Origin of the sequence: Bowmanella sp. JS7-9 (assembly GCF_004329715.1) — a bacterium.
GTDB classification, from domain to species: domain Bacteria; phylum Pseudomonadota; class Gammaproteobacteria; order Enterobacterales; family Alteromonadaceae; genus Pseudobowmanella; species Pseudobowmanella zhangzhouensis.
Map to the genome: position 1 here is coordinate 1 of NZ_JXSY01000007.1, position 53,939 is coordinate 53,939.

Here is a 53,939-nt window from a genome sequence, read left to right on the forward strand (position 1 = left end):
CCAGCCATTTCATCACGGCCTTACCCGATGGCACATTCCAGGTTTTGGCTTGCTGATAACGCTGTGACCAGCCATCAATCTGGCGCTGCACATAGCCCTCCCCCTTGGCCAGATTACTTAGCCCGGCCTGGTGAATATCAATTTGGTGCAGTTCAATCATGCAATCCAGCACGTTTTCACACAGCTGGCGGGTCTGCTCTGGTGTCATATCGACACCGCGGGGCAGATTTTTGCGCGGAATAATGCCGGTGAGCTTTTCCATCACATAAAAATCGCCCCCCAACACGGCCTCGTCCTCACACAGTGCCAGCATCTCTGGCACATAGCGGTAGACGGGCTTGATCGCCCGCTGTAAGCGAAACTCGCGCCCCATATCGTGCGCGCCTTTAGCCTTGGTGCCTTTGGGGGCTCTGCGTAAAATCACCTCGCGCTGTGGATAATGCAGACAATAGGTCCAGTTCGACGCGCCACCGCTGTATTGGGTCACCTCGGGCGAGCCGCTGAGTCCGGCAACCTGACCCTGCAGCCAGTTATTTACCGGCTCAAGCGGTAACTCTTCACCACTTCGCACCGCTTTGGCCTGATCGATTACCGATTTACTCACCCTTACGCTCCTGATGTTCAGCCAGCATGCGTTTCACCATGCCGCCGGTTTTCTTCGCCATGGTGGCCAGATAACGAGGGCGCGACAGGAACTTCTTCAGCCGGTATGCCAGGCGCCCTTCCGGATGGGTAACAATCAAAAATTGCTGTTTTTCCACCGCATCGAGAATATACGCCGCCACTTGTTCGGTGGTCATGGTGGCCTTGTCGAACATACGATCCATCATCATCCGCGCCGTAGGCTCTGAGGTACGCATGGACTCATCCAGATTGGTTTTGAAAAAGCTCGGACACACCACATGCACGTCGATGTTCTGCGGCTTAAATTCCAGATACCAGGTCTCCGACAGCCCGACCACCGCGGCTTTGGCCGCATTATAGCTGCCCATACAGGGCACCGGCGTGATACCGGCCTGTGAGGCAATATTGATAAAGCGGCCGCTGCCCTGCTTGCGAAACATCGGCAAAAAACGCTGGCTAACGCGCACCATGCCCAGCACATTGATATCCATCACCCATTGCCACTGCTCGATACTCTCACCCAGTAGGCTACCGCCGGTAGCAACACCGGCATTGTTGACCACGGTATCCACCCCGCCCCAGCGCGTCTGCAGGATATTGGCCAACTCGCTGATGTCGGACTCGGAGGTAATATCACAATGCACATACAGCACATCCGCCACCTGCCCTTGCAGCTGGCTGACCACCTCTTGGCCGCGTTCGTCGTTCACATCGGCGATACAGATTTTCGCCTGCTTGCCTAACCGCTTGGCCCAGGTTTCTGCCAGGCCTTTGCCCAAGCCCGATGCCGCGCCGGTAATTAAAATCCGCTGCATATTAACGTCCTGTGTATTTGGCCAGTTCCAGCCGCGAAACCATGCCCATGTGTACTTCATCCGGGCCGTCTGCAATACGCAGAATCCGCCCCATGGCATTAAAGTATGTCAGCGGCAGATCGTCATTCACGCCCGCCCCGCCGAACATCTGGATAGCCATATCAGACACCCGTTGCAACATATTTGGCACCACCACTTTAATGCTGGAGATATCGGTCATGGCCTGTTTTACCCCCAGCTTATCGATTTTCCACGCAGCCTGTAAGGTCAGCAAGCGCGCCTGGTCGATCAGCATCCGCGCCTCGGCCACCCGTTCCAGGTTACCACCGAGCTTAATCAGCGGTTTACCGAACGCCTGACGGGATAGCCCGCGTTTAATCATCAGCTCCAGTGCCCGCTCTGCCGCACCAATGGCGCGCATACAATGGTGAATACGCCCCGGGCCTAAACGCCCCTGCGCAATGGCAAAGCCTTTGCCCATGCCAACCAGCAGATTGCTTTTCGGCACGCGCACATCAGTAAACAGCACTTCACCGTGGCCATAGGGCGCATCGTAATCGCCACAGGCGGTCAGCATGCGCTGGATCTCCACACCGGGGCTATCCAGCGGCACAATCACCATGGAATGCTGATTATGTTTATCATTGTCCGGATTGGACAAGCCCATAAAAATCGCGACTTTGGCATCCGGATGGCCCAGGCCGGTGGTCCACCATTTGCGCCCATTGAGCACCAACTCATCACCATCTTCTACTATGGTGGCCTGCATATTGGTGGCATCGGATGACGCCACCTCAGGTTCGGTCATGGCAAATACCGAGCGGATCTCGCCAGACAGCAGTGGCATCAGCCAGCTATTTTGCTGGGCCTGATTACCAAAGTGATACAACACTTCCATATTGCCGGTATCCGGCGCATTACAGTTAAACAGCTCGGCGGCAAACGCGACTTTGCCCATTTCTTCCGCCAGCGGCGCGTAATCCAGGCAACTTAGCCCCGCGCCTAATTCGGCATCCGGCAAAAATAAATTCCACAACCCCGCCTCGCGGGCTTGTTGTTTAAGGGTATGGATCGCCGCAGGCACCTGCCAGTGGCGAAAATCACGCCCCTCATTGAGCCGCTTGTTGTCGGCCAGAATCGCCTTTTCCTGCGGGTAGACATGCTCCTGCATAAAGGCTTTGAGGCGCGCCTGATACTGCTGTGATTTCTCGCTGTGACTAAAGTCCATGATTGCTGTCTCGCCAGATTAGGTCACCTCAGCTTACGCATAACTTTTATATGAATGAAATGAATTTAATTGATAACCTACAATGAATTTCATTCACAATAACCAGCCATGCTCGATCCGAAAACCATCGCCCAACTGGATTTGAATCTGCTCAAGGTATTTGAGGTGCTGTACCAACAGCGCAATATGTCGGCCGCCGCGCAGATTTTGTGTATCAGCCCCTCGGCGGTTAGCCATGCCATGCGCCGTTTGCGCACCACGTTGCAGGATGATTTATTCGTGCGTCAGGGCCAGCGCATGCAGCCAACGCCGGCATGTGAACGTATTGCACCGGCGCTGATTGCGGCGTTAACCCGCTTGCGTGAGGTGCTCAGCCAATGTGGTGAGTTTTCCCTTGCAACCAGCACCCAGACCTTTGTGCTGGCGATGCATGATGCGATAGAAGCAGTATTATTGCCGGCATTACTGCCCTTGTTGCAAAGCATGGCGCCGAATACCCGCTTACACAGCGTAAGAGTAGAGCGGGATAACATGCCAAAATTGCTCGCCTCCCGGCAACTGGATATGGCCATCGATGTGGCATTGCCGCTTAAAGCACCGATTCTGCACCGGCCCTTATCGCGGGATAAATTTGCCGTGCTGATGCGCCGCGACCATCCGCTGGCAACGGGTCTCAACCAGCAGACCTATCTGGCTGCACGGCATATCACCGTATCATCGCGTGCCAGTGGCCCGGCGCTGGAAGACATCGGCCTGTTGCAACAAGGAGTGAACAGGGATATTCATTTGCGCTGTCAAAGCTATCACAGTGCCCGCCATCTGGTGTCGGGTTCAGATTTACTGCTAACCCTGCCATGGCTGATTGGCCAGCACTTACAGTCACCCGCTACGCTGCTGTGTGACTTGCCCCTTAGCCTTGCGCCTATCGACTCACAAATTTACTGGCACCAGCAGACCGATCAGGATCCGGCCCTGAGCTGGCTACGTGCGCAAATAGAACAGTTATTTGTTAGCGGGCAGTTAACGCAAGGCGCATGATACAGGCGTCTTCGCGGCCACTGGCGGTGGGGTAATAATTTTTACGTACATCGATATGGCTGAAACCACAGGCCTGATACAGGCTAACGGCGGTGTGATTGGACGCTCTGACTTCAAGAAAGATCATACTGGCAGCCCGTTTGGCAGACTCGCTGATCACATGTAACAGCAATTGTTTGCCCAGCCCCTGCCCTCGGGCAGACGGCACCACCCCCACGTCCATCAGGGTCACTTCATCCAACACCTGATGGCACAGGTAATAACCTTGCACGTCATTACCTGCGGTAATCACATAACTAAAGTACGGCGCACTGAGGCCATCGGCAAAGGTGTTTTTCGACCAGGGAAATGACTGACAGGTGCAATGCACCGAATAGGCCGCGTCCAGCGTATCGGCACTAAGTGCGACTAGTTCTGCCATGTTTGCAGGACTTGCCATAACTGCTGTTTCAGGTCGGGGCTGTGCTTGAGTTGTAGCAGCGCCGGCGTGACCAGCGTATTGCCGTTGACCGCGAACTGCTCGCCCTCATTCCAGATCAGCGCCGGATCATGGGGTAACGCGCATTTCACATCATTAACGAACACATCACTGCTTTCGAACAGATTGGGCAACTCCGTTACGGCCTGCGCCTGAACTGCTGGTGTAAACTCCTCAGCAACGGGCTCAGGCAGCGCCTCTTCTCGTGCTGGTGCCGGTTGCGTTTGCACCGGTTCACCCATCCCCATCGCTTGCTTCAGCGCGGCAATCCCACTGGCGGGATCCGCTGATTTGGCCAAAGCCACTGGCGCGGCATGCACCAGCTGTTCAGGTGCCTGCACCAGTAGTTCAGGTGCTTGCACTTCATTTGCTGTGGCGGATTCTGGCATAGCCACAATCGACCCGGCCTCGCGTATATGGGCGGGGGCATCGTCACGGATAGACCAAACCGGGATCCCCAGCTCAGTCAGTACCGCTTGTTGATAAGGCGTGATTTTTTGCATGGCGGCAAGATTACCACTGCGCGCAGTCAGAATCATCTACTGATGTGCCCTATCGGCTGCAAGGCTGACTCCGTGGGGCTCTAGAGGATTCAGACAAATTCTGTTACCCAACTTAACTTGTCGCCCCGCCCGTAGGTGTTTACTTTCACCATTAACAACTGAGGCCAGGAGCCAAATCCGGTGAATGTGATTCAAACCGAGCAATTACAAAAGGCCTATGATGGTCTGGCGGTGCTACAAGGCGTCGACTTGCAGGTGCCGCAAGGGGCGGTCTTTGCCTTTTTGGGTAATAACGGATCGGGCAAATCCACCACCATTCGCATCTTAACCGGGTTGCTACGCGCCGATGCCGGCAAAGCCGAAGTGCTCGGCATGGATATCACCCGTCAGCGCCTGCCGGTTCTGGCACAGATTGGCGCATTGGTGGAATCACCGGCGCTTTACCCCAACTTAACCGCCGCAGAGTGTTTATCCATTGCCTGCCGCCTGAAAAACGTCAGCCTCAGGGACATTGACCGGGTGTTGGATGTCGTGGAAATGCGCGCGGCAAGGCAGCGCAGGATTGGTCAGTTTTCGCTGGGTATGAAACAGCGTCTGGCCATCGCCATGACGCTTATCGGCGCACCCAAGCTGCTGATACTGGATGAACCCACCAACGGCCTTGATCCTCAGGGCATGCAGGATATTCGCACGCTGATACAGCAGCTACCGGCACGGCAGGATTGCAGCGTGTTTGTCTCCAGCCATTTGTTGGATGAAGTAGAAAAAATGGCCAGTCATGTGGCGCTGCTGCATAAAGGGCGGGTAATTGCGCAGGAAAACCTGCTGACCCTTAAACAAAAGCAAGTCCGGCGTTTAAAACTGGTTTGCCACCCGTTAGACAGCACCGCTGAGCTGCTTGAGCGCATGTCGCTACGCAGTGAACAGGACACAGATGGCCTGTGGCTGGATGGTCTGTCATCAGCCGATCTCACCCCGTTACTGCAACATTTGCTTGCCCACGATGTGGAAATTTTTGAAGCCCGCTGGCATCAACCATCGCTGGAAGATTGGTTTGTGGGGCAACAAACGCAGGCATTGGAGGCGTCCCATGCAATGGCTTAACTTATGGCGCATTGAGTGGCTGAAAACCCGCCGCACGTTTGTGTTACTCATGCTGTTCCTGTGCCCGCTGGCTACCGCGCTATTCCCATTGGCCCAGCACCTGCACAATGGTGGCGCGACCATCGAGGCCAAAGGCTGGGACGTTTACTGGCAAAACGCGGTACTCATGTGGACGTTTCTGATGATGCCGATGTTTTGCGTGTTGTCCTCTGCGCTGCTGGTGCAAAGTGAGCACGTGAATCAGACCTGGCGGGTAATGCTTACCCTGCCGGTCAGTCAGGCACAATTGTATCTGGTGAAGTTGCTGATGGCCTGGAGCTTTGTGGTGCTGGCTGGGTGTTTAATGCTGTTGCTGTGCGCTGCAGGCGTTGCGCTCTTGGTGTGGCAGGGCTTCCCGGCCCATGACGCGTTTGCCTATCCGTTTATCAAAACCATGGGGCTGGTTGCACTGAGTTGCTTCCCTATGGTGGTGTTTCAGCATGCGGTGAGCTGGCGCTTCACCCATTTGATGGCAATCCTCACCATCGGGCTGGTAACCACGCTGGGGATTTCCTTCGTCGCCCGCTCGGAATACTGGGTCTATTACCCTTGGGGTTACCCCATGCTGGCGTTGAGTCCTGCCGATGAATTATCTCATCAGGCCCTGCTGCTCAGCGGTCTGGTCGGTGGCTTGATGGCGCTAGTGACTACCTGGTGGTTTGGTAAGCGCGAGGTGGGGGTGTAGCCTGTCCCGTGGAGACAGCGCTGCTTTTGTCCGGAACGAAATTAAGTAACTTGTTACATTTCACGCACTACAGACAAAAGTAAGACCAAAAACAAGATAAAAATTATTGAATACAAAGGAATTTTTCTAAGTACATAATTTCTCGCATCGCCTGGTGGAGTCATCCATGTTAATAACTTTGCGATGAATGAAATTCTTTTTCTTTCTAACTTGTCGCCTTTCACAACTAAGTGGTACTTCTTACTTACGAACACGCCACCATATTTGGATAAATCTGTTTCTAACTCGCATTGCTCTCGAGCAATAGCGGCTTCGTTATCGGCGATTACTTTTGTAACACGCAATAGCATTTTGCCGTCATCAGTTTCCTTGATTGAGCATTCTACGGGGTTTGTTCTTTCATGGATGTATCTAAAGCCACCCTGTACCGACCGGTCAGATTGGAATAAGAATGTAAACATTATCGGAACTTTTTTGGTGTTACTGCTCTTCAACCAGTCGTATCCATTAACTCTTGAGAAATGTAACGCCGCGCACAGCGGCTTGGTAACTTGGCACGTAATTGCGAAGCGAAACTGAGCCACCTGTTACGAGTCCCGCTTCAGTGGCTTGTTATATAACCTTTTTCGCGAACCAATGTATGGGTCTGCGTAAGTAAGCAAAACAAACTAAACCAACAAATACACCTATTAAAACTCTCATTCCTACGGAGTTATCTGCATATAAACTTTCACCGACTCTAAGCTCTACCAACAGGCTCTTATCTTTCTGGTGTTTCCCTTTTATTTCTTTGCCTGTCATAAGGTTTAGGAACTCTTCACAAGTCCTATAAGTACCAGAGGAAAAGTACTCATTGCCATTGATGGTGAAATAACCTCTATATTTGCCTCTTGAGCTAGCTTTGCAACTTAATTCACTATTAGTTAAATCGATTGACTCAATATTTTTATCAACCCGCACGATCAATATATAAATCACACCTAATGTGATAAAAATTGCCGCTATAGTTGCATCTAGAGCAAGTTTAAAGTTGACGGTTTTCACTGAACCCCATGGTTATATAACACCCCAAGAAGGGGCAATTGCATGTGGGCTAAAATATGGAACGAAGTGACGGGAGCCCACATGTAGTTGTCCCGTTTGCTTGGTTTGTTATGTTGCTATGCTGTAAAAAAAGACCACTTACTAGTTGTTCTTACACGCAAATTTTCAGGTGTTTGTTCGATACTTTCAATTTCTTCGATGGCAAATGGTAAGGTTGTTTGGTTTTCAATAGCAAGTAGTTCATTTGGGTACACCAGAAGAGCATTTTTAAACGTTCTACCATCTTTAAGGTGTAGGTTTACAATGGAAGCATCTTGCTTGAATTCTTCGAAAGGACCGAAGGCTTCTACCAATTTTAGTGGTATTTCAAATCCGTTCAATTTCTGCCTTCCTTACAACATAACGCTTCAAGAAGGGGCGCCGCTTGCGACGTCCCTCTTGCTTGATTTGTTAGCTACGGTTTTACCTTTGATATTGATATGCATATGCTCCCAATCATGGCTTGAAACCACATCAAAGTGTTTGAGGTTTGCACATCTTGTAACTATCAGCTTTTTCAAATTTGGTGCAAACTCAAAAACCGATTCTATCGATTCAAGGTTTCTACAATAATGAATTTGCAGCTCCTCAAGCTCAGGTAGATAGGGCATGCCATTCAGTGAAGTGGGATTACACCAGTTAAGATCAAGTTGTTTCAGATTTTTCGGCAGTTCGATGCTTTCGTAGGTTTTATCTTTTGGTTTGAATCTCCAAACATCAAGCCCCCGAAGTGAATCTAGTTCCCCAAGGCCGCTATCTTTGTGAATTGGATGCCAAACTGCCTTTCGAAGATTGGGGAATTTTGAGAAATCGATGGGGGGCCGCTTTTCATGGATTCCGAAATAGGACAAGTCTTTTAGGGAATAAAGCCCACCTATATCTTTGAGAGCGATTTCCCAGAACCAAACCTGTTTAATGGATGGTATTTCGCTAAGAAAATCCAGGTTCTGCTGTTTAAAGCCAAATACTGGACACCCGAAAGCGCCAAGAATTCCTCTATCTTGAATCTCTTTTATGCAGCTCTCAATTTGGTTTGTCTCAATCCCCAGAGAATGAGTAATACCTAAGTCTGCTGTTTCTAAATATTTTCCGATTCTTTCAATTGGCATAGTTCTAAGTAGCTAACATCTAGCTCAACGGCGCGCTGTGCGCGTCCGTTGTAGTGCCTTGTTAGCTGGGTGTCGGACAGGAGTCACTGTGACAGTCACTGAGGGGTGTTTTGACAACGCTGCTCTCCCTGATTTAACTCACCGCCGTAATGGGTGGGCTTTCCTTACTTGAAGCTGGCTCGCTGGGTCCGGCTGCAAGCATGCTTCAGCGGCCTCCGCTAGCGCTTCAAGCGTGCCAGAAATTGCGCACCCTCGCTAGTCGATTTTACTCTTATCGCGCCGTTTCTTATCGTTGCTCATTATGACGATAAGCACTCTCGAATAAGCGGCGGCAGCTAACATCTAGCTCAACGGCGCGCTGTGCGCGTCCGTTGTAGTGCCTTGTTAGCTGGGTGTCGGACAGGAGTCACTGTGACAGTCACTGAGGGGTGTTTTGACAACGCTGCTCTCCCTGATTTAACTCACCGCCGTAATGGGTGGGCTTTCCTTACTTGAAGCTGGCTCGCTGGGTCCGGCTGCAAGCATGCTTCAGCGGCCTCCGCTAGCGCTTCAAGCGTGCCAGAAATTGCGCACCCTCGCTAGTCGATTTTACTCTTATCGCGCCGTTTCTTATCGTTGCTCATTATGACGATAAGCACTCTCGAATAAGCGGCGGCAGCTAACATCTAGCTCAACGGCGCGCTGTGCGCGTCCGTTGTAGTGCCTTGTTAGCTGGGTGTCGGACAGGAGTCACTGTGACAGTCACTGAGGGGTGTTTTGACAACGCTGCTCTCCCTGATTTAACTCACCGCCGTAATGGGTGGGCTTTCCTTACTTGAAGCTGGCTCGCTGGGTCCGGCTGCAAGCATGCTTCAGCGGCCTCCGCTAGCGCTTCAAGCGTGCCAGAAATTGCGCACCCTCGCTAGTCGATTTTACTCTTATCGCGCCGTTTCTTATCGTTGCTCATTATGACGATAAGCACTCTCGAATAAGCGGCGGCAGCTAACACTTAAATATGGGGCACAAACAGGCAGGCTACAATGGCGAAGCCGCCTGCGTGTTTGTGTCCCAGCCCGCCTGCGGGCGACATAATTTTTTTGTTATGTGACTGTCTATTAAAACTACGGAACATACACCATGCCAAACTCATATTTGTAGCCTGAAGCTAAGGGATAGACACGACCACTTAAAACCAGATCGCTAACACCTTCTTCCGTTGTACATAAATCGACAATCAAATCCCAATAATCCCCTTGCCATTGATAGCATGAACGTTCCCAACATTCCGCAATTAAAGGCATTAAACAACAACCATATTCAAGAACATTTTCTCTGTTTAATTTGGCTAAATCACTGGATTGGAGATAGACGTTTTCCGGGGTATTGTGGAGTTCAAAATTATCATTAGTTAATTGAACAACCACATCGAAAATGGAGTCTTTCCACACATTGGGTATCGCATATTCCTTTTCCAGATCTTTTAATGGCAACTCCATTCTTCGTCATCCTTGAGTCACATAACGCAAAGCACACGGGCGGAAAAACGCGTTAGCGTTTGACGTCCCAGCAGCCGCAGGCTGCGAGTGATGCGCCTTGTTATGTGTTTTTGAGTTTGCCATTAATTCTTTTACCTAAAAAAATACCAGCAGTAACCCCGATAATTAACTCAGGTATTAAACCTAACAAAAGTAGCAAACCAAACCCCATATCGTCTTCTAGACGATGTCGTTCAATACCAGTAAAGCCATTAATATACATGGAGTACTGTGTAATGAGCTCAGAACCAGTTTCGATTGAAATTACTGTAAGAACTATTATCGAAATTAAATAAACAACAATTCTCTGAATTCTTTGCTTCATCTGGATTCACACATAACGCTTTAAACAGCGGAAAACACGAGCGGAGCGAGTGATTTTCCGATGGTTTAACTTGTTATGTTTCATTTTCACACTATTGCCCTTGAAAAACATGACAGATTTCGCCTTTACTATTAGTAATGCGCACAGTTCCGCCTAGATAATACGCATCCATTTTTTTACCTTTAACAACAGTGCCTTCTGCAATGACAACTTTTCCATAACAGTCCAATGAAGATATTTCATCGTATTCAAAATCTACATTGAGCATTATTGCTTTCTTCAATCTTATTTGACCAGCACCGTTCCGGGCATCTAAATCCTGAAAAAGTGATAAGTTAGGGTAAATTTCGAAAATACCAGAAGTGAGCACAAGTCTTCCTTCCAGACTAGAGGCGTTTTCTTTAATAAATTCAATAGAAACAGGCTTATCTTTGTCATATGCACCTTCAGTACAGCCTGATAGTAATAATAAAAGCACAGCCACAATGCATAATCGACACATATTCATCCAGAAACATAACGCCCAAAAAAACGGCGCATTTATGCGTCCGGTTTATTTTGTTTGTTATGTGAAATTACACGCTTACCATGGAAGTTCCACATGACTTTCATGCTGACACTTTCCACGACGCTATCCTTAAATTTGTCGACTTTTGGGCATCTTATTACAAGGCCATTTGAATGTGTTGGTAAAAGTTCACCAGTTAAATCAGTGCAACTTGCAACTAAATCACCTTCACTAGTGTAAGCCTCAAAATCGATTCCAATGCCTTGCCATACATGATCCCCTCGATTCGTAACTACTCCTGAAACTTCAATCTGCTGCCCCAAATCTTTATAGGTTTGCAGACTAAAATACAAATCGTTACTTGGATCAAAATACTCATCAGGTAAATTACTCCCAAATAACTGACTTGAATCAATAACATACATATCTTTCATTTCAGAGATAGTAGACTTCATTTCTTCAAATACACGTGTCCGTTCGGTTTTTACCATTTGGAAATGAATTTCATCAATGATAGCCATACCAATTCCGAGCAAAATCCCGATTGCAAGATACTTACCTATGAATTTAAGCACTTACTCTCCTTTTCACATAACGCCGTTTTAAGGGGCGCAAACCGCTGGCTATACTGCGCGCAGCGCCAAGCCAGCGAGTTTGCGTCCCAGCCCGTTGTTTGGGCGATTTGAAAACCTTGTTAGGTGAACCAGCACAAATGCCTAGATAAAGCATTGATACTAAAAGCCAAAGTGTCGATGGCTCACTAACCTGTAATACACCAAATGTGAGAGTGGTTGCGGCCTGGATGAAATGTGGGCTTTGAGATGTACGGCTTTCGAAGTAATAATGCGCTTGAGGCAAGTAATCATAAGACAACCAGTTACCGAGATTGTAACCATTAAACGTCCATTCAAACACCCGACTAAAAGTTCCAATCCCTTCTTCGATTTGCAAAGTTGTTGAGAACTGATAATCCGCAGGGTTCCAACCAGTGAAAAATGCAGCACGGATGCTTAGCGAATCTGACACCGACTTCTCTCCAGTGACACTTATTCTAATGCTCACCTCTTCAAGAACGCCAAAAGACTCCTCCCAAACTTGGTAAGGGTTGTAAGACCAAGCCCATGCAGAAACTTGGTCTGAGTATTCATAGGGTTTAACGTTCCAAGTGCTATCGAATGTTTGATGTAAAAATGAGGCGCCGCTCAACTTGGAAAAGAACAAAAGTATCAGAATTGAAATCCGTTTCATAAGTTCACCTAACAATTTAATAGTGCGCGATTGGGTCGTTTTTCTACCGACGCATCGCGCGTTTTTGTCCTGCCGCATTTTTAACAGATCCCGTAAGTGATTGCTATACAGTGCATTTTTATCTGTGTTGCTAATTGGCAACGGGACAAAAACGACCCAATGGGTCGTTTTCCTGAATATAGGGGAAATATTTCGAAACTGTGTATTTTTACAGTGTTCTTAGCATTTAGTAAAGGGAGTAATTTTTTGCGGTGACGAAGGCAAACAAAGGGGATATTCAGGCACAAAAAAACCGCAAACAATGTTGCGGTTTCTTCGGAATAAATGGCAGGGGTGGAGGGACTCGAACCCCCAACCATCGGTTTTGGAGACCGCTGTTCTACCAATTGGAACTACACCCCTGCAGACGTGCGGAATTATACTGATGCGTTAATAAAGGTAAAGCAAAAGCTCAGTGCTTTTGTGCTGTTTGCTGCTTTTCTGCGCGATTAGCCGGTTTTATCGCGGTTGGCGGCATACCAAAGTGCGTTGGTCAGCTGAACTAGTGGCTGCATTTGCTCCATGCCAGCCTGTATATCTTCGCGCCGAATGCCGGTAGCTGATGCATAGTTTGCGGCAAGTTGCTGGGCATCGGCGTCACTGAGTTGGTTTATGGCGGCGCAACTGGCCAAATCGAAATAACGATTCGATAGTGCGGCGTATTCCCAATCCAGTATCACTCCGGCTGGCGCTTTTAAAACATGGCCAAAAGACAAATCATGATGACAGAGCACCGATTTATCGGCCTGCGCCCAGACGGCCTCGCAGGTGGCGATTGCGGGCAGGAATATCTGCTGTTCAGTGGCCGGCAGGTGTTTAAGATAGCAATGCCAGTGAGCAACTAAGTCCAGCGCAGGCGTGTTGATAGTCAGCCCGTGGATCTGCCCCAGCGCAGTAGCCAGCAGGCTGAGTTTATCCGGGTCTTGGTCGGCAAAGGTTTGTACCTCGCACCATTGTTCCAGCCAGATTTGCTGACAGGCAGACAAGTACACCGGCTCAGCGGCCATGCCATGCCGTGCCAGTTGTTGCTGTAAGGCAAATTGCGCGGCTCTGTCCAGTGGCACTCGTTGCTGTGCGCTCAACCATTTGAGCAGCAGCGTTTGCTCTGCAACTTCGAGGCGAAAACAACGATTGATTTCGCCGCCTGGTATTTCGCGCAATCGGCATGCGGCTAACGGCCAGGGAAAATCCGGCAACGCCGTCAGCATAGCGATTAAGGCGGGATCAGGCTGTGGCAATGTCTGCCTCAGTGCTTTGCTGCCACTGGTGGTACCCATACACCGCCATGATCACGTACAGCCCCATCAGCAACGAGGTCAGATACAGGCCAAGCTGCCAGTTAAACCATACCGCCAGCGCATCAATGCCTATCCAGTACAACCAGTTTTGCAGCACCTTTTGCGCCACCAGCCAGGTGGCAAACAGGCTGAACACGGTGATCAGGGTATCTGCATATTCCAGCGTGCTGACGCTGCCGCTGACCGACATATGGGTGGCGGCAACGCTGAGTAACAACAGACTGGCCACCGCCACCCCATGAAATGCCATGGAGCGCGAGCCGACCTGCAGTGGACCATCGCCTTCGCCATGTTGCCATGACCACCAGCCATACACCGCCATCACCAGATAGTAAGCATTCAGAAAAGCCTGCATTGGCGCGGCTAAATCCAGATACAAATAGGTGTAGATACTGGTGCTGACAAAAGCCGCCGGCCAGCACCAGCGTACCTGCCGCGCCGCCAGCCACACATAGGCCAGCGCCGTGACTACCGCCACCAGCTCCAGCCAGGACTGGTTATTCCACTGTTCTGCCAGATCGGCCCACCACATCATTCGCCGCTTCCCATCGCATCACCATTTAAAAACTTGCACACAAACGCTGCCTGACCAATTTCCTGATGGCTGCGCTGCATCTCATCCGCCAGAATTTGCATAGTACGCTGATATTCTCCCATCACTACTGTCGAGGTCATGCCGGTATTAACCTCCAGTTCGGCATAGCTATTCAGCCGCTCGATAAAGGCCTTAATCGGCGGAATGTACTGTTCGTTCAGCGGATACAGGGTAATTTCTGCCACCAGTTTCATCACGGCTCCTTAAAATTGATAGTCCAGTGTCACACCAAACTGACGGCCATTACCCAGTTGGTAATATGGCTCTGGCGTTTCGTAAAAATCACGCGGGTCATTGCTGAACCCGCCAAATCCCCGAGTGTAATAGGTTTGATCGGTCAGATTCGATGCCCACAGGCTCACGCTATAGCCTTCCTGCTGCCAGCGCAAATTGGCGTTAACCAGCAGCAGACGTTTGGCCTGCTCATTATGCCCGTCGGAGAAGTAATAATCCGCTTTGCCATCGGCATCCAGATACAGGCTCAGGGCGTCGGTTAACTGATAGCGCATGCCTACGTGGTAGGTATAGTCCGGCGCCTGCGCCTGCTGGCGCTCGGCAATGTAGTCACCGCGGGCGGTGGTGTAATTACCATATTGGGCGTTGAGTAAACCGACACTGGCCGCCAGATAGAGATCATCATTAACCTGATAACCGGTTTCCAACTCCAGACCATTGTTAAAGCCGTTATCGGCATTGGCAATCACATCAAAAAATTCGGCAGTTCCATCGCCGCGCTGCTGCACATCATAGTCGGCGATCTGAGTATCCTGACGCTGCATGCTGAAAACGGCCAGACGGAAGAATCCCGCGTCATCGGCGAAGCGGCCTTTTACCCCGACTTCCAGGTTCCAGTTATATTCCGGCGCGAAATAACGTTTGGCCTCACTGACATTTTCATCCGGGTTAAACCCACCGGCTTTGTAGCCACGGAAAATACCGGCGTACCACATGCCGGATGGCAGGGTCATATCCAGCACCAGTTTACCGCCGAGCATGCTGTCCGACACTTTGGCGGTAAAGCCACTGTTGTCGTTAAACGTTAGTTGGTAGTGGTCATAACGCAGCGCACCGGTCAGTTGCCAGCTGTCACTTAGCTGCCATTGCTGCTGGCCGTATACCGCCAGATTGGAGGGTTGATAGGTACTGGCGTAATCCTGTTCGCTGTAAGTGTACTGACGCTGGGCCGACTCATCCGCGTCTGACCAATACACGCCGGCTACCCATGCATTTTGCGCGGTGGCCGGCGAACTGACGCGCACATCCAGCGTACTTTGCTGGCGCTGACGACTGTAGTGGTCGGTCGACTGATATTCCCACGGATGAAAGCCAACATAGGTCCAGTCTTCATCGTATCCGTAGGCGGTATGGGTGTTGCTGTGGGTGACAATAGTCAGCACCTCACCCCAGGGCTGTTGCCAGCGTGCTTTTAAATCCACTGCGCGGGTCTGCTGACGATCAAAACCCGGTTCATCGGAACGGGTCACCCCGTCATTATCCAGCGAAAACGCGTCGTAACCGTTATCTACATCAAAAAAGTGCAGCCCCATATCCAGAGTCAGCTGCTCTGTGGCCAGATAACGCAGTTTCAGGCGGCTGGTCAGCTCGTCTAGACCATTAGTATCGTGGCGATCCAGATACTGGTTATACACAAATCCGTCACTTTGAAATTGCTGCGCGGCAAATCGGTAGAACAGTTTATCTGTCAACGCGCCACCGTGGGCCAGCCCTAAATTGAAGGTATCTTTCCCCGCGGCGGTGGCAGTCAACAAACTGGTTTGGTTGGCATCGGCCGCGGTGGTGGTAATTTTCACCATACCGGCCAGCGCCGCCGCACCGGTATTGCTGGATTGTGGTCCGCGCAGGATCTCTACCTGCGCCACATCAAACAGGGTCGCTGCGCCGCCTAAGCCAGACATATCCACATCATCAACCAGCAATCCTACCGATGGGTTAATCGGCTCGGCATACTGACTACGCTCACCAATGCCGCGAATTTGCACGAAACGGCCGCGACTGGCGCCGCTGTTGAAATTGACATTGGCGGCAATATTGAGGATTTGCTCGATATGGCGCGCCTGGCGTTGCTCAATTTGTTGGTTGTCCACGATAGAGACGCTGGCCGCCATGGTCTGCAGATTCTGCACTGTGTAATCGGCGGTTACCTGGATGGTTTCGATGTTGTCGTCAGCCATCGCTGACATTGCCAGTAAAACGCCACTGGCCAGAAGTGTTTTTTGCATGCTTGGATCTCTTCGTCGTAATGCGTTGAAAAGATCCGGTTTTCGGCTGGTATTCGGGTTGAGTAGAGCTAAGCAACCATTCCTACGCCGGTATTATCCGGATCAGGTCAAAGGGTTTCCGTTGTTCGGATCTCAGCCGGCCGATAATCATCGCCAGCACCCCCTGGTGCGTATCCCATGTAACTTGTTGGAAACGCGCGGGCATTCTAACAGGCTATAAATTGGGCGCAAGAGGCGCCGCTCTGACCAGTTGAATTGCCTTTACTTAAATAAAGTGGCTGAGTAAGGTTAAATCAGTGCCGTAATGAGTTGATTTATGTTGCAAATTTCCAAGGCGGACAAATTCGGTAGCTTTACCCTCCACTATGCCAATCAGGTGCTGCATGCTGAGGTTCATGGCGTCTGTGGCCTGAATCTGGCCCAATACTTTGTTGATGCCGTCAATCAAATCGTTGAACAGATAGATGATCCTTATTGGGGCTATTTGGGTGACCTTTCGGCGCTGGATGGCTTTAATCAACAAGCGCTGGATATTATTTTCCCGGCACACCGCCTCGCCATCGCCAAAGGCTGTGTCGTGGATGCTTATTGCTTTGACAGCCCTCTGACCCGCACGCAGATTCAGCTCATCCGCAGCAGTGCCGGTATTCAATCGTCATTGAACGAACGGGTGTTCCACGAACTCGGCCAGGCCAACGCCTATTTGCGCCAACAACTGGCAAGCATCAGCCAGTATTCCCGCTCACGTTAACTGGCTATTTTCCTTTTGTATCAGTAGGCTAACGCTATTACCCAAACTTTTGCGGGAAGTGTTATGCCCTCAACGGAGTCGTTGTTAGCTTTTATCGTCACGGCCATTTTACTCAGCCTGTCCCCCGGCCCTTCCAACATGTACATTATGGCGCGCAGCATGAGTCAGGGCGCCCGTGGTGGTATCACCGCAGCAGCCGGTTTAGCGGTCGGCTCGTTTATTTATGTGCTGGCCTCCGCCTTTGGGCTGGCAGCGGTGTTTATCTATTCACCGTTAGCCTTTACCACGCTGAAAGTGTTGGGTGGCTTATATTTGCTCTATCTGGCCTGGCAGTATTTCCATGCCAGCGGCCAAACCCAGATCAACACCCATCTGCGCAAGCGTCCGGGCTGGCGTATCTTTCGTCAAAGCATTGTTGTCGAGCTTAGCAATCCGAAGACGGCATTGTTTTTTATCGCATTTTTACCGCAATTTGCTGACGGCCCAACGGAATCTTTTACCCAACAATTGCTGTTATTGGGTAGTCTGTACGCCATGATTGCGTTTTGCTGTGATCTGTTAGTGGCCAGCATTGCCGGTGTATTGGCTAAATGGTTATCCGGCCACCCCGGTGCGGTGCGATGGCAGGACAGAATCAGCGGCGGACTGCTCGGCTTACTGGCCGGCATTATCTTGTATGAGGAATGGCAGTCAGCCGAATAACTTACAACAGGAGTTAACCCGTGACGATTCTCGCGAAATTGCTCAAAGCATTAAATTCTGAAGCCAGCCCCTGGCAAATCGCCTTTGCCATTATGTTTGGCATGTTACTGGGGCTAACGCCCACCCTGCGCCTGTTCGGTGTGGTGATTTTATTACTGGTGTTGGTACTGCGGGTCAATCTGGCCGCGTTTCTGGCATCCTTTGCCGTGTTTACCATTCTGGCATTTTTACTCGACCCGCTGATGGCATCGGTGGGGGATGCATTATTGACCTCTGCCAGCCTGCAAAGTACCTGGACGGCGATGTACAACAGTGATTTCTGGCGCCTGACCCAGTTTAACCACAGCCTGACGCTGGGCAGTATCGTGATCGGGCTTTGCCTCGCGCCATTTATTGCCATCGGCGCCAAAATCGGTGTGGTTCAGTATCGTGAGCGGGCGATGAAGTGGGTCAATAAACTGCATGTGGTGCAAATGGTGAAAACCAGTAAGTTTTACTCCATTTATCAGTCGGTAGGAGGTTAAGTATGCGTAATGTAATTCGTTGGCCCGGACTACTGGCGTTTGTACTGGTCATTGGTCTGATTGCCCTGATTAGCATGCTGTTTATCGACAAGGCCGTGAAATACGCCATTGAGTCGCTGGGCGCAGATGCCACCGGCGCCGAAGTTAATGTCGGCAGTGTCAGCCACCGCTATTCGCCGTTTGGCTTTACGGTTGAGGACATTCAGGTCACCAATCACAGCGCTCCAGAGAATAATCAGGTGCAGATTGCGCGCGCCAGCGCGGATGTGGATCTGCTCGCCTTGTTGATGAATAAAGTCATCATTGATGAACTGACAGTCGATGGCGTGCAGTTTGATCAGCCACGAAAATCACCCGGCGCGGTCTATCGCCAGCCTGCCGCCGATGGCAGCAATAGTCCGTTTAACCTGCCTGACAATATTGAAATGCCGTCGGTAGACGAGATCATGGCCAATTCACCGCTGAAAACCACTGCGGCGGCCAATGAAGCTGAGACGGCCTATCAACAACATAAGGCCGCGGTCGAGCAGGCTTATCAGGCACTGCCAGATAAAAAGAAAATAGAGGCCTACAAAACCCAGCTTAAAGCCCTGCAGGACGTTAAGTTGAGTAAGCCCGAGGATGTGATTGCGGCAGAAAAAGAATTTAAGCAGCTAAAAGAAGCACTGAAACAGGACAAACAGAAGTTTGCGCAGTTCCAGCAAACCCTGGAAACAGCCAAACAGGATCTTGGTCCCAAGTTAGCCGCCTTAAAAGCCGCGCCCGGACAGGATTTTGATCTTCTCAAAGGGCTGGTTGCCGGTGATGCCGCCGCGTTTGGTGAACTGACTGAGTCAGTATTTGGCCCACAGGCGCGTAAATGGAGCGACAGCCTGTTTGCCGCGCTGGATATTGTCGGCCCCATGTTGCAACAGCAGGCCGAGCAGGAAGCAGAGCAAAGCCGTGCGGCAGGTACCTGGTACAGTTTCGATGACACCACCGCATTACCCGGCTTTTTGATCCGTAAAGCCAATGTGTCGATTGTGGTCAAAGGCCAGTCCATTGCCTCTAACTGGCAGGACATTACCACCGAGCACGAGGTCCTCGGACGCCCGACTCTGTTTAGTGTGGATTCGAAAAATTCACCGCTGTGGGATCTGCTGAATATTCAGGGCCAGCTTAGCCTGGATAGCCTTGGCTTAAACGCTAACCAGCACTGGAAACTGGCAGGAGTAAAACTGCAGCAACTGGCGCTGGCCAATGCCGATAAACTGTCGGCGGTGCTGAATTCCGCGCTGCTGGCCAGTGAAGGGAGTCTGACCCTCAACCACGGCGCATTGACCGGCAGCGGCGATATTGCGCTGCGTGATGTGAGCATTGCCGCCGAAGGGCAAAACAAGCTCACCAACATACTCGCCGGTGCGTTAAATGGCATCTCGAGCTTGAATATCAACAGCGATATCAGCGGCACACTGGCGCAACCGGCGTTTGGGCTCAAATCCGATCTGGATAATCAGTTAGCCGATGCGGTTAAAGCCAGCCTGGGCGGGGAAGCCCAGCAAAAACTCAATAGTTTACAGGCTCGTTTAAACGCCAAAGCTGACCCGGCACTGGGCACAACCGGTGACGGTATGCAGCAATGGTTGAAATGGGAAGAATTGGCCGACGGCAATCTCGGCAGTGTTGAGGACATGCTCAAGGCCAAATTCGATAACAAGCTTGAGCAGGAAAAAGACAAGGTGCTGGATAAGCTGAAAGGTAAGATTTTCGGTTAGGTACCTGACGCATTCAGATGGCGGAACGAATCAGCTCAAGCACCGTCTGAATGCGCCGCGCCAGCGGTTTTCCTCTTGGCAATGCCAGATACAGCGGCTCAAACACGGCATTGTCCAGTGGGTGCACCCGGATCTGAGAGGGGGCGGCAAAGGCTTCTACCGCAAACGCCGGCAATACCGTAAAGCCAATCCCCCTGGCTACGGGCGCCAAGATCAGCCCGATCTGATTAGAATACCCCCGCAGTGGCAATAAATCCGGATGTTCAAACTGCGGGAAATTCGCGCCAAGCAATTGCTGCGCGTGATACACCCCATCCGGATGGCCAATAAAACCTAACTGTTGCAGCGCCGCCCAGGATATATCCTCAATCTCACCCGGGGTAACCAATAGCAATTGTTCCCGCCCAATCTGTTCGGTAGTGACATCTGCCACTTGCGCATGGCGAGTCATCAGCCCGATATCGACCTGAGCATGTCGGATTGCCCGCTCAATATCATCATTCGGTGCAAACGTATGGGCAATCACCAATGCGTCATGTTGCTGTTGCAGATCCAGCAAGGCCGGATACAGCTTTAACCCGACACTACCCGGCGACATTAGTGCCACACTGCCACGATAGGGTGGATCATCGGCCACAAACGTCGCCAGCTCATCCAGTTCCGCCAGCAATACTTTGCCCCGCGCCTGTAATCGGACTCCGGCGTCGGTCAGGGTGATTTGGCGGCCATCACGCACCACCAATCGGGTCGACAACTGTTCTTCCAGCTTCTGAATATGCTGACTCACGCCCGACTGGGTCATATACAAACGCTCGGCCGTACGGGTGAAATGCCGCACCTCTGCCAGCGTGCAAAAAGTCTTAAGCCAAATCGGATTCATCATCACAAATCATTATCAAAATAATAAAATATGATAATTTTTGATTATGTTAGGAGGTTTGTAAACTGTCTATCGTTAACTGTTTAGGAGCACTCAGCATGCATAAACCATATCCACGTAATTTTTCCCACATCGGCATTTCGGTACCCGATCTGGACAAGGCAGTGAAGTTCTACACCGAGGTCATGGGCTGGTACCTGATTATGGCGCCGACGCGCATTGAGGAAGATGACAGCGCCATCGGCCAGATGTGCACCGATGTGTTCGGACCAAACTGGCAATCTTTCCGCATTGCGCATTTATCTACGGGTGACCGGATAGGGATAGAAATCTTTGAATTCAACAACCAGCAAAATCCGGAAAATAACTTTGAATACTGGAAAACCGGGATTTTCCACTTCTGTGTGCAGGATCCGGACGTAGAAGGGCTGGCAGATAAAATCGTTGCCGCCGGTGGCAAGAAGCGTATGCCAGAACCGCGTTATTACTACCCTGGCGAGAAACCTTACCGCATGATTTATATGGAAGATCCGTTCGGTATTATTCTCGAGATCTACAGCCATAGTTACGAGCTGATTTACAGCGCCGGTGCCTATTAATCAGGTGTGAATCATCAGGGGCATTGCGCCCCTTGATTTACAACTGGCGATGCAGGTCCTCTGCAAGTTGCACGAGGGCCACGCGCATTGCCTGTACGGCAGCCTCATAACCTTTCCCTTCCATGCTCAGGCTCAGTGCCAGCCGCCCATTTTTTAGAAGCTTATTATCCTGTTCCAGCCAAAAACTGACCTGCACCAGCAACTGACCGTCCTCGGTCGGCAGCAACTGTTCCAGCGCGATATTGAGCTGAGTACTGTTGTAGGCTTTGGCCGGTGACATGTAACGAATATAGCGACGCTCGCCGGCGGCAATATTCAGGCTATCAAACAATTGTAGTTCCACATCCGTAGCCAGACTGCCGCCCCAAAAATGGGTCGATGAATAATGCAGCGTACCATCCTGTTTGCGCATAACCAGCGCGGCTTGCTGTAGGTAATCCGCCACCCGCAGTGGCGCCAGCGTGATCATCTCATCGCTTTGGGTTGCCGGGTAACTGGCAGGCATGCCGGTATACAACTGATGATAAACCAGACTCGGTGGCGCAGATGCGCATGCGCTCAGCAGTACCACAATCAACACCATCAAACTAATTCGCATGCTTGCCTCCGGGTACCGGCTCATTGGCTGGTGTGGCAGGGAAAACCAGACTACTGGGCTGGTTATTTACTTTCTGAATCAATGGCTGTAGCTCACGCAATGTGCGGTTGACGTTGGCCAGCATTGCATTGAGTTCCTCCTGACCTGGTGACCCCTCGGTGTAAGCCGCGCTGAGCTGATTCACATTGTGTAAGATGTCACTGATTTGTCTGGCAATATCGGCGTCATTCAACTGGTTTAGCAGCGCTTCCATTTTTTGCCCCGAGCTATCATAACGCTGCATTGTTTGTGTGATGTTGGTCAACGTCTCGCTGGCCTCGTCACTCAGTTGTTCCAGTGGCAAACCATTGAGCTTATCCAATATGGCACTGAGCTTCTGGGTGATCTGGGTAAAGTCTCCGGCGCGTGTCGGGATCACCGGATAATCCAGGAAAAGTGCCAGCTTAGCCTCCGACTCGGTGGCGAAATGTTGTAAGTCGACGATCTGTTTACCGGTGAGTAAATTTCCGGTACTCAGGCTGGCCTGCAGTCCGGTGGTGATCCAGCGTTGCAGTTGATTTTCCATCTGATGGCGGCCTTGCGCTGTGTCCGGTAAGCCGGCCATGCCGGGGAACAGTTCCAGCAATACCGGGATCTGATAATCCTGCTCTAACATTTGATAGGCCTGAGGATTATGCAGGTTCACCTCTGCCACCCGGCCAATTTGCAAACCGCGATATTCCACCGGTGCGCCAACACTCAATCCACGCACGCTGTCGCTGATTAAAATCACGAAGCGCAGCGATTCGTTGTATTTCACCGCATCGGCGCTGGCCTCGTTGGGATAGATATCATAGGTCGCCAGTTCTTCTACCGCTTCTCCGGGCAACGCATCATTAGGGATATCGAATGCCACACCATTGGTTAGCAGCGTCTCAGCATTGCCGGTGCGCAGACTAATCCCATCGGAGTCCAGATTAATTTCGACGCCACTGGCGTTCCAGAAACGGGTATTGGTGGTGAGTAGCTTGTGATAAGGCGCGTTAATAAACACATCGTAACTGACGCTGCGTCGCGCCACATCAAACGACACGCCTTCGAACTTGCCAACCGTCAGGCCGCGGTAAATAACCGGATCGCCTTCATCAAAAGCAAAGTCCTGTGCCGAGCGCAACTTTATGCGTAACCCCGGCGTGCCCACCGGTGTCACTGGAGGCTCATTTAGTCCAATAAAACGACGCTTTTCCGCGGTTTGGGTGCCAACTGACATATCGATATAAGCGCCTGACAACAGCGTATTTAAGCCACTTACGCTGTTATGGGTGATACGCGGAGAAACAATCCAGAACTGGCTACCCTCCACCAGAAAACGTTCAGTATCGGCCTGCATTTGCACGGTGACCAACACATGCTGGTTATCTGCCGACAACGACACTCTTTTGACCACGCCTACATCCACATCGCGCACTTTAACCCGTGTTTTACCTGGCTCTACCCCGGAGGCCGACTCAAAACTAATGGTAATCGTCGGGCCAATGCGGCTGAAATGATCGTACAGGATCCAGCCACCGGCCAGCGCAGCAATTAAGGGCACCAGCCATATCCAGGATAGGCTGCGCTGTGAGCGGATTTCTGCGTCCACTGCGTCCTGATTATCCATCTGCTCTCCTTGTCCAAAGCAATCTGACATCAAAGGTAATCGCTGCCAGCATCGTCATAATCACCACCAGACAAAATGCCACGACGGCAGGGCCCGGATACACCTGAATAGTTTCCAGCTGAATAAGACTAACCAGAATCGCTACCACAAACACGTCCACCATCGACCAGCGCCCGATAAACTCGACCATACGATACAGCCCGGTGCGTTGGCGTGCACGTGAGATATGTTGCACTGTGACGGTCCAGTTCAGCCAGGTGAGTACGATCAATTTCATCAGGGGTACCACCACACTGGCCAGAAAGATAATAATCGCGACCGGGTATGAACCATGCTGCCACAGACGCACCACGCCACCCAGAATGGTGTTTGCCTCGGTGTCGCCCAACGCACTGGTGGTCATTATCGGCAGCAAATTCGCCGGTAAATACAAAATAATCGCCGTGCTTAACATTGCCCATGTCAGTTGAATCGCACGCTGACGTTGCGAAGAATCAAAGGCGCCTGCGGGATTTTTTTGTCCTTGTAACGAATGCCCCAAATTAATCAGTTGCTGCCGCAAAGTGTGCATGTCCAGCCAACTGAGCGAAGCGTAAAAGCACAGGGTAAACAACATAAAGGCAAAGAAGCTGATCCCCAGCGATACGTCGGCCATATCGGCAATCTTAATCAACGACACCAGCGCCCCGAGTAAAAACACTTCTGCCATGCCCCATGGCGTTAAGCGCTGCAGTATCCGCAACACACTGTTGGCCGCAGGGAAATGCCGCGCAAATAATACCGCCAGTTGCAGGTACACAATGCACAACAGCACCAGCAAGGGGATTACCACCACCAACAACACTTGGATGAAGGCCAAAAACATAAAATCGTGGCTGACCAATGTTTGTAACCCGGAGAGCATGGATATCTCATTTCGCTGACCGGACGCCGCAAACTGCAAAAATGAAAACGGTAAAGTGAAAGCGAGAAAAATCAAAGCAGCCAGTGTACAAGCCAGACTCACCTGGTTAGCCTGTCGCCGCTGACGATGCAGTCCGGCATGACAACGTGGGCAAACCGCCTTAAATCCGCCCGGCACCCGAGAAATGCGCACGGCTAAGGCACAGTCAGGGCAATGCACTAGTTGGGCAGAGTGAAAAGAGTCAGTCACGGGATTCCTTGTCGACAGGCTTTACTAGTAGTGTAGTCACTACCACTCATTATGCTGCTTATGATTACACGCAAGCTGCTGATTTGGCTAACAATTAACCTAACCACAAAATATCGCCTGCTTTATGAGCACATTCCCGCATACGCACCGAGCCCGAATCTGCGTGAAACTGGTCATTTATTCGCTCAAACCATTTGACATTGGCAGGTATAACGGGCACACTTCGTCGCCTTAAATTTTGACTTAAATCTTTTTGGGAGTTCCACCTTGGCTAACATCAAGTCTGCTAAGAAACGTGCGATTCAGGCCGAGAAGCGCCGCCAGCACAACGCAAGCCGTCGCTCCATGATGCGTACCTACCTGAAGAAGGTAGTGGCTGCAATCAAAGCTGGTGACAAAGCGAAAGCTACTGAAGCTTTCACTACTGTGCAACCGATTCTGGACCGTTACGCTGCCAAAGGTTTGATCCACAAGAACAAAGCTGCTCGTCATAAGAGCCGTTTGTCTGCACAGATCAACGCTTTGAGCTAAGCACAGAGTTTCCGAAAAAAGCGCCTTCTGGCGCTTTTTTTGTATCTGTCACATGACAAGGGCAAGGGTTTACTTTAGGCTAGCTCCTCGAAGTTAGGAGTAACATCATGATTAGATTGCTATTTCTGGTTCCATTTATTCTGGCCTTACTGTGGTTTATGTATTTACGCCGCAACGGCTACACGCTGGAGCAAGGCAAAAAAGGCTTCCTGTATATCTTAATTTTTTCGCTCACCGTCGGCGGTTTCTACACCCTGCTGATTTGGCTCACCCATTTACATTAGTTCACTGGCAAATCTGGCGTTTGTTTCTATAGTTGGTAACCGATTTCACAACTGAGACAAAGGACACGCTATGTTGCATAGACTGCTCCTTGCCAGTTTTGCAGTATTGGCAACATCCACACCGGCAGCTTCTCTACCTGATATCCAGACAGACACGTTGCAGACTTTGTGCATCAGTACCCGCGACCATCAGGTCCGCTGCATTAAACCTTCCGAACAGGGCGCAAATGCGAGGGTGTATGTTTATCCGCTAGTTACCCGCAATGTGCCCAGTGGCGATGATGTTACCTGCTATCAGCGCGCCAGCCTGACGGTGTGCCGCCCGGCCGCGGAAGTCTCGCCGGTGCTGACGTCTTTGCTTACCCACGACGAATAACAAAAACGCCAGTCTAAGACTGGCGTTTTTACTTCAAGATATTGGCAGAGGCCTGCCGGTAACAAAACCGTTAGCCAACCAACGCCAGCAAAATCCCCGCAGCTACCGCTGACCCCAGCACACCCGCCACGTTTGGCCCCATGGCATGCATTAACAGGAAATTGTGCGGGTTGGACTCAAGGCCTACCTTGTTGGCCACCCTGGCGGCCATGGGCACCGCAGATACGCCTGCAGCGCCAATCAGCGGGTTAATCTTCTTGCTGCTCATGCGGTTCATCAATTTGGCCATTAACACCCCTGCTGCGGTGCCTATGGCGAATGCTACCGCGCCCAAGGCTAAAATCCCCAGCGTCTCTGCTTTGAGGAATTTATCTGCAGACATCTTAGAGCCCACCGCGAGCCCGAGAAAGATGGTCACCACGTTAATCAGTTCATTCTGTGCGGTCTTGCTCAGACGCTCCACTACGCCGGCTTCACGCATCAGGTTGCCTAAGCAGAACATGCCCACCAGCGGCGTGGCCGTGGGTAAAAACAGGATGGTCAGCAACAGCACGGCCAACGGAAACAGAATCTTTTCACGCTGGGACACATGACGAAGCTGCGCCATCTCGATTTTGCGTTCATCTTCGGTCGTCAGGGCTTTCATAATCGGTGGCTGAATAATCGGCACCAACGCCATATAGGAATAAGCGGCTACCGCAATCGCCCCCAACAGTTCTGGCGCTAAGCGAGATGCTAAAAAGATTGCCGTGGGACCATCTGCCCCGCCGATAATCGCAATCGCGGAGGCATCTTTGAGGGTGTACTCCAGCCCCGGCACCATATTCAGTAAAATCGCACCGATAAGGGTCGCAAAGATCCCAAACTGAGCCGCCGCTCCAAGTAGCAACATGCGCGGATTCGCAATTAACGCACCGAAATCGGTTAACGCCCCCACGCCCATAAAGATCAGCAGCGGAAACACGCCGGTTTCGATACCCACGGTATAAATGTAATACAGCAGGCCACCGGGCTCAGAGAATCCAGCCAGTGGAATATTGGTCAGGATCGCACCAAAGCCGATGGGTAATAACAACAGCGGTTCGAACTTCTTTTTAATTGCCAGAAACAGTAGCGCGCAGCCCACCAGCATCATGATTGCCTGCCCCGGCGCGAAATTGGCCAGCGCCGTGGAGTGCCACAAGGTAGTAAGTTTTTCCATCGGTTACCCCAGCGCAATCATGGCTTGACCAGACTGCACCGCCTGACCTTCACTGACTAACACTTGTACGACGCTGCCCGCGGTGGCAGCCCGTACCTCAGTTTCCATTTTCATGGCTTCCAGCTTTATCACCACCTGACCGGCTTCAACCTGATCACCCGGGCGCACCAGGACCTGTAAAATATTACCGGCTAAGGGCGAATTTACCGTGCTGGCCGTTGCCGCAGGTGTAACCACGGGCGCACTCGATGTAGCGGTCTCTGCGCTAATTGCGCCTAACTGACCATCGGCGGCCACCTCTACCCGATACACCTTGCCATCGACCCGCACACTATAACTGGCGGCCCCACCCTGCGCAGTCGCAACGCTGGCTGCCGGTGCAGGATTTGCCGCCTCGCTGCCAGGCACAGGTTCAAACGCAGCCGGATTATCGCGGTTTTGAATAAACTTCAGCCCCACCTGTGGGAACAGTGCATAGGTCAACACGTCATCAACTTTGTCCTGTGCCACACGCAACCCGTGTTGCTTAACCAACTCATCAAATTCAGTTGCCAGTTTATCCAGCTCTGGGGCGAGTAGATCTGCCGGGCGGCAGCTGACAGGCTCAGCGCCGTCTAACACTCTCTGTTGCAGCGCCTGATTAACCGGAGCGGCCGTCGCGCCATATTCGCCACGTAATACCCCGGCGGTTTCTTTACTGATGCTCTTATAACGCTCGCCGGACAGAACGTTAATCACGGCCTGAGTCCCGACAATCTGCGACGTAGGCGTAACCAGTGGGATATACCCCAGGTCTTCCCTCACCCTTGGAATTTCCAGCAGCACGTCGTCCAGCTTATCCAGCGCATTTTGCTCTTTTAATTGGCTTTCCATATTGGTCAGCATTCCGCCAGGCACCTGCGCGACCAGAATGCGGGCATCGACGCCTTTCAGGCTGCCTTCAAACTGAGCGTACTTTTTACGCACCTCGCGAAAATAGGTTGCGATGTCCGCCAGTTTAGCCATATCCAGGCCGGTATCCCGTGGTGTGCCTTCTACGATGGACACCATGGTTTCCGTGGCGGAATGGCCATAGGTCATGCTCATCGGCGAAATGGCACAGTCGAGCATATCGATGCCAGCATCAATCGCTTTTTGGTAAGTTGCCGTGCTAAGGCCGGTGGTCGCGTGACATTGCATCGCAATCGGTACATTGACCGTTTCTTTCAACCGGGTGATTAACTCTTCGCAATCGTAGGGTTTCAGTAACCCGGCCATATCTTTAATACAAATGGAATGGACGCCCATGTCTTCCAGTTGGCGTGCCATATTCAGCCACAAATCCAATGAATGCACCGGGCTTACGGTATAGGACAAAGTACCCTGCGCATGGGCACCGACCTTAATCGCCGCCGCGACTGCCGTTTGCAGGTTACGTACATCATTCATCGCATCGAAAATGCGGAATACATCGATACCATTGGTGTGGGCACGCTCGACAAAGCGCTCGACTACATCATCGGCATAGTGACGATAACCCAGCAGATTCTGGCCGCGTAACAACATCTGCTGTGGTGTTTTTGGCATGGCTTTTTTCAGGGCGCGTAACCGCTCCCATGGATCTTCGCCCAGATAACGGATGCAGGCATCAAAGGTCGCGCCTCCCCAGGACTCGATAGACCAGTAACCCACGTCGTCCAGCTGCGCCGCGATGGGAAGCATATCGTCAAGGCGCATACGCGTAGCCAGCAATGACTGATGTGCATCGCGCAATACTAATTCGGTTATTCCCAACGGCTTAGGCATGATGATTATCCTTTCGATACTGGTGAATGGCTGCACCGATGGCAGCAACGGTCTGTGGAGACAGCTGATTAGCTGCGGGTGACAGTGTGTGAACAGTTGGTGCGTCGGCCTCATTCACGGGATTTGCAAACCTGGCCAGACTATTAGTCGCCACAATTAACAGGCTCAGAAAGGCGAATACCCCCCCCATTCCCACCAGCATCAGTAGCGCCGATTCTTTCAATAAATCGACTATCTGTGCATCCATAGCTATTCCAAATTAATTAGGGGTGACGAATAATTATCACGTCAAATAGCGAATAACAACGATGAATCACATTATTTATGCAGATAAAATGCATAACAAATCATTAACATTCGGTTTTTTCTAATAACTGCGCGGCCAGCCTGACAAAATCTGATGACGTTACGATCCCAATCAACACACCATAATCATCCAGTACCGGCAGGCAACCGTGTCGGTTATCCAGAAAATATCTGGCCACGTCCCTGACGGTATCCGTCGCCTTTATTCGGCTGCATTCCTCTGCGGGCACCGCCACTTCTTTGATACTGGTCCAACTTTCGCGGCGCTCAAGTGCGTTCGCGCCATATAGGGTCAGCAAACTAATTACCTTACTGACCAATGCCTTTTGCGTTACCAAAGACAGTAACTTGCCATTTTCATCTACGACCGGCAAATGACGAACACCCTGTTCTCGGGTCATTTCATGGGCATCTTTTAGCGTGGCATCCGGGCCAAGGGTGACCAGTTTGGTGGTCATGATCTCGTTGATAGTCAGCATGTCTTTCTCCACGAATCAGCTTACCTGTGTGAGTTTATGCTAAATTTTTTATCCCGCCCGGGCATGTATCTGGATCAACAAACCCGTTTAAAAACCATACAAATCAAGTCGTAGTCAGCGGCATTGAATATCCATCAGCTCAAACTCCTGTGCGCCTTTGCGTGCCTTCAGGTCACGGGAGAAATGTAACAAGGTTTGCCAAACGCAGATTTTCAGCTTTTTGACTTGCTACACTGGCGAACAATGCAAACACACTCAAGAGAATAATATGCGCTTCAAATACTCCCTTTTGGCCGCTGCACTGCTGCTAAGTGGCACATCAGCAATTGCCGAGCCTGCGGTTCAGTCCGGCGTAGATTTACAGGCACTGGATCGTCAGACTCGTCCCCAGGATGACTTTTATCAATTTGCCAATGGGGGCTGGCTCGATAACACCCCAATCCCGGATATCTACTCGGGTTACACGATTTATCACCAGGTGTATGAAGACGCTGAGGTTGCACTTAAGGCAATCATCGAGCAGGCCGCACAAAATAAACAGCAAGCTGGCAGCGAAGCACAGAAAGTCGGCGATTTGTATAACAGTTGGATGGATGCAGAGGCCATCAATAAGTTAGGCGTCAGCCCATTACTGCCAGCCATTGCGCAGATTGATGCCATCAGTACGCAGGAACAGTTACAGGCCATGTTGGCAAAATTGTCCCGCGCCGGGGTGGATTTACCGTTTGCATTTTATATTCAGCCTGACCTGAAAAACTCCGCCGAGTATGCAGTGTATTTTTCACAAAACGGGCTGACTTTGCCGGATCGTGATTACTACCTGCAAACCGATAATGAAAAGTTTGCCAAAGCGCGTGAGGGGCTGCCCGGCTACATTAAACAGATGCTGAGCTTCGTGGATCACACCGCAACGGCAGTGCGCGCGCAGGCCATCATAGATTTTGAAACCCAGATCGCACAACAGCAGTGGAGCCGGGTTGATAACCGCGACGATGAAAAAACCTACAACCCTTATCCTGTTGCCGAGCTCAGTAAGCTGGGCACACATCTGCAATGGCAGCCGATGCTTTCCACATTAGGTTTGGACAAAGCTGAGAAGGTCATTATCAGCCAACCTGACTATTTTATGGCGATGGATAAAATGTTGCAGTCCGTCGACTTATCCGTTTGGAAAGACTACCTGAAATACAATCTGATTCGCGCGCACGCCACCGACTTAGGTGACGACGTAGATGAAGTGCATTTTCAGTTTATGGCGAAAACCCTATCTGGTCAGGAGAAACAGCGTCCACGCTGGAAGCGTGGGATCAGTCTGGTGAATGGATCACTGGGTGAAGCCGTCGGTCGCCTGTATGTCGAGCAACATTTTCCTGCAAAAGCCAAGAGCAAGATGCAGGAATTGGTCAACAACGTACTAACGGTACTGGACGAAGGCATCGACAAGCTGGAATGGATGTCAGATGAAACCAAAATCAAAGCGAAACAGAAAGCAGCTAACTTCACCACCAAAATCGGTTATCCCGATAAATGGCGCGATTACAGCAAATTAAACATTGTCGAAGGTGACCATTTCGGCAACGCGCAGCGGGTACATGATTACAATTATCAGCGCCAAGTCGATAAGCTGGGCCAGCCGATCGACCGCACCGAATGGTTTATGACGCCACAAACTGTGAATGCTTACTATGATCCTACCCAAAACGAGATCGTGTTTCCGGCAGCGCGTCTGCAACCGCCATTTTTCCAGTTAAGTGCTGATGATGCGATCAATTATGGCGCGATCGGTGGCGTCATCGGCCACGAAATCAGCCATGGCTTCGATGACAGCGGCAGTAAATATGATGGCGATGGCAATCTGAAAAACTGGTGGAGCGAGTCCGATCGCAAGGCGTTTGAACAACGCACGACCATGCTGGTTGAACAATATAACCAGTTTTCCCCTATCGAAGGGATGACGGTCAATGGAGAACTGACACTGGGTGAGAACATCGGCGATTTATCTGGCGTGGCCATGGCCTATAAAGCCTATATCCGAAGTCTCAATGGTAAGCCTGCGCCTGTAATTGACGGTTTCACCGGCCCACAACGATTCTTTATCGGTTATGCCATGTCGCGCAAAGGTAAATACAAGGAAGAAACCACGATTAGCCGCTTGGCCAGCGATCCGCACTCTCCGTTAAAGTATCGTGTTAACGGCGTTTATCCGAATATTGATGCCTTCTATCAGGCGTTTGATGTTAAACCAGGTGATGCCATGTATTTACCCCCCGAGCAACGGGTAAAAATCTGGTAAGCAATGAATCCAAAGGCGAACATCCGTTCGCCTTTTTTATCGCTATGCAATCTCAGTGCACGGTCAGCCAATCAACAGCATTTTGGTAACCAGCGTTAATGAAACCAGCACCAACGCAGGTTTCACAATCTTACTCCCTTTGAGGTATACCAGTTCAGAGCCATAGCGTGCCCCAACCCACTGCCCGCATGCCATGCCTAGCCCGATAGACCACACCACCTGACCACCAAGGATAAATGCCCCCAATGCAGCCGCATTGGACACCAATAAAAACAACTTGGCATACGCCGTGGCTTTCGCAGTGTGAAAACCCAGCAGGGCAATTAAACTAATCGCGAAAAATGAACCAGACGCCGGCCCAAAGAAACCATCATAAAATGCCAACAGCGGTACGATAATCAGCCCGTATAGCCCGAGACTAATGCGTTGCTGAGTATCCATGTCTGTTAAACGTGGTGAAAACAACACATACAATGCGACACCGGCGATTAACCACGGAACGATAGACTGTAAATGCTGGCTCGGTATCTGTTGGATGAGATAAGCACCGAACGCCGATGCCATAAAACATAACAGCAACGGTAGCTTGACGCCTGACAGTTGAATGAGCCCATGCCGGGTAAAGAATCGTACCGCTGAAATCTTGCCGAAGATTGCCTGTAGCTTGTTTGTTGCTAACGCTTGCGCCGGGGTTAATCCCGCCATTATCAGCACAGGTATCGAGATTAACCCGCCGCCCCCGCCAATAGAGTCAATAAAACCCGCCACGACAGCTAACAGGGACAAATACAGGACGAGTTGTGGAGTGACTTCTAACACAAATTTACATGCGGATAATGGAATACCGGCCGAATTGTAAGGTGTTCCAGAGGGTACGGGAACCCTAACCCCATAAACAAAAAGCCCCGCACAAGTGCAATGGACCAGTCCAATCGGGCAATAAGGTTTACGCAGCAGGATTATGAGGTGCTTTCCATGCACCTCACCCATTCGGGCCATCGTCGCTACGCGACAATGTTCCAAAACGTTCCTGATTTGTACTCGGGCTTTCCTGCCCTCGCCCTTCGGGCCGCACTGAAGTGCGTTCAAATTCGCTCCCGGCGAATTTGTCGAACCAGAGGAGGTTCTCACCCCTAAACGCATAAACAAAAAGCCCCGTACAAGTGCAGTGGACTAGTGCAATTGGGCGATGAGGTTTACGCAGCAGGATTATGAGGTGCTTTCCATGCACCTCACCCATTCGGGCCATCGTCGCTACGCGACAATGTTCCAAAACGTTCCTGATTTGTACTCGGGCTTTCCTGCCCTCGCCCTTCGGGCCGCACTGAAGTGCGTTCAAATTCGCTCCCGGCGAATTTGTCGAACCAGAGGAGGTTCTCACCCCTAAACGCATAAACAAAAAGCCCCGCACAAGTGCAGGGCTTTTTGTTTATATGGCGCGTGTGGAAGGATTCGAACCTCCGACCGCCTGGTTCGTAGCCAGGTACTCTATCCAGCTGAGCTACACACGCGTTGTTCGGTTTGCGGCAATGCCGTCTTGAAAAATAAGGCTCACTATTGTGAGCCTTATCCTTGGAATAAATGGCGCGTGTGGAAGGATTCGAACCTCCGACCGCCTGGTTCGTAGCCAGGTACTCTATCCAGCTGAGCTACACACGCGTTGTCCGTTAACTTTGTGAGTTACCCCTCACAAGGGCGGCGAATTCTAAAGTAGCTGCATGTTAATTACAAGCCATTTTTCACCGATTTTCAAACTCGCCATCCACAAAATGAATGGCGGAGAGAGAGGGATTCGAACCCTCGATAGGGGTTAACCTATACGCCCTTAGCAGGGGCGCGCCTTCAGCCACTCGGCCATCTCTCCGTAAGTGAGGGCGAAGTTTAATGATCAGGGTTTTAAAGTCAAACCTTTTTTAGCAGCAGCGGTTTGATTGCCGGGTTTTTGTCCAATCCGCAGTATTTAATGGCTGTAAGGCTAAATTTCAGACATAAAAAAAGCTGGTTCCCCAGCTTTTTTTACTCAATCGTGATTGCCGTTGTGGCCATCACCATGAGTACCTTTTTCCGCTTGTATACGCATGTAAATCTCTTCACGATGCACGGAGACTTCTTTCGGTGCGTTTACACCAATGCGCACCTGATTCCCTTTAACGCCCAGTACAGTGACGGTCACATCATCACCTACCATCAGGGTTTCACCTACACGACGGGTCAAAATCAGCATTCTCTTGCTCCTGTTTCCGTTATTCCGAGTTGTGATCCATCTAAAAAGTAGCGCAAAATCAATGATTCAGCATTATTTTGCGCCGCCGACCACTCCCTGTTTCTGTTGTCACTGCAAAAACCGGTCGGAAATAGAACCCTAGGGCCTAAAAAACGCGCGGATTATAACTTATCTTCCAACCAAGTCGACACCGCAGCCAATGCTTTGTCGATATTTTCTGGTTGGCTTCCGCCCGCCTGTGCCATGTCCGGGCGACCACCGCCCTTACCACCGACCTGTTGCGCGGCGATATTGACGACATCACCGGCTTTAACTGTAGACGTTAAATCATTAGTTACACCAGCGATCAAACTTACTTTACCGTCATTCACCAAGCCCAGCACGATAATGCCGCTACGCAACTGATTTTTCAGGCCATCCACCATTTCGCGTAGCGATTTGGCTTCTACCCCTTCCAGTTTGCTGATCAACACCTTAACACCATTAATGGAGACTGCCGAATTAAGCAAATCGTTCCCGGCCTGACTGGCCATTTTTTGCTTAATGCGCGCCAGTTCCTTTTCCAGTGCTTTATGCTGCTCCTGCATTTGAGCAATACGGTCTGCCAGCTGTGATGGTTCAGTTTTTAAACCAGCCGCCAGTGATTGTAACTGGCTATTTTGTTCCAAAGTGTATTTGACCGCTGCAGCGCCGCTAACACCCTCAATACGGCGCACACCGGCAGCGATGCCGCTTTCTGAAACGATTCGGAACAAACCAATGTCACCGGTACGGTTTACGTGGGTACCACCGCAAAGTTCAACGGAGAAGTTACCCATGCTGACAACACGCACGACGTCGTCATATTTTTCACCAAACAACGCCTGTGCTCCGCTGGCTTTGGCGGCTTCCAGCTCCATATGCTGGGTTTGCAACGCATTATTTGCACGAATTTCGTCATTAACCAGTTGCTCAATACGGGTTAATTCTTCTTTGCTAACTGCTTCGAAATGAGAGAAGTCAAAGCGCAGACGTTCAGCATCAACCAGTGAACCTTTTTGATTCACGTGTGCACCCAGCACGGTTTTAAGCGCGGCATGTAGCAAGTGGGTAGCACTGTGATTGAGTTTTATCGCCTGACGACGGCCAGCATCGATTTTGGCATCGACCGCATCGCCAACACGCAGCGCAGCAGACGCTTTACCTTTGTGCGCCACAGCTTTACCCAGCTTAGTGGTATCCAAAACCGTAAACTCACCATCGCGCAGTGCCAGAACGCCGGTATCCCCTACCTGACCACCTGACTCGGCATAAAATGGCGTGCTATCCAGCACTACCACGCCCTCGTCGCCAGCGTCCAGAGATGTCACAGACTGGCCGGCCTTAAATAATTCCACCACGGTAGCATTACCAAACTCATGGTCGTAACCGGTGAACGCTGTGCTCTTTTCAGACTTCAGCATTTCGTTGTAGTCTGCGCCAAAATTGCTGGCTTGCTGGGCACGTTCGCGCTGCGCCTGCATGGCCTTTTCAAAGCCGACTTCGTCGATTTTCAAGCCTTTTTCACGGGCGACATCGGCGGTCAGATCCGCCGGAAAACCGTAAGTATCGTAAAGCTTGAAGACGGTTTCGCCTTCGATTGTATCGCCGTTTAATCCCTCGATGGCCTGATTTAACAGGTTCATACCGCGTTCCAGCGTACGAGAGAATTGCTCTTCTTCGATACGCAGTACTTTCTCTACCATAGCCTGTTGGTCTTTAAGCTCTGGGTAAGCCTCACCCATTTGCGTTACCAGTTCGGCATACAGCTTATAGAAGAAAATATCGTTAGCGCCCAGCTTGTAGCCATGGCGGACCGCACGACGAATAATACGGCGCAGTACATAGCCGCGGCCTTCGTTTGACGGCATGACGCCATCACAGACCAGGAAACCACAAGAACGGATATGGTCAGCAATAACGCGCAGAGATTTCTCTTCCAAATCAGTGCAGCCAACAATTTCCGCGGCGCGCTTGATCAGTGCCTGAAAAATGTCGATTTCATAGTTTGAGTGTACCTTCTGCATAATCGCTGAGATACGCTCCAGTCCCATGCCGGTATCGATAGACGGTTTAGGTAACGGCTCCATGCTGCCATCCGCGTGACGGTTGAACTGCATAAATACCAGGTTCCAGATTTCGATAAAGCGATCTCCGTCTTCTTCCGCAGAGCCCGGAGGACCACCCCAGATATGCTCACCGTGATCATAAAATATCTCTGAGCAAGGCCCACACGGCCCGGTATCGCCCATAGACCAGAAGTTATCACTGGTCGCGATACGAATAATTTTGTCTTTTGGCACGCCAATGTCATTGGCCCAGATATCAAACGCTTCATCGTCTTCGGCATAGACCGTGACTAACAGTTTTTCTTTTGGTAACTGCAAGTTTTCAGTCAGGAAAGTCCAGGCAAAACGAATCGCATCCTGTTTGAAATAGTCACCAAAGCTGAAATTACCCAGCATTTCGAAGAAAGTATGGTGACGGGCGGTATAACCGACATTTTCCAGGTCATTATGTTTACCACCAGCACGCACGCAGCGCTGTGACGACACGGCACGGGTATAGGCTCGCTTATCTGCACCAAGGAATACATCCTTGAATTGGTTCATCCCGGCGTTGGTAAACAACAAGGTGGGATCATCGGCAGGAACCAGCGAACTGCTGGCAACTTTCTGGTGGCCCTGACTGGCGAAGTAATCCAAAAACGCAGAGCGAATTTCAGCGGTGCTTTTGATCATTGATGGTCCTGAAAACGGCTAATTCTTTGCTATCTGAATGACCGCGCAAGATAACACGAAAAAACCGCTGTTTACACAGCGGTTAGTGAATTTTATCTGCATGAATCATACGGTTTTTCAGTACTAAGCATGCAGCTGGGAATAGATAACCCGAAGCGTAATCTGAATCGAATTTTTCACACTTGGCCAGAAAATATCGATGCTGTCGAAATCCTTGCGTTTGCACGCCTCGTCCATACGATAAGCCATGTCTTTTAATGGCACAGAGTCGATACGGATCGCGATGTTCTGCAGCTTGCGCGCCGACTGCTGAATCTTAGCGATATCCTCATTCGCCATGGCTTTATCGCAGTTCTCCAGCATTTCCTGCAATTCAGTTAGCAACGCCTGCAACAATACCGGTACCGTTTCACCACTGGGGTGTTTTTGTAAGTAAGGCAATAAATCGAACCAGTCGCGCGGATTTTCCGGCATGGCAATGCGGGCAAATTCAGGCAATGGTGCGGCCTTTTCGGCGGCAGGAGCCGGATGCTCATCTGGCTGTTCCTGTTGCGCCAATTCCAGCGCCTGTTCTTTCTCCGCCAACTGATCATTCAATGATGTAAGCGCCTGCTGGGTGTTATTTAACTGCTGCTCTTTGTCGGTCAGCGCCGCCTGACTTTGCTGCAACTGGGCTTGCAACGCCGCCAGTTGTTCGCTTAGTTCAGCCTGACTGGAGTCCTGTTCATTGAGATGTTGCTGCGAGTTTTGATATTCATCCCGCAGGCTCTGCAATTGCGCTTCCAACTCCCCCCTGGAGGATTGCAGTTCAGCGATTTCTGCTTCTCGTTGCTCCAGCTGCTCCTGTTGTTTCTTCAGTTGTTCAGCCAACGCTTTATGCTGCGCCTGAGTTTGCTGTAATTCCGCCTGCAAGCTATCTGATTGTGCCTGCTGGGCCTGCAGCTTAGACTGCAGATGTTGCTCGTCTTCGGCCGCATGACGCGCCTGCTCTTCGGCTTTTTGCAGTGCCTGCTGCTTGCGCTCTAACTCTTCCTGCATGGCCTGACGCTGGGCATCGGTATCCTGCAATACTTTTTGCAATTCATCTCGCTGCGCAAGTAATTCTGCCTGTTGTTTTTTCCACTGCTCATCCGAGCCAGCCAGCATCTGGCGCTGCTCGGCTGTTTGCTTTTGCAGTTCCTGCATGGCAGATGACAACTTCTGAATCTCTGCACTTCGCTGGGCCAACAGTTCTGCCGCCTGTTGCTCGCTCATTTGCAGCTGCTCTTTGGTATGCATGGCATCGTCGCGTACTTCTTCGATGCGCTGCTGCGCCTGAGCATGCTCTTCCCGCGCCATTTCCAGTTGATTTCGCGCTTTATCCAGCTGGGTCATTAACTCTTGTTGCTGATCCTGCCAACTCTCGGCACTACGCTGCTTCTCTTGACGCTCGCGTTCTGCTTGCTCCTGTACCTGAGATAACGCTTCATTCAACTTACGGATCTGTGCGGTACGCTCTGCCAGTAATTCTGCGGCTTTCTGCTCGATATCCTGTAGTTTCTGTTTAGATTGTGAGGCATCTTTCTGCACTTCATTGGCTTGTTTTTCTGCCCGTTCATGCTCTTCACGTGCCTGTTCTAACTGCACCTGCGCACGCTGCAGTTCTTCCTGCAATTGCGCCTGCTGCGCCTGCATTTGTGATGCTACTTGCTCACGCTCTTGCCTTGCCGCATCGGCCTGCGCCTGCATCGCCTCTAATTGTGCGGTAAGCGCACTGATCTGCTCGGTACGTTCGGCCAGCAAGGCAGCTGCACGCTGCTCACTGGCTTGTAACTGCTCACGGGTCTGCTGTGCTTCCAGCTGCATTTGTTCGATGCGCTGCTGCGCACCATCATGTTCTGCCCGGGCGGTTTCCAGTTGTTGCTGGGCCTGCTGGAGCTGGCCGTGCAGGGCTTCCTGCAATTCAGCAAACTGGGCTTTTTGCGCTTGCCACTGGGCGTTGTTTTCCAGCAGTTTTTCGGCCCGTTCGGCGGCAACCTGTTCAATCTCAGCCAATTTGCCGCTGAGTTGCTGGTATTCATCCTGCTGGGCGCCCAGACGAGACTGGGCATCCTGATAAGCACGCTGCATGGTGGCGCGCTCCTGTGCGGCCTGCTCACTGGCTTTACGCAGATTACCCAATTGTTCCTGCAGTTTTTCACTGTTTTGCTCGGCGCTGTTTAATTGCGTGCGCAGCATCTCAATCTGTTCATTGGCCTGGGAAAGCTGCGTTTGTTTACTGGACGTCGCTTGCTGCTGTTGCTGCATTTGTTCACGCAGCGCCGCCAGTTGTTGTTCGCTTTCTTCACGGGTTTGTTGCAACGTATCGATGCGCTCTTCCGCTTCCTGCAATTCAGCCTGCGCCTGACGCAGGCGCTTTTCACTCTGCTGCATGGCATCGGCGATTTCACTGCGCTGCTGTTCCAGCGACATGACTTTCATGGCCTGTTGTTGAAGCTCCTGTTGCAATCGACCCCGTTGTTGCTGACTTTCTTCCAATTCTTCCTGGCTCTGACGAATTTGCTCTTGAGCCGCATCCAAATCGGCCAGCAGTTGCGCCTGAGTCTGTTGCAACTCTTCGTGCTTCTCATGCAGCGTGCTGATTTCACCCTGCATTTCCTGCTGTGTTTTTTCCGCCTGACTCAGCGCTTCAACTTTGTCTGCCAGCTGAGACTGACTGCGCTGCAACAAGGCTTCTTTGTCTGCCAGGCGTTTTTCTGCCGCCTGTTGCAGGTTCACTGCGGTTAAACGTTCTTCCTGAGCCTGTTTAATTTCCCTCAGGTCCTGCCACAAACACAGCACGCTTTGTAACTGATTGCCGTTAAACATCGGCACGTAAATACACTGACTGGGTAACACATGGCCATCGACACTATGCTCCCAGTTAATCCGCAATACCTGACCATCTTCAACCGCATCCAACACCCGATTTTTCAATTCAAAGGCCTGTTGCTCTGTGCCATTGAGTTCAGGTGAGTAAGGGAATAAGCCCTGCCAGCTATCGTCGTCAGCAAAACCGAAGAACTCACGCGCCGCCTGATTCATAAAGGTGAAGCCACTGTCTTCCATCATGGCGATGGGCAGCAAAGATTGCCCCAACAGGCTGTCGAATTGGTGTTTGGCGAAAAACTCATTACTGATATCACTGATCCAGCACAGGTACTGCTGTTTATCAGCGTCAAATACATCAATGTGCAACTGGCTGGGCAGGATTTCGTCACCAGCCATTTTTAATTTGGCCACATAGCCATGCAGCTGACCGTTGCGGTGCAATAACTTGGCCGCTTTAGCAGCGCGGTCGGCGTCACTGAACAGATCATATATGGTGGTTTTACGCATCTGTTCCGGCGACATTTGCAGACGCTCAGCAAAGGTCTTATTCGCCTCAATGATCTGATCATCGGCATCCAGCATAACCACGCCAAGTGGCGCTGAATCCAACATGTTTTTAAAGCGTTTTTGCGACGCCTCAGCGGCGCGTTTGGCTTGATTAGACTCGGTCACATCCTCAAACTGACCGATATACCCAGCGACTTTGTCGTCGTTATTACGATAGGCGCGGACTTTAAACCTTACCTCCGCGGCTGGCATGTTATTGCGCTCGATGGTCGCTTCCTGCTGCATTCCACCAGCGATACTCAGCATCATCAGGTCATCCTGGGCGTGCATATCGCGAAATTGTTGCGGCATAAATTCCAACTCTTTGACCGTCTGACCCACCACCTGGTCGGCGCGCACCGAGAACAACTGCTCGAATAGGGTGTTGCATGCCTGGATCTCGCCAGACGCATCGGCCAGATAACAAGCGCCCGGACTGCCAGCCATGAGCGCGCTGAATTTATTCGACTCGTTGCTGGCGGTATTTTCCGCCTGGATCAAGTCTTGAATTGGCAGACACAATAATGCCAGCTGATCTTCACCCACATGCTGGCCAATAATACGTAACGGGACCTCATGTTCATCGTGTTTAAAGCGCACCCGAAAGTCTACCGGCTGGCCTTGCTTAAGCTGTTCAAAGGATTGCTTCCAGTTAAGCCAGTCTATCGGGCTAATCAGCTTCTGTAGCGTGGCGGCTTTGCCATTAATTTGCGCGGCTGTCAGGCCCAGCAAGGCAGCAAATTGCTCTGTGACACTCACCTCATCGGTTTTCGCATCGATATTCATGCGCGCTATCCCCAGCTCATCACATAGCTGCTGATTGACCGACAATTGGTGGGTCAGCGCATCAATTTTGCGTTGCGCCAGGCTGATATCAGACACCGACAAGATAATGTGTGCGTCTTCGATGGGGGAATCTAGAGGCGTAACCTGAATAGTCAAATGAATCTGACCGGCTAAATCCAGTTGTACCGTGGTAGATTTGCGTTGGGTAATGGCCTGCATAAGGGCATGTGAGGGATCAATTTTTAAGGTCGTATCCAGCGTCTGCCCGCGCAGGTTGGCAAAGCTTTGACGCAGCAAGGTCGTCGCGCCTTTATTGGCATACACCACCTGATTGGCATCATTGAGGTGCACCCGACCTAAGGCAAAGTTATCTAACAACATCTGGCGGGTATCACGTTGCTGCTGCGCTTCATCACAAAGGCGCTGCGCGTTGCCCGCTTTGTTTTTTTGCAACAAAAACATCACCAAAAACAGCAACGTTGCCGCCGCAAGGCCGGCAAAGGCGCCCAACAATACACCATCCGACTGGTTGCGCAACATCGCCACTGCCTGTCCTGGCATGGCTGTGCTCAGTAGCGCCAACCCAAATATTGCATTGATTCCTTTGTACTTATTCATGCGGATCCCACCCAGCGTATCTATTACGTCAGCATACGCGGCCTGTTAAAAAATAAAAATAGTGTGAAAATCCAACAGGATATCTGAATTAATACCTTTGGAATGAAGAGTGTAGTCGAGTGGACAGGGTTGCGCTTAGCGATGGTATTTACATGGGCAGGCAAATTGGATTTGGTCGGTGGTGAACCCTTTACTTTGCAACAGGCGCTGATGTTGCTGTTTTTGTTTCAGAGTCAGACTGCCTGGCTCACCAAAACGTCGATCATGGGTCTGTTTCGCCAGCTCAAACCAGTCAACGTCTTGTTCGCCTATCGCCGCATTGATCAACTCGTCACTGATTTGTTGCATACGCAGCTCATACCGAATCCGCACTTCACCCTGCCCTCTGGCAATGCGCTGACGCACAAATTGCTCGGTAAAGCGAATGTCATTTTGCCAGTTGCGCTGCTGAAAATCGGCTAATTCGGTTTGCACGATGGTCATATCAAAGCCACGCATTTGCATCTTCTGCCGAACCTCCGCCTCGCTGTGCTCGCGTCGGGCCAGCATTCTTAAAATCGTGTCGCGAATACGCTGTCGGTCAGTGCGTTGTTCAGGAGATAAAGGCTTCACTTTAAACAGCCATGGGGTGTAATGTGTGCATAGTGTATGTATCGGGCGCTAAGTTACAACCCTATGACCTGGCAGTGGACAGCAACGACGCAACATATCGCCCCCCATGAAAACGGCGATACTCCATTCCATAAACTGCAATTTCTGCATTTACTGGAGCAAAGCGGTTGTCTGTCAGAAGACAGCGGATGGCAGCCTTGCGTGCTGACTCACGGCAATGGCAGTGTCGTGCCGTTTTTCGAAAAACAACACAGCTATGGCGAGTTTGTCTTCGATTGGAGCTGGGCGGATGCCTATCACCAAAACGGCTTGTCTTATTACCCCAAACTGGTGGCTACCACACCTTATACACCGGTAGCGGGCCAGCGAATTTTTGGTAATGCGGAATTAGCTGAAATTTGCCAGCAGACTGACCTGCGCCAGGCCAGAACCCGGTACTCTTCTGTTCACTGGTTATTTATCTCATCCGAACTACAACAGGAATTATCTGAACATGGCTATGTTGGCCGGCACAGTGTGCAGTTTCACTGGCAACACCGCGGCTACCGTGACTTTGACGATTTTCTTGACTCCTTTACCTCCAGAAAGCGAAAGTCCACCAGAAAAGAACGCAGCCAGCTAATTCAGGCTGGGATCCGCACAGCCAGAAAAGTTGCCAGTGAAATCGATGATGACGATGTGGACTTTTTTTATCGCTGCTATCGGCATACCTATTTGAAACGCAGTGGTCACCAGGGGTATCTGTCCAGAGCGTTTTTCGGTTTGCTCCTGCAACACTATGCGCAGCATCTAATGCTGGTTATGGCGTACAGGGAAGACCTGCCCGTCGCCAGTGCGCTGTTTTTATTCGATGAAAACGGTTTATATGGACGCTACTGGGGCGCTCTGGAGTCGATTCCGGGCCTGCACTTTGAATGCTGTTTATACCAGGGTATCGAGTTTTGTTTGCAACAAAATATTCCCCACTTCAACCCCGGAACCCAAGGTGAACACAAAATATTACGCGGTTTCGAGCCGGTATGGTGTTACTCCGCACATAAACTCTATCACCCGGATTTTGCCAGTGCCGTGAAGCGTTTCTGCCAGCAGGAAAGCGCACAACTGGCGCTTTATAAACAGCAAGCAGAATTACTGCTTCCTTTCAAAACACCGAGTTACTGATTTCGTGACAACATATTGAGTCTTATTGCAAAAGCGTTTAGCCTGCGGACACAAAAATAAGCTTTCAAGGATGATGATATGAGATATACATTGTTGACGTTTGCATGTTTGTTTTTGGCATTTAACGGCCATGCAAGCAATAAAGATTGGGAACTATATTCCCAACAGCCCCTCATTGAGCAACCAGCAATCTCCCCCAATGGGCAAGTTATTGCAACGGTTTACAACACACCAGATGGTCCAACCGTTGCGCTTGCGCCATTTGCAACGATGGACTTCAGTATTGTTGCGCGTTTGAAGAAAAATCGTGACCGCATTGACTTTATTCGTTGGTCTGGAAACAAATACATCATTATTGGTACAAGTTATCCTGAGTACTTTAACGGTCAACATTTTCGTGTATCCCGCCTTTACTCAGTTGACGTAAATAGCGGTAATACTTTACCTCTCTCTGCTCGCCGTTTTCAGGATGCCCGCTGGTACCGCATTCAATCGTTTAATCTGGTTAGTGCCCTGAAAAATGACGAAGAACACGCTCTGGTCGCAACCTATGACGACAAGGACCGAGCATATTCTGTGTTCAAAGTGTCATTATCTGAGGGCTCATTTGACAAAATCCAAAACAATTATGAAGACATCAACAGTTGGACCGCAGATCAAGCTGGGATTGTGCGAATAGGTGTTTCCACCAAAAAAGAAGACGATAAATTCATCTACTCCATATGGTATCGAGCTAGCGCAGATCAGGAGATGACTAAGATTCATACCCACGTAGTTGGGGACGACAATACCTTCTCTATCATTGGGCTGAATCAAAGTGGCGATAAAGCTTATGTGATGTCTGACCGAGAGACCGGTCGCGAGAGTTTATGGTTATATGATATTAACCGCGGCGAATTTGAGTCGTTGCTAATGAGCAACGACCGCTATGATCTCAGTGGTGGTCTGAAAAACAGTCAGGGAGAATTGATAGGAACTTATTATTACGACGATTTTTTGCGCACCCATTACTTTGATGATGCTGACAGCCAACTAGAGAAATTAGTCAGCGGCTCTTTACCTGGAAAAGAAATTTCTATCGCAAGCTATAGCGCTGATAAAAAGCGTCTGTTAGTGGCGGCAACAAGTGATAGCCAAGTGCCTGTCTACTATTGGTTTGATCTGGCAAAGCGCAGAGGTGGCGCCTGGCTATCTCAATATCCGTATCTAATGCAAAAAACCTTTTCAGCGGTTGAAAATATTACCTTTGAGGCCTCCGATGGCATGACCGTTTCCGGTTACCTGACTATGCCAAACGGCGTGAAAAAGCCGAAACTCATTGTTATGCCGCATGGCGGACCACACTCCAGAGATTACAAATACTTCAATCCGTTTGTACAATTTTTAGCTAATTCAGGATATGCGGTGCTGCAGATTAATTTCCGTGGCTCTTCTGGTTTCGGTTCAGCGTTTGAGGTAGCTGGATACTATCAGTGGGGCAAACGCATGCAGCAGGATGTATATGATGGTATGGACTGGCTGATTAGCACCGGACGTGTATCCGAGGACAAGGCCTGTGCCGTCGGAGCGAGCTATGGTGGTTACTGGGCTTTAACAGCTGCCTTTCAACAACCCGATCGCTTTGATTGTATTGTGAGTATCGCCGGAATTTCGGACGTACAGGATTTAGTGTCGGATCGAGAGCGTCGCGACTATTTCTCTGGACATATTATCAACGACGATAATGAAGAGACAGTTGAAGCAGCAATAGCAGAGTTAGCTGATGTTTCCGCCATCAACCATATCAGCAAAATAAAGGCCCCAATGCTTCTGATCCACGGAACAAAAGACACCAGAGTCCCGTACGCACAATCAAAAGAATTTTACGAACAAGCCAAACGCAAAATAGATATCGAATACATTGAAGTAAAAGATGGTACTCACTTTTTTGATGACAACGAAAGTAATCAAATTAGGTACAAAGCTATTAGTGAGTTTTTATCCGACCACTTATAAAAATGGTTCAGTATTGCTACCAAAAAATGCCGGCTTTATGCCGGCATTTTAATTTTCCAGTATTCCCGTTTGATTTGATTACCATCATCTTCATCTCCGCTAACGATCGGGCATAATGAGACGCCTACGATAAAAAAGGATCCATTTATGCGCGCCGGCTTCGATATTTTTGACCCGTTTCTACTCAGAGACCAGCTAAGTGAAGAAGAAAATCTGGTGTGGCAGCACGCCCGCAAGTTCTGCAAGACAGAGTTATTGCCCGGCATTATAGAAGCCAATCGCCATGAAGTGTTTGACCGCGATTTGTTTTATCGCTTTGGTGAAGCAGGCTTTTTAGGCTGCACGCTACCGGAGGAATATGGCTGCGCGGGACTAAATCATGTCAGCTATGGCTTAATTGCCCATGAAGTGGAGCGAATCGACAGTGGTTATCGCAGTGCGTTTTCGGTGCAATCTTCACTGGTGATGTATCCCATCTTTGCGTTTGGCAGCGAGAGTCAGCGGCACAAATATTTACCTAAACTGGCCACTGGCGAATGGGTCGGTTGCTTTGGCTTAACTGAGCCAAATGCCGGCTCTGATCCGGCCTCAATGCAGACTCATGCCAAAGCGGTGGAAGGTGGCTTTTTACTCAACGGCAGTAAAATGTGGATCACCAACTCGCCGATTGCCGATGTCTTTGTGGTATGGGCCAAACTCAATGGTGAAATTCGCGGGTTTGTGCTGGAAAAAGATATGCCGGGGCTTAGCGCTCCGAAAATAGAAGGCAAGTTCTCGCTACGGGCGTCTATCACAGGTGAAATCGTCATGCATGATGTATTCGTGCCTGATGAGAATATTTTTCCCGACGTTAAAGGCCTCAAAGGCCCATTCAGTTGTTTGAACAAAGCCCGCTATGGCATCGCCTGGGGTGCGATGGGAGCCGCCGGATTTTGCTTTGAGCAGGCCAGGCGCTACACCCTGGAGCGTAATCAGTTTGGCCGGCCGCTGGCGGCTAACCAGTTGGTACAAAAAAAGCTGGCCGATATGCAAACCGAGATTGGACTGGGGTTACAGGGCGCGCTGCAAATGGGTCGCCTAATGGATGCCGGTAATTGTCCGGTTGAACTGGTGTCCATGCTTAAACGCAATAACTGTGGCAAAGCGCTGGATATCGCTCGTGTCGCAAGAGATATGCATGGTGGCAATGGAATCAGTGATGAATTCCATGTGATTCGCCATGCCATGAATTTAGAGGCGGTTAACACCTATGAAGGCACCCATGACGTGCATGCACTCATTTTAGGACGAGCGATTACCGGATTGGCGGCATTTTGTTAATCACTTAACGTTGACCTTTATGAACAGTGAACTAGCCTGATAACAGTCCGCTTGGTTTCAGGAGGCAAATATTCACCGCTGGTTGCTTGGCTTTATTTTGCTGTTCACACGGCCGGCATATCCCGGAACCTTGCCGGAGTTGTTGATATATACAGAAATATGGCCTCCTTTTAATTACCTGGATGACAATGGCAATATAGTCGGTGCAGCCACTGATGTTGTGCGCGCATTAATGAATGAAGCTAATGTGCAATACTCCATTGAAATCATGCCCTGGAGCCGTGCATTTGCTAAAGTTCAAGGGCAACCGAACAGCCTGATTTATTCCATTTATTACACCAATGAACGCGCCCCACTGTTCCACTGGTTATGTCCAATGTTTCACTCTAAAGGCGTCGGATTATTCAAACTTCGCAGCCGTAAAGACCTCCAACTGGTGTCGCTGGACGATGCAAAATCTTATTTAATTGGCACTATCCGCGGTGGGTTTTCCCGGGAGTATTTGATCGCCCAAGGCTTCAGCGAGCAAACTAACTTATTAATCTCTAGTGATGAAGAGGCCAATGTCAGACAACTGTTTAGTCGGCGGGTCGACCTGATCATTCAGAGTCCTGAGTCCATCGCTTATCGATTAAAAAAAATGGGGGTGGCTACCGATCAAATTGAGCCGGTACTGGACTCCTTTGATAATCAAGAACGTCAAATTTGCCTGGCCATTAACCGCGAATCTGATCCCATTTTAATCGCAACATTAGAACGCGCATTTAATAATATTATGCGTGACCGCAATACACGCCTTATCCCATCATTGCCTTGATATGCACGGTTACACTGCGCGCCAGGGCGCTGAGTGCATAGCCACCTTCTAAGGTTGACACCATCTTGCCATCACAGTGTTTGTCGGCAATCGCTTTCACTTTGCGCGTGATCCAGTCGTAGTCTGTCTCTACCAAGCGAAAATGTGCCATCTCGTCTTCAAAGTGCGCGTCAAACCCGGCAGAAAATAAAATCAGCTGCGGCGCAAACGCATCCAGCTTGTCCAGCCATTGCTCGCTGACCGCAGTTTGAAACGCCTCGCTGTCTGTGCCTGCAGGCAAAGGCAGATTGAGAATGTGTTCATTTCCCAGCCCCACTTCGTAGGGGTAGAACGGATATTGAAAAGAAGAACAAAACAACACACGCTCATCGTCAAAAAAGATGTCTTCGGTACCATTTCCGTGGTGCACATCAAAGTCTATGATCGCCACACGCTGCAGACCGTATTCGGCCATGGCATGGGCTGCCGCCACCGCGACATTATTAAAAATACAAAAACCCATCGCCTTGTCTTTTTCAGCATGATGACCAGGGGGGCGCACAGCACAAAATGCCTGAGAAGCCTTGCCCTGCATCACCGCATCCACCGCCATCACATTTGCCCCTGCGGCATACAGTGCGGCATCCAGACTGCGGGGCATCATGGCCGTATCAGGATCCAGTTGTACCGTGCCATGTTCTGGCGTTTGCGCAAAAATTTTATCCACATAGGCCTTGTCATGTACACGATAAAGCTGCTCGATTGTCACCTGCGGCGCATCATCACGCATAATGGTGAAGTCGACCCCGGAGGCTATCAGCCGGTCATTAATCGCATCTAAGCGCGCCGGTGACTCAGGATGATCATCACCCAAATCATGTAAATGGCACGCAGGGTGACTAATGTATAAAAAATTCATCCCTGTCCCTCCAGACTTAATATCAGGGTAATTTCGCCGGGCTCATCCATCGGCTGACGTTTAAAGCCGGCATTTTCGAATACCCGCAACATGTTCTTATTATCTGCTCGAACATAGGCATGCATCGCCGCCAATCCGCGCTTGCCGGCAATATCGATCATGGTGCGTAACAATTGGCTGGCCATGCCTTTTCCCTGATATTTTTCCCTTGTCACAAACGCCACCTCACAGGAGCGTTCATCATGGTTAAGGTAATATCGTCCTACTGCCTGAATCTCTGACACTGAGCCGCGTTGTCTGACAATGCACAGCGCCAGATCACGACTTTGGTCGACGCTCACCAGTGAACAGGATTTTTCCCGCGACATCTGTTTGGGGTAATGGTTGTAACGATAGAACAGCGTCTCTTTGGTGTGTGAATAGAAAAACTCCTGCAAGCGCCGTTCATCTGCGGGGTTTAGTGGACGCAGGTCAAACTCTTCCCCATCCACTGCCAGAGTACGAACATTCAGGGCACCGAATTCCGGTACCTCCCGGGGGTAAGTTTTCTGATAATTGGGCACCCAGTAATGTTTACGTACCGCCTCCAGCAGCTCCGCGCGAAAATCCGGATGCGCAACCCGGATCAGCTCCAGCGCCCGCTCGCGGATGCTGCGACCTTTAAGTGATGCCACACCAAACTCTGTTACCACATAATGCACATGCCCTCGGGATGTGACCACCCCACTGCCCTCAGTAATAGCCGGTACGATTCGGGATACAGTGCCATTTTTAGCAGTAGACATCATAGCAATGATTGGCTTACCACCTTTGGCCATCGCGGCGCCACGAATAAAGTCGACCTGTCCACCGATGCCGCTGTAGAACTCATAACCTAACGAGTCCGCCACCACCTGCCCGGTCAGATCGATCTCCAGAGCACTGTTAATCGACACCATGTCATGGTTACGGGCGATATTCGATGGTGAGTTCACATAATCGCTGGGATAAAATTCCACGTGGGGATTACCATTCACAAAGTCATAAAGCTTTTTGCTGCCGAGACAAAAACTGGTGACCGTTTTACCCGGGTGAAAAGTCTTGTTGCGGTTATTGATCACCCCTTTAGCGATCAAATCGATGATCCCATCGGTGATCAATTCGCTATGCACGCCCAAATTCTTATGCTGTTGCAGGTACTTGAGCACCGCATTGGGGATCTTGCCGATACCTAGTTGTAAGGTCGCGCCGTCTGGCACCAGCATGGAAACATACTGTCCAACCCGTTCGATTTTTTTATCCAGATCAAAATCGGGTAGTTCGGGTAATGGTTGCGCCATCTCAATACAGGCGGTCAACTCACTGATGTGAATATAAGAATGGCCGCTAGTGCGCGGCATCAAAGGATTGATCTGCGCAATCACATGCTTCGCTTTGCGCACCGCTGCCAATGTCACGTCAACAGCCACGCCAAGGGAACAATAGCCGTATTTGTCTGGCAGGCTTACCATAATCAACGCGGCGTCCAGCGGCAGAATATCCTGTTCGAACAGCGAGGGGATCTCGGATAAAAAGCACGGTGTGTAATCTGCGCGCCCCTCAGCCACCGCCCGGCGCACCTTCTCACCACCAATAAAGAGGGTATTTACTTTAAACAGCTCGCTAAATTCTGGCTCGACCCAGCGCGCATCCGACAACGTATTAAAATGCACCACTTCGATATCATGCAGATCATGGCTGTGTGTGATGAGGTCATCCACCAGCCCATTGGGTACTGCCGCATTAGAACCAAGAAAAATCCGGCTACCGGATTTGAGAAATGCCTGCCAGTCCGGGCGATTAGGTAGCGCTACATACATTGTCTTTAGCCTGTTTGAATCCCCTGATATGAATTACCCAGACTATGCCAGCCAGTTAAGCACCGCAACTTGATATGGATCGCCTTTTAGTCGTAGCCACCGGAAAACTTTTGCTTATTTTGTGCGTATTTAGCCAATGATTTGCTAACCTAGCTGCATATCATTGGGGTGAGAACAGCATGGCTGACGAACTAGAAAAATCCTTTCAGATCCTGAAGCAAACAGTGCCATTGATGGTTAAACATCAGGTGCCGGCCGTGCCGACGAATTATGCCTTGTGGTACACCTACGCCTCGCAGAAGTCTCCGGATCTCAATCAGCAGATCGATGAAGCATTAAAAATTTCGGCACAACTGTCTGAGTCAAAAACCACCGAGCTATACCGGCAACATCTGGCAGACACTCAGGAGCTGAATACCTGGCAATTACGTCAGTCACTGGAAGCCATGCTGCAGGAGCTGAATCAAACCATGCAGGATACTCGCAAAGAGTCTGATCAGTTTCGGCAAAATATGGACGGCTGTCTGGACGATCTGGCCAAAGTGGAAAAAGAAGGCTGGACGCTGGAAGAGGTGATGGGTCTGGTACGCACCATGGTGCAGGAGACGCAAGGCATTCGTAAAAGTACCCTGAGTTTTAATGCCGCCCTTGCAAGCGCTGAAAAAGAGATTGCCCAACTGCGTGAACAGTTAGCCGAAAGTCAGCATGATGCGCTATATGATGCCCTGACCGGCCTGCGCAATCGCCGTTACTTTGATGAAGAACTTAAAGCCATGCTCGCAAAGGGCGATGTTGCATTGCTGCTCGTCGATATCGACCATTTTAAAAATATCAATGACACTTACGGCCACGTGATGGGCGATCTGGTGATCAAAGCGGTGGCGAAAAAGTTACGCAGCCTGTGTCGCGACGGTGCCGATGCGTTTCGTTACGGCGGTGAAGAGTTTGCAGTACTGTTGCCTGCCACGCCATTTGCCAGCGCGCGCCATCGCGCAGAGGGAATGCGCAGCGCCATTGAAAAAATTAATGTGGTCAATCGCCTGACCAACGAGTCTTTAGGCGATGTGACGGCATCGTTTGGCATAGCCTGTTCTGCTAATGGGGATAGCCCGCAAACACTGATAGAGCGTGCGGATAAACAACTGTACGATGCTAAACGTTTGGGCCGAAACCGGGTCATGCCGCTAGCAATCTAAACCAACTGCAAGGACGCCCATGCATATTATCTTCTCCCACGGTAAAGAGAGTGGCCCCTGGGGCAGCAAAATACGCTATCTGGCCGAGATTGCCGGGCGCTACGGCAAGGTAAGCAGTATTGATTATCAGGATCTGGCCGAGCCTGACCTGCGGGTAAAACGCCTGCACAATCATATCGAACATCCCCACCATACACTGTTAGTGGGTTCCAGCATGGCTGGCTATGTGAGCGCGGTTGTCGCGCAACAGACTCCTGTTGCCGGTTTGTTTTTACTGGCGCCCGCATTGTTTCTGCCGGGATATCAAGTGCAGCAGTTCAGACCTGTGAGCACGCCACAGTGGGTTGTTCATGGTTGGCGTGATGACATCATTCCTTTTTCACACTCAGTGCGTTACGCCGAATTACAGCAGTGTCATTGCTACTTACTCGATGGCGATCATCGCCTCAATAGTGCCCTTGACGACATTGGCCAACTGTTTGAGAAGTGTTTACGGCAACTTAGCCTTTGATAAGTCAGATAAAATAATGTCGATATCTATGATCTAACCTTGCCTTTAATGGGTTTAAATCTGCAGATAATTAATGGAGAACAACATGTGCGACAAAGACAGTGAACAGGATATTCAAGCTTACTTAAGCAGTTCAAGTCGGTTGAACCGTCGGGATTTCAATAAGTTACTTGCTCTTGGTACCCTGGCCGCCGGATTTCCTCAATTTGCCAGCGCGGCAGATGTTGTTGAGAGCAATGTATTTGTCGCCACGCCCGATGGCACGGCAGATTGCTATTTTGTACGCCCTGCCTCCGGTAAACACCCCTCGGTATTGATGTGGCCTGACATCAAGGGATTACGTCCGGCATTTAAAGCAATGGCTAAACGTCTGGCCAGTGCCGGCTACGCGGTCCTTGTGTTAAACCCTTTTTATCGCGATGTGAAAGGATTGGCTCTGCCCGCCGGGGTCGAATTTCCCTCCGAGGAAGCATGGAAAATACTCCGTGGATACCGGGCAAAACTCACGCCTGACGCAGTGGTGCGTGATGCACGCGCCTGTTTTGCCTATTTAGATAAGCAACCTGAGGTAAGTAAAAAACGTGGTGCCGCAGCTATGGGCTACTGTATGAGTGGTTCATTTGTAATGCGTGCGGCTGCCGCCATGCCGGAACGAATTAAAGCAATCGCCAGTTTCCATGGTGGCGGCTTGGCAACCAGCGAGCCAGATAGCCCCCATCTGACCATCCCGCAGTCAACAGCCGCGGTGCTGCATGCGATTGCAGAAAATGATGATAAGAAAGACCCACAAATGAAGCAATTATTGCGAGAGGCCTATAGCCGCGCAAAACTACCAGCCGAAATTGAAGTCTACGCCGGTACGTTGCATGGCTGGTGCCCCCCGGATTCTAAAGCCTATAACGATGTGCAAGCGGAAAAAGCCTGGTCGCGGACATTCGCTTTGTTTGACAAGGCTCTTAACCAGCACAGCAAATAAATCAGCTGAACTTTCACCGCAATAGCGAATCGAAACGGATACGCAAAATCCCTGGATCAGAGAAGGACCTCTATGAAGCCTCTACTTTTCCTACTTTTGCCTGCAATTTTCCTTTTTACCGGTTGTTCTTCATCGCTAAGTGAGCAAGATGTCATAAAAGCAGTGGTCAACCAGGCCATTTTCATTCCCAATGAGATAAACATGCAGCGAGGCAGGAGTGCTTGCCTGAGCGTCAAAAATGGCTGCTCGGGGAAATATTCGCAGTGGTTAGATCAGGACAACGAAGTAGGTTGTTCCTGCGACGAGCGCAACTAACGCCAACAACAAAAGCCGCTGGATTCATCGGCTTGATTTTTCAACGCTCGGCGAGATTGTCCTGCATCAGTTTTACCATCGGTTTTCTTGCCTGATTTTACCTTCCATTTAGGTTGCGGAGGCAAACCGGCATGGTACATAGTCGTGGCGCTGGCCATCGCTGATGGATAGAAATTTTGCACCTGATCC

The 53,939-nt window shown here is 50.5% G+C and carries 53 protein-coding genes, 4 tRNA genes and 1 riboswitch; of the genes, 19 read left to right on the forward strand and 38 right to left on the reverse strand.

Going from position 1 to position 53,939, the window contains the following annotated elements; all coding sequences use genetic code 11:
- The 3 genes from TK45_RS04525 to TK45_RS04535 all read right to left on the reverse strand — a co-directional run.
- On the reverse strand, nt 1–604 hold a 604-nt coding region (locus tag TK45_RS04525; protein ID WP_131257452.1), incomplete at its 3' end, for a phosphotransferase family protein.
- Nucleotides 597–1,439, reverse strand: coding sequence for an SDR family oxidoreductase (locus TK45_RS04530; protein ID WP_131257453.1), 843 nt, complete (start codon nt 1,437–1,439; stop codon nt 597–599). The genes TK45_RS04525 and TK45_RS04530, both read right to left, overlap by 8 nt.
- A gap of 1 nt (nt 1,440) precedes the next feature.
- Nucleotides 1,441–2,667, reverse strand: a complete 1,227-nt coding sequence (locus tag TK45_RS04535) for an acyl-CoA dehydrogenase family protein (RefSeq protein WP_131257454.1) — start codon at nt 2,665–2,667, stop codon at nt 1,441–1,443.
- Between the two features lie 108 nt (nt 2,668–2,775).
- On the opposite strand from TK45_RS04535, the gene TK45_RS04540 reads away from it, so the two are divergent.
- The gene (locus TK45_RS04540; RefSeq protein WP_131257455.1) at nt 2,776–3,705 is read left to right on the forward strand and encodes a LysR family transcriptional regulator; all 930 of its coding nucleotides are present in this window, start codon (nt 2,776–2,778) and stop codon (nt 3,703–3,705) included.
- On the opposite strand, the gene rimI is transcribed toward TK45_RS04540, so the two are convergent.
- Together rimI and TK45_RS04550 are read right to left on the reverse strand one after the other, a co-directional pair.
- A complete protein-coding gene (rimI, locus tag TK45_RS04545; protein WP_165490694.1) occupies nt 3,677–4,126 on the reverse strand; it encodes a ribosomal protein S18-alanine N-acetyltransferase in 450 nt (149 codons plus the stop codon). The genes TK45_RS04540 and rimI overlap by 29 nt on opposite strands.
- Nucleotides 4,114–4,722 carry a hypothetical protein gene (locus TK45_RS04550; protein ID WP_131257457.1) on the reverse strand — a complete coding sequence of 203 codons (609 nt, stop codon included), beginning with the start codon at nt 4,720–4,722 and terminating at the stop codon, nt 4,114–4,116. Before TK45_RS04550 ends, rimI begins: the two co-directional genes overlap by 13 nt.
- 144 nt (nt 4,723–4,866) lie before the next feature.
- On the opposite strand from TK45_RS04550, the gene TK45_RS04555 reads away from it, so the two are divergent.
- Nucleotides 4,867–5,790 (forward strand): ABC transporter ATP-binding protein, encoded by a 924-nt coding sequence (locus TK45_RS04555; protein ID WP_131257458.1) that lies wholly within the window; start codon nt 4,867–4,869, stop codon nt 5,788–5,790.
- The gene (locus TK45_RS04560; protein WP_165490695.1) at nt 5,777–6,514 is read left to right on the forward strand and encodes an ABC transporter permease; all 738 of its coding nucleotides are present in this window, start codon (nt 5,777–5,779) and stop codon (nt 6,512–6,514) included. Before TK45_RS04555 ends, TK45_RS04560 begins: the two co-directional genes overlap by 14 nt.
- Before the next feature lie 53 nt (nt 6,515–6,567).
- On the opposite strand, the gene TK45_RS04565 is transcribed toward TK45_RS04560, so the two are convergent.
- From TK45_RS04565 to TK45_RS04630, 14 genes are all read right to left on the reverse strand, one after another.
- Nucleotides 6,568–6,975 (reverse strand): hypothetical protein, encoded by a 408-nt coding sequence (locus TK45_RS04565; protein ID WP_131257460.1) that lies wholly within the window; start codon nt 6,973–6,975, stop codon nt 6,568–6,570.
- 151 nt (nt 6,976–7,126) lie between these two features.
- Complete coding sequence (locus tag TK45_RS04570; protein WP_131257461.1) at nt 7,127–7,558, reverse strand: hypothetical protein; 432 nt, start codon at nt 7,556–7,558, stop codon at nt 7,127–7,129.
- 116 nt (nt 7,559–7,674) lie between these two features.
- Nucleotides 7,675–7,938 carry a hypothetical protein gene (locus TK45_RS04575; protein WP_131257462.1) on the reverse strand — a complete coding sequence of 88 codons (264 nt, stop codon included), beginning with the start codon at nt 7,936–7,938 and terminating at the stop codon, nt 7,675–7,677.
- A 27-nt stretch (nt 7,939–7,965) separates the two neighbouring features.
- The gene (locus TK45_RS04580) at nt 7,966–8,706 is read right to left on the reverse strand and encodes a hypothetical protein (protein ID WP_131257463.1); all 741 of its coding nucleotides are present in this window, start codon (nt 8,704–8,706) and stop codon (nt 7,966–7,968) included.
- 1,100 nt (nt 8,707–9,806) lie between these two features.
- On the reverse strand, nt 9,807–10,181 hold the full coding sequence (locus TK45_RS04585; RefSeq protein WP_131257464.1) for a hypothetical protein: 375 nt from the start codon (nt 10,179–10,181) through the stop codon (nt 9,807–9,809).
- Nucleotides 10,182–10,281: 100 nt separating this feature from the next.
- On the reverse strand, nt 10,282–10,545 hold the full coding sequence (locus TK45_RS04590; RefSeq protein ID WP_131257465.1) for a hypothetical protein: 264 nt from the start codon (nt 10,543–10,545) through the stop codon (nt 10,282–10,284).
- 91 nt (nt 10,546–10,636) lie between these two features.
- Nucleotides 10,637–11,023, reverse strand: coding sequence for a hypothetical protein (locus tag TK45_RS04595; RefSeq protein WP_165490696.1), 387 nt, complete (start codon nt 11,021–11,023; stop codon nt 10,637–10,639).
- Nucleotides 11,024–11,085: 62 nt separating this feature from the next.
- Entirely contained in the window at nt 11,086–11,628 is a 543-nt protein-coding gene (locus TK45_RS04600; RefSeq protein WP_131257467.1) for a hypothetical protein, read from the reverse strand.
- A complete protein-coding gene (locus TK45_RS04605) occupies nt 11,621–12,301 on the reverse strand; it encodes a hypothetical protein (RefSeq protein ID WP_131257468.1) in 681 nt (226 codons plus the stop codon). The genes TK45_RS04600 and TK45_RS04605 overlap by 8 nt, the downstream gene beginning before the upstream one ends.
- Nucleotides 12,302–12,626: 325 nt before the next feature.
- Nucleotides 12,627–12,703: transfer RNA gene (locus tag TK45_RS04610), tRNA-Trp, on the reverse strand.
- A gap of 86 nt (nt 12,704–12,789) precedes the next feature.
- Nucleotides 12,790–13,617, reverse strand: a complete 828-nt coding sequence (locus tag TK45_RS04615) for a phosphotransferase (RefSeq protein ID WP_131257469.1) — start codon at nt 13,615–13,617, stop codon at nt 12,790–12,792.
- Nucleotides 13,565–14,173: a nicotinamide riboside transporter PnuC gene (pnuC, locus tag TK45_RS04620; protein ID WP_131257470.1), complete on the reverse strand. Its 609-nt coding sequence runs from the start codon at nt 14,171–14,173 to the stop codon at nt 13,565–13,567. Before pnuC ends, TK45_RS04615 begins: the two co-directional genes overlap by 53 nt.
- A complete protein-coding gene (locus TK45_RS04625; protein WP_131257471.1) occupies nt 14,170–14,427 on the reverse strand; it encodes a hypothetical protein in 258 nt (85 codons plus the stop codon). Before TK45_RS04625 ends, pnuC begins: the two co-directional genes overlap by 4 nt.
- Nucleotides 14,428–14,436: 9 nt before the next feature.
- On the reverse strand, nt 14,437–16,473 hold the full coding sequence (locus tag TK45_RS04630) for a TonB-dependent receptor (protein ID WP_131257472.1): 2,037 nt from the start codon (nt 16,471–16,473) through the stop codon (nt 14,437–14,439).
- A gap of 62 nt (nt 16,474–16,535) precedes the next feature.
- Nucleotides 16,536–16,647: riboswitch (TPP riboswitch) on the reverse strand.
- A gap of 142 nt (nt 16,648–16,789) precedes the next feature.
- On the opposite strand from TK45_RS04630, the gene TK45_RS04635 reads away from it, so the two are divergent.
- The 4 genes from TK45_RS04635 (at nt 16,790) to TK45_RS04650 (ending at nt 20,204) form a co-directional block, all read left to right on the forward strand.
- Nucleotides 16,790–17,224: a hypothetical protein gene (locus TK45_RS04635; RefSeq protein ID WP_131257473.1), complete on the forward strand. Its 435-nt coding sequence runs from the start codon at nt 16,790–16,792 to the stop codon at nt 17,222–17,224.
- A gap of 63 nt (nt 17,225–17,287) precedes the next feature.
- Complete coding sequence (locus TK45_RS04640) at nt 17,288–17,926, forward strand: LysE family translocator (RefSeq protein ID WP_131257474.1); 639 nt, start codon at nt 17,288–17,290, stop codon at nt 17,924–17,926.
- A gap of 20 nt (nt 17,927–17,946) precedes the next feature.
- Nucleotides 17,947–18,450, forward strand: coding sequence for a TIGR03546 family protein (locus TK45_RS04645; protein WP_131257475.1), 504 nt, complete (start codon nt 17,947–17,949; stop codon nt 18,448–18,450).
- A 2-nt stretch (nt 18,451–18,452) separates the two neighbouring features.
- Entirely contained in the window at nt 18,453–20,204 is a 1,752-nt protein-coding gene (locus TK45_RS04650; RefSeq protein WP_131257476.1) for a TIGR03545 family protein, read from the forward strand.
- 13 nt (nt 20,205–20,217) lie between these two features.
- On the opposite strand, the gene TK45_RS04655 is transcribed toward TK45_RS04650, so the two are convergent.
- Nucleotides 20,218–21,087: a LysR family transcriptional regulator gene (locus TK45_RS04655; RefSeq protein WP_131257477.1), complete on the reverse strand. Its 870-nt coding sequence runs from the start codon at nt 21,085–21,087 to the stop codon at nt 20,218–20,220.
- Between the two features lie 95 nt (nt 21,088–21,182).
- Between TK45_RS04655 and TK45_RS04660 the strand changes: the two genes are divergently transcribed.
- Nucleotides 21,183–21,683 (forward strand): lactoylglutathione lyase family protein, encoded by a 501-nt coding sequence (locus TK45_RS04660; RefSeq protein ID WP_131257478.1) that lies wholly within the window; start codon nt 21,183–21,185, stop codon nt 21,681–21,683.
- Nucleotides 21,684–21,720: 37 nt separating this feature from the next.
- Here the strand turns inward: TK45_RS04660 and TK45_RS04665 are convergent, their stop codons facing one another.
- Genes TK45_RS04665 through TK45_RS04675 form a run of 3 tightly spaced genes read right to left on the reverse strand, consistent with a single transcriptional unit; the run spans nt 21,721 to nt 25,073 of the window.
- Nucleotides 21,721–22,281, reverse strand: a complete 561-nt coding sequence (locus tag TK45_RS04665; RefSeq protein ID WP_165490697.1) for a membrane integrity-associated transporter subunit PqiC — start codon at nt 22,279–22,281, stop codon at nt 21,721–21,723.
- Nucleotides 22,271–23,950: an intermembrane transport protein PqiB gene (pqiB, locus tag TK45_RS04670; protein WP_131257480.1), complete on the reverse strand. Its 1,680-nt coding sequence runs from the start codon at nt 23,948–23,950 to the stop codon at nt 22,271–22,273. The genes TK45_RS04665 and pqiB overlap by 11 nt, the downstream gene beginning before the upstream one ends.
- The gene (locus tag TK45_RS04675) at nt 23,913–25,073 is read right to left on the reverse strand and encodes a paraquat-inducible protein A (RefSeq protein ID WP_131257481.1); all 1,161 of its coding nucleotides are present in this window, start codon (nt 25,071–25,073) and stop codon (nt 23,913–23,915) included. The genes pqiB and TK45_RS04675 overlap by 38 nt, the downstream gene beginning before the upstream one ends.
- Before the next feature lie 267 nt (nt 25,074–25,340).
- Here TK45_RS04675 and rpsT point away from each other — a divergent pair, with 267 nt between their 5' ends.
- The 3 genes from rpsT to TK45_RS04685 all read left to right on the forward strand — a co-directional run bounded on the left by rpsT (nt 25,341) and on the right by TK45_RS04685 (nt 26,264).
- A complete protein-coding gene (rpsT, locus tag TK45_RS04680) occupies nt 25,341–25,604 on the forward strand; it encodes a 30S ribosomal protein S20 (RefSeq protein WP_131257482.1) in 264 nt (87 codons plus the stop codon).
- A 107-nt stretch (nt 25,605–25,711) separates the two neighbouring features.
- Entirely contained in the window at nt 25,712–25,888 is a 177-nt protein-coding gene (locus TK45_RS16195; RefSeq protein WP_165490699.1) for a hypothetical protein, read from the forward strand.
- A gap of 70 nt (nt 25,889–25,958) precedes the next feature.
- The gene (locus TK45_RS04685) at nt 25,959–26,264 is read left to right on the forward strand and encodes a hypothetical protein (RefSeq protein WP_131257483.1); all 306 of its coding nucleotides are present in this window, start codon (nt 25,959–25,961) and stop codon (nt 26,262–26,264) included.
- Nucleotides 26,265–26,334: 70 nt separating this feature from the next.
- Here TK45_RS04685 and TK45_RS04690 read toward each other — a convergent pair whose 3' ends face one another.
- The 4 genes from TK45_RS04690 to TK45_RS04705 form a co-directional block, all read right to left on the reverse strand.
- Nucleotides 26,335–27,465 carry a sodium ion-translocating decarboxylase subunit beta gene (locus tag TK45_RS04690; protein WP_131257484.1) on the reverse strand — a complete coding sequence of 377 codons (1,131 nt, stop codon included), beginning with the start codon at nt 27,463–27,465 and terminating at the stop codon, nt 26,335–26,337.
- A 3-nt stretch (nt 27,466–27,468) separates the two neighbouring features.
- Nucleotides 27,469–29,250: a sodium-extruding oxaloacetate decarboxylase subunit alpha gene (gene oadA / locus TK45_RS04695; protein ID WP_131257485.1), complete on the reverse strand. Its 1,782-nt coding sequence runs from the start codon at nt 29,248–29,250 to the stop codon at nt 27,469–27,471.
- Nucleotides 29,243–29,497 (reverse strand): OadG family protein, encoded by a 255-nt coding sequence (locus tag TK45_RS04700; RefSeq protein WP_131257486.1) that lies wholly within the window; start codon nt 29,495–29,497, stop codon nt 29,243–29,245. Before TK45_RS04700 ends, oadA begins: the two co-directional genes overlap by 8 nt.
- A 103-nt stretch (nt 29,498–29,600) precedes the next feature.
- On the reverse strand, nt 29,601–30,035 hold the full coding sequence (locus TK45_RS04705; protein ID WP_131257487.1) for an HPP family protein: 435 nt from the start codon (nt 30,033–30,035) through the stop codon (nt 29,601–29,603).
- A gap of 268 nt (nt 30,036–30,303) precedes the next feature.
- Here TK45_RS04705 and TK45_RS04710 point away from each other — a divergent pair, with 268 nt between their 5' ends.
- Entirely contained in the window at nt 30,304–32,328 is a 2,025-nt protein-coding gene (locus TK45_RS04710) for a M13 family metallopeptidase (RefSeq protein ID WP_131257488.1), read from the forward strand.
- Between the two features lie 63 nt (nt 32,329–32,391).
- On the opposite strand, the gene TK45_RS04715 is transcribed toward TK45_RS04710, so the two are convergent.
- The 8 genes from TK45_RS04715 to TK45_RS04750 form a co-directional block, all read right to left on the reverse strand.
- The gene (locus TK45_RS04715) at nt 32,392–33,147 is read right to left on the reverse strand and encodes a TSUP family transporter (protein WP_165490700.1); all 756 of its coding nucleotides are present in this window, start codon (nt 33,145–33,147) and stop codon (nt 32,392–32,394) included.
- Nucleotides 33,148–33,762: 615 nt separating this feature from the next.
- Nucleotides 33,763–33,839: transfer RNA gene (locus TK45_RS04720), tRNA-Arg, on the reverse strand.
- A gap of 71 nt (nt 33,840–33,910) precedes the next feature.
- A tRNA-Arg gene (locus tag TK45_RS04725) sits at nt 33,911–33,987 on the reverse strand.
- Between the two features lie 115 nt (nt 33,988–34,102).
- Nucleotides 34,103–34,192, reverse strand: a tRNA-Ser gene (locus TK45_RS04730).
- Nucleotides 34,193–34,348: 156 nt separating this feature from the next.
- Nucleotides 34,349–34,552 carry a carbon storage regulator CsrA gene (gene csrA, locus TK45_RS04735; RefSeq protein ID WP_131257490.1) on the reverse strand — a complete coding sequence of 68 codons (204 nt, stop codon included), beginning with the start codon at nt 34,550–34,552 and terminating at the stop codon, nt 34,349–34,351.
- 161 nt (nt 34,553–34,713) lie between these two features.
- Nucleotides 34,714–37,311 carry an alanine--tRNA ligase gene (gene alaS / locus TK45_RS04740; RefSeq protein WP_131257491.1) on the reverse strand — a complete coding sequence of 866 codons (2,598 nt, stop codon included), beginning with the start codon at nt 37,309–37,311 and terminating at the stop codon, nt 34,714–34,716.
- A 123-nt stretch (nt 37,312–37,434) separates the two neighbouring features.
- Nucleotides 37,435–42,111, reverse strand: a complete 4,677-nt coding sequence (locus tag TK45_RS04745; RefSeq protein WP_131257492.1) for a PAS domain S-box protein — start codon at nt 42,109–42,111, stop codon at nt 37,435–37,437.
- Nucleotides 42,112–42,246: 135 nt separating this feature from the next.
- On the reverse strand, nt 42,247–42,723 hold the full coding sequence (locus TK45_RS04750) for a regulatory protein RecX (RefSeq protein ID WP_131257493.1): 477 nt from the start codon (nt 42,721–42,723) through the stop codon (nt 42,247–42,249).
- Nucleotides 42,724–42,786: 63 nt separating this feature from the next.
- Between TK45_RS04750 and TK45_RS04755 the strand changes: the two genes are divergently transcribed.
- From TK45_RS04755 to TK45_RS04770, 4 genes are all read left to right on the forward strand, one after another.
- The gene (locus TK45_RS04755) at nt 42,787–43,884 is read left to right on the forward strand and encodes a GNAT family N-acetyltransferase (RefSeq protein ID WP_165490701.1); all 1,098 of its coding nucleotides are present in this window, start codon (nt 42,787–42,789) and stop codon (nt 43,882–43,884) included.
- Between the two features lie 78 nt (nt 43,885–43,962).
- Nucleotides 43,963–45,879: a S9 family peptidase gene (locus TK45_RS04760; RefSeq protein ID WP_254426541.1), complete on the forward strand. Its 1,917-nt coding sequence runs from the start codon at nt 43,963–43,965 to the stop codon at nt 45,877–45,879.
- Nucleotides 45,880–46,026: 147 nt separating this feature from the next.
- Nucleotides 46,027–47,199, forward strand: coding sequence for an acyl-CoA dehydrogenase (locus tag TK45_RS04765; RefSeq protein WP_131257495.1), 1,173 nt, complete (start codon nt 46,027–46,029; stop codon nt 47,197–47,199).
- An 82-nt stretch (nt 47,200–47,281) separates the two neighbouring features.
- Nucleotides 47,282–48,016, forward strand: coding sequence for an ABC transporter substrate-binding protein (locus TK45_RS04770; RefSeq protein ID WP_165490702.1), 735 nt, complete (start codon nt 47,282–47,284; stop codon nt 48,014–48,016).
- On the opposite strand, the gene TK45_RS04775 is transcribed toward TK45_RS04770, so the two are convergent.
- Both TK45_RS04775 and TK45_RS04780 read right to left on the reverse strand, forming a co-directional pair.
- Complete coding sequence (locus tag TK45_RS04775; RefSeq protein ID WP_131257497.1) at nt 47,997–48,914, reverse strand: histone deacetylase family protein; 918 nt, start codon at nt 48,912–48,914, stop codon at nt 47,997–47,999. The genes TK45_RS04770 and TK45_RS04775 overlap by 20 nt on opposite strands.
- A complete protein-coding gene (locus TK45_RS04780; RefSeq protein WP_131257498.1) occupies nt 48,911–50,752 on the reverse strand; it encodes a GNAT family N-acetyltransferase in 1,842 nt (613 codons plus the stop codon). The genes TK45_RS04775 and TK45_RS04780 overlap by 4 nt, the downstream gene beginning before the upstream one ends.
- A 179-nt stretch (nt 50,753–50,931) precedes the next feature.
- On the opposite strand from TK45_RS04780, the gene TK45_RS04785 reads away from it, so the two are divergent.
- From TK45_RS04785 to TK45_RS04795, 3 genes are all read left to right on the forward strand, one after another.
- Nucleotides 50,932–51,948, forward strand: coding sequence for a GGDEF domain-containing protein (locus TK45_RS04785; RefSeq protein ID WP_131257499.1), 1,017 nt, complete (start codon nt 50,932–50,934; stop codon nt 51,946–51,948).
- 19 nt (nt 51,949–51,967) lie between these two features.
- Nucleotides 51,968–52,459, forward strand: coding sequence for a YqiA/YcfP family alpha/beta fold hydrolase (locus tag TK45_RS04790; protein WP_131257500.1), 492 nt, complete (start codon nt 51,968–51,970; stop codon nt 52,457–52,459).
- 85 nt (nt 52,460–52,544) lie between these two features.
- Nucleotides 52,545–53,435 (forward strand): dienelactone hydrolase family protein, encoded by an 891-nt coding sequence (locus TK45_RS04795; RefSeq protein WP_131257501.1) that lies wholly within the window; start codon nt 52,545–52,547, stop codon nt 53,433–53,435.
- Nucleotides 53,436–53,746: 311 nt separating this feature from the next.
- Here TK45_RS04795 and TK45_RS04800 read toward each other — a convergent pair.
- Nucleotides 53,747–53,939: DUF3362 domain-containing protein (locus TK45_RS04800; protein ID WP_131257502.1), on the reverse strand; the 193-nt coding region annotated here is incomplete at its 5' end.

Excerpts from the sequence above, each read along its gene's own strand:
- csrA (WP_131257490.1), bottom strand. The coding sequence starts at position 34,552 with ATGCTGATTTTGACCCGTCGTGTAGGTGAAACCCTGATGGTAGGTGAT.
- TK45_RS04650 (WP_131257476.1), top strand. The coding sequence starts at position 18,453 with ATGCGTAATGTAATTCGTTGGCCCGGACTACTGGCGTTTGTACTGGTC.
- TK45_RS04665 (WP_165490697.1), bottom strand. The coding sequence starts at position 22,281 with ATGCGAATTAGTTTGATGGTGTTGATTGTGGTACTGCTGAGCGCATGC.
- TK45_RS04765 (WP_131257495.1), top strand. The coding sequence starts at position 46,027 with ATGCGCGCCGGCTTCGATATTTTTGACCCGTTTCTACTCAGAGACCAG.
- TK45_RS04590 (WP_131257465.1), bottom strand. The coding sequence starts at position 10,545 with ATGAAGCAAAGAATTCAGAGAATTGTTGTTTATTTAATTTCGATAATA.
- TK45_RS04630 (WP_131257472.1), bottom strand. The coding sequence starts at position 16,473 with ATGCAAAAAACACTTCTGGCCAGTGGCGTTTTACTGGCAATGTCAGCG.
- TK45_RS04565 (WP_131257460.1), bottom strand. The coding sequence starts at position 6,975 with ATGTTTACATTCTTATTCCAATCTGACCGGTCGGTACAGGGTGGCTTT.
- TK45_RS04780 (WP_131257498.1), bottom strand. The coding sequence starts at position 50,752 with ATGTATGTAGCGCTACCTAATCGCCCGGACTGGCAGGCATTTCTCAAA.
- pnuC (WP_131257470.1), bottom strand. The coding sequence starts at position 14,173 with ATGATGTGGTGGGCCGATCTGGCAGAACAGTGGAATAACCAGTCCTGG.
- TK45_RS04790 (WP_131257500.1), top strand. The coding sequence starts at position 51,968 with ATGCATATTATCTTCTCCCACGGTAAAGAGAGTGGCCCCTGGGGCAGC.
- TK45_RS04755 (WP_165490701.1), top strand. The coding sequence starts at position 42,787 with ATGACCTGGCAGTGGACAGCAACGACGCAACATATCGCCCCCCATGAA.
- TK45_RS04685 (WP_131257483.1), top strand. The coding sequence starts at position 25,959 with ATGTTGCATAGACTGCTCCTTGCCAGTTTTGCAGTATTGGCAACATCC.
- TK45_RS04530 (WP_131257453.1), bottom strand. The coding sequence starts at position 1,439 with ATGCAGCGGATTTTAATTACCGGCGCGGCATCGGGCTTGGGCAAAGGC.
- TK45_RS04635 (WP_131257473.1), top strand. The coding sequence starts at position 16,790 with ATGTTGCAAATTTCCAAGGCGGACAAATTCGGTAGCTTTACCCTCCAC.
- TK45_RS04560 (WP_165490695.1), top strand. The coding sequence starts at position 5,777 with ATGCAATGGCTTAACTTATGGCGCATTGAGTGGCTGAAAACCCGCCGC.
- TK45_RS04775 (WP_131257497.1), bottom strand. The coding sequence starts at position 48,914 with ATGAATTTTTTATACATTAGTCACCCTGCGTGCCATTTACATGATTTG.
- TK45_RS04760 (WP_254426541.1), top strand. The coding sequence starts at position 43,963 with ATGAGATATACATTGTTGACGTTTGCATGTTTGTTTTTGGCATTTAAC.
- TK45_RS04585 (WP_131257464.1), bottom strand. The coding sequence starts at position 10,181 with ATGGAGTTGCCATTAAAAGATCTGGAAAAGGAATATGCGATACCCAAT.
- TK45_RS04605 (WP_131257468.1), bottom strand. The coding sequence starts at position 12,301 with ATGAAACGGATTTCAATTCTGATACTTTTGTTCTTTTCCAAGTTGAGC.
- TK45_RS04745 (WP_131257492.1), bottom strand. The coding sequence starts at position 42,111 with ATGAATAAGTACAAAGGAATCAATGCAATATTTGGGTTGGCGCTACTG.
- rimI (WP_165490694.1), bottom strand. The coding sequence starts at position 4,126 with ATGGCAGAACTAGTCGCACTTAGTGCCGATACGCTGGACGCGGCCTAT.
- oadA (WP_131257485.1), bottom strand. The coding sequence starts at position 29,250 with ATGCCTAAGCCGTTGGGAATAACCGAATTAGTATTGCGCGATGCACAT.
- alaS (WP_131257491.1), bottom strand. The coding sequence starts at position 37,311 with ATGATCAAAAGCACCGCTGAAATTCGCTCTGCGTTTTTGGATTACTTC.
- TK45_RS04700 (WP_131257486.1), bottom strand. The coding sequence starts at position 29,497 with ATGGATGCACAGATAGTCGATTTATTGAAAGAATCGGCGCTACTGATG.
- TK45_RS04655 (WP_131257477.1), bottom strand. The coding sequence starts at position 21,087 with ATGATGAATCCGATTTGGCTTAAGACTTTTTGCACGCTGGCAGAGGTG.
- TK45_RS04710 (WP_131257488.1), top strand. The coding sequence starts at position 30,304 with ATGCGCTTCAAATACTCCCTTTTGGCCGCTGCACTGCTGCTAAGTGGC.
- TK45_RS04615 (WP_131257469.1), bottom strand. The coding sequence starts at position 13,617 with ATGGGTACCACCAGTGGCAGCAAAGCACTGAGGCAGACATTGCCACAG.
- TK45_RS04705 (WP_131257487.1), bottom strand. The coding sequence starts at position 30,035 with ATGCTGACTATCAACGAGATCATGACCACCAAACTGGTCACCCTTGGC.
- TK45_RS04550 (WP_131257457.1), bottom strand. The coding sequence starts at position 4,722 with ATGATTCTGACTGCGCGCAGTGGTAATCTTGCCGCCATGCAAAAAATC.
- TK45_RS04640 (WP_131257474.1), top strand. The coding sequence starts at position 17,288 with ATGCCCTCAACGGAGTCGTTGTTAGCTTTTATCGTCACGGCCATTTTA.
- TK45_RS04660 (WP_131257478.1), top strand. The coding sequence starts at position 21,183 with ATGCATAAACCATATCCACGTAATTTTTCCCACATCGGCATTTCGGTA.
- TK45_RS04690 (WP_131257484.1), bottom strand. The coding sequence starts at position 27,465 with ATGGAAAAACTTACTACCTTGTGGCACTCCACGGCGCTGGCCAATTTC.
- TK45_RS04795 (WP_131257501.1), top strand. The coding sequence starts at position 52,545 with ATGTGCGACAAAGACAGTGAACAGGATATTCAAGCTTACTTAAGCAGT.
- TK45_RS04580 (WP_131257463.1), bottom strand. The coding sequence starts at position 8,706 with ATGCCAATTGAAAGAATCGGAAAATATTTAGAAACAGCAGACTTAGGT.
- TK45_RS04625 (WP_131257471.1), bottom strand. The coding sequence starts at position 14,427 with ATGAAACTGGTGGCAGAAATTACCCTGTATCCGCTGAACGAACAGTAC.
- TK45_RS04540 (WP_131257455.1), top strand. The coding sequence starts at position 2,776 with ATGCTCGATCCGAAAACCATCGCCCAACTGGATTTGAATCTGCTCAAG.
- TK45_RS16195 (WP_165490699.1), top strand. The coding sequence starts at position 25,712 with ATGATTAGATTGCTATTTCTGGTTCCATTTATTCTGGCCTTACTGTGG.
- TK45_RS04535 (WP_131257454.1), bottom strand. The coding sequence starts at position 2,667 with ATGGACTTTAGTCACAGCGAGAAATCACAGCAGTATCAGGCGCGCCTC.
- pqiB (WP_131257480.1), bottom strand. The coding sequence starts at position 23,950 with ATGTCAGATTGCTTTGGACAAGGAGAGCAGATGGATAATCAGGACGCA.
- TK45_RS04785 (WP_131257499.1), top strand. The coding sequence starts at position 50,932 with ATGGCTGACGAACTAGAAAAATCCTTTCAGATCCTGAAGCAAACAGTG.